This is a genomic window from Streptomyces katrae (assembly GCF_000717655.1).
Taxonomy (GTDB): domain Bacteria; phylum Actinomycetota; class Actinomycetes; order Streptomycetales; family Streptomycetaceae; genus Streptomyces; species Streptomyces katrae_B.
Genome location: NZ_JNZY01000007.1, coordinates 168364 through 224408, shown reverse-complemented (window position 1 = coordinate 224408; position 56045 = coordinate 168364). Strand labels below are relative to the sequence as shown.

Annotated in this window: 55 protein-coding genes, 2 tRNA genes and 2 pseudogenes (2 of these 59 only partly in view); 15 read left to right on the top strand and 44 right to left on the bottom strand. The window is 71.7% G+C overall.

The annotated features are described in order from the left end of the window. From efp to IF09_RS0111460, 13 genes are all read right to left on the bottom strand, one after another. On the bottom strand, nucleotides 1-507 hold the 5' portion of the coding sequence (efp, locus tag IF09_RS0111520; protein WP_030294581.1) for an elongation factor P. Its footprint begins 60 nt before the window's first position; the window shows 507 of its 567 coding nt (coding positions 1-507); it begins with the start codon at nucleotides 505-507; the stop codon falls past the left edge of the window. Between the two features lie 59 nt (nucleotides 508-566). Then, on the bottom strand, nucleotides 567-1676 hold the full coding sequence (locus tag IF09_RS0111515; RefSeq protein WP_030294579.1) for an aminopeptidase P family protein: 1110 nt from the start codon (nucleotides 1674-1676) through the stop codon (nucleotides 567-569). Between the two features lie 76 nt (nucleotides 1677-1752). Continuing rightward, the gene (locus tag IF09_RS40080; RefSeq protein WP_030294578.1) at nucleotides 1753-2502 is read right to left on the bottom strand and encodes an AAA family ATPase; all 750 of its coding nucleotides are present in this window, start codon (nucleotides 2500-2502) and stop codon (nucleotides 1753-1755) included. An 80-nt stretch (nucleotides 2503-2582) separates the two neighbouring features. Then, a complete protein-coding gene (gene aroQ, locus IF09_RS0111505; RefSeq protein WP_030294576.1) occupies nucleotides 2583-3017 on the bottom strand; it encodes a type II 3-dehydroquinate dehydratase in 435 nt (144 codons plus the stop codon). After that, nucleotides 3014-4105 (bottom strand): 3-dehydroquinate synthase, encoded by a 1092-nt coding sequence (gene aroB / locus IF09_RS0111500; protein ID WP_030294575.1) that lies wholly within the window; start codon nucleotides 4103-4105, stop codon nucleotides 3014-3016. The genes aroQ and aroB overlap by 4 nt, the downstream gene beginning before the upstream one ends. Beyond that, the gene (locus IF09_RS0111495) at nucleotides 4102-4620 is read right to left on the bottom strand and encodes a shikimate kinase (protein ID WP_030294574.1); all 519 of its coding nucleotides are present in this window, start codon (nucleotides 4618-4620) and stop codon (nucleotides 4102-4104) included. Before IF09_RS0111495 ends, aroB begins: the two co-directional genes overlap by 4 nt. Further along, on the bottom strand, nucleotides 4617-5801 hold the full coding sequence (gene aroC / locus IF09_RS0111490) for a chorismate synthase (protein ID WP_037634575.1): 1185 nt from the start codon (nucleotides 5799-5801) through the stop codon (nucleotides 4617-4619). The genes IF09_RS0111495 and aroC overlap by 4 nt, the downstream gene beginning before the upstream one ends. A gap of 232 nt (nucleotides 5802-6033) precedes the next feature. Beyond that, nucleotides 6034-6855 carry a shikimate dehydrogenase gene (locus tag IF09_RS0111485; protein ID WP_030294572.1) on the bottom strand — a complete coding sequence of 274 codons (822 nt, stop codon included), beginning with the start codon at nucleotides 6853-6855 and terminating at the stop codon, nucleotides 6034-6036. Then, complete coding sequence (gene mltG / locus IF09_RS0111480) at nucleotides 6852-8660, bottom strand: endolytic transglycosylase MltG (RefSeq protein ID WP_030294571.1); 1809 nt, start codon at nucleotides 8658-8660, stop codon at nucleotides 6852-6854. The genes IF09_RS0111485 and mltG overlap by 4 nt, the downstream gene beginning before the upstream one ends. A 127-nt stretch (nucleotides 8661-8787) precedes the next feature. Beyond that, nucleotides 8788-9258: a Holliday junction resolvase RuvX gene (ruvX, locus tag IF09_RS0111475; RefSeq protein ID WP_030233951.1), complete on the bottom strand. Its 471-nt coding sequence runs from the start codon at nucleotides 9256-9258 to the stop codon at nucleotides 8788-8790. A 2-nt stretch (nucleotides 9259-9260) separates the two neighbouring features. Continuing rightward, on the bottom strand, nucleotides 9261-11930 hold the full coding sequence (gene alaS / locus IF09_RS0111470) for an alanine--tRNA ligase (protein ID WP_030294570.1): 2670 nt from the start codon (nucleotides 11928-11930) through the stop codon (nucleotides 9261-9263). Further along, a complete protein-coding gene (locus IF09_RS0111465) occupies nucleotides 11930-12283 on the bottom strand; it encodes a DUF6167 family protein (RefSeq protein WP_030294569.1) in 354 nt (117 codons plus the stop codon). Before IF09_RS0111465 ends, alaS begins: the two co-directional genes overlap by 1 nt. Before the next feature lie 8 nt (nucleotides 12284-12291). After that, nucleotides 12292-12723, bottom strand: coding sequence for a DUF948 domain-containing protein (locus tag IF09_RS0111460; RefSeq protein ID WP_030294568.1), 432 nt, complete (start codon nucleotides 12721-12723; stop codon nucleotides 12292-12294). Nucleotides 12724-12870: 147 nt separating this feature from the next. On the opposite strand from IF09_RS0111460, the pseudogene IF09_RS0111455 reads away from it, so the two are divergent. Next, nucleotides 12871-13571, top strand: a pseudogene (locus tag IF09_RS0111455) (AAA family ATPase); the annotation flags it as partial. Nucleotides 13572-13729: 158 nt separating this feature from the next. Here the strand turns inward: IF09_RS0111455 and rpsD are convergent. Then, nucleotides 13730-14341, bottom strand: a complete 612-nt coding sequence (gene rpsD, locus IF09_RS0111450) for a 30S ribosomal protein S4 (RefSeq protein ID WP_030294564.1) — start codon at nucleotides 14339-14341, stop codon at nucleotides 13730-13732. Between the two features lie 295 nt (nucleotides 14342-14636). Between rpsD and IF09_RS0111445 the strand changes: the two genes are divergently transcribed. Then, entirely contained in the window at nucleotides 14637-15287 is a 651-nt protein-coding gene (locus tag IF09_RS0111445; RefSeq protein ID WP_051832338.1) for a DUF2470 domain-containing protein, read from the top strand. Between the two features lie 119 nt (nucleotides 15288-15406). On the opposite strand, the gene IF09_RS0111440 is transcribed toward IF09_RS0111445, so the two are convergent. Both IF09_RS0111440 and IF09_RS0111435 read right to left on the bottom strand, forming a co-directional pair. Next, nucleotides 15407-16759, bottom strand: a complete 1353-nt coding sequence (locus IF09_RS0111440) for a replication-associated recombination protein A (RefSeq protein WP_030294560.1) — start codon at nucleotides 16757-16759, stop codon at nucleotides 15407-15409. 52 nt (nucleotides 16760-16811) lie between these two features. Further along, nucleotides 16812-17426, bottom strand: coding sequence for a vitamin K epoxide reductase family protein (locus tag IF09_RS0111435; protein WP_030294558.1), 615 nt, complete (start codon nucleotides 17424-17426; stop codon nucleotides 16812-16814). Nucleotides 17427-17562: 136 nt separating this feature from the next. Here IF09_RS0111435 and IF09_RS42815 point away from each other — a divergent pair. Both IF09_RS42815 and IF09_RS44570 read left to right on the top strand, forming a co-directional pair. Continuing rightward, nucleotides 17563-17823 (top strand): annotated as a pseudogene (locus IF09_RS42815) (ATP-binding cassette domain-containing protein); the annotation flags it as partial. A gap of 10 nt (nucleotides 17824-17833) precedes the next feature. Further along, nucleotides 17834-17914: a hypothetical protein gene (locus tag IF09_RS44570; protein ID WP_418953036.1), complete on the top strand. Its 81-nt coding sequence runs from the start codon at nucleotides 17834-17836 to the stop codon at nucleotides 17912-17914. Nucleotides 17915-18188: 274 nt separating this feature from the next. Here IF09_RS44570 and hisS read toward each other — a convergent pair whose 3' ends face one another. Together hisS and IF09_RS0111420 are read right to left on the bottom strand one after the other, a co-directional pair. Then, nucleotides 18189-19448 carry a histidine--tRNA ligase gene (hisS, locus tag IF09_RS0111425; RefSeq protein WP_030294554.1) on the bottom strand — a complete coding sequence of 420 codons (1260 nt, stop codon included), beginning with the start codon at nucleotides 19446-19448 and terminating at the stop codon, nucleotides 18189-18191. Between the two features lie 10 nt (nucleotides 19449-19458). Further along, entirely contained in the window at nucleotides 19459-20169 is a 711-nt protein-coding gene (locus tag IF09_RS0111420; protein WP_030294552.1) for an MBL fold metallo-hydrolase, read from the bottom strand. 162 nt (nucleotides 20170-20331) lie between these two features. On the opposite strand from IF09_RS0111420, the gene IF09_RS0111415 reads away from it, so the two are divergent. Both IF09_RS0111415 and IF09_RS0111410 read left to right on the top strand, forming a co-directional pair. Next, the gene (locus IF09_RS0111415) at nucleotides 20332-21114 is read left to right on the top strand and encodes a peptidylprolyl isomerase (RefSeq protein WP_030294551.1); all 783 of its coding nucleotides are present in this window, start codon (nucleotides 20332-20334) and stop codon (nucleotides 21112-21114) included. 190 nt (nucleotides 21115-21304) lie between these two features. Beyond that, nucleotides 21305-22534 (top strand): DUF349 domain-containing protein, encoded by a 1230-nt coding sequence (locus tag IF09_RS0111410; protein ID WP_030294550.1) that lies wholly within the window; start codon nucleotides 21305-21307, stop codon nucleotides 22532-22534. Nucleotides 22535-22624: 90 nt separating this feature from the next. On the opposite strand, the gene IF09_RS0111405 is transcribed toward IF09_RS0111410, so the two are convergent. The 15 genes from IF09_RS0111405 to pgsA form a co-directional block, all read right to left on the bottom strand. Next, nucleotides 22625-25048 carry a RelA/SpoT family protein gene (locus IF09_RS0111405; protein ID WP_030294548.1) on the bottom strand — a complete coding sequence of 808 codons (2424 nt, stop codon included), beginning with the start codon at nucleotides 25046-25048 and terminating at the stop codon, nucleotides 22625-22627. 317 nt (nucleotides 25049-25365) lie between these two features. Further along, complete coding sequence (locus IF09_RS0111400; RefSeq protein ID WP_030294545.1) at nucleotides 25366-25917, bottom strand: adenine phosphoribosyltransferase; 552 nt, start codon at nucleotides 25915-25917, stop codon at nucleotides 25366-25368. Further along, the gene (gene secF / locus IF09_RS0111395) at nucleotides 25914-26972 is read right to left on the bottom strand and encodes a protein translocase subunit SecF (protein ID WP_030294544.1); all 1059 of its coding nucleotides are present in this window, start codon (nucleotides 26970-26972) and stop codon (nucleotides 25914-25916) included. Before secF ends, IF09_RS0111400 begins: the two co-directional genes overlap by 4 nt. Nucleotides 26973-26975: 3 nt before the next feature. Then, nucleotides 26976-28760 carry a protein translocase subunit SecD gene (gene secD / locus IF09_RS0111390; protein WP_030294542.1) on the bottom strand — a complete coding sequence of 595 codons (1785 nt, stop codon included), beginning with the start codon at nucleotides 28758-28760 and terminating at the stop codon, nucleotides 26976-26978. Between the two features lie 155 nt (nucleotides 28761-28915). Continuing rightward, on the bottom strand, nucleotides 28916-29392 hold the full coding sequence (gene yajC, locus IF09_RS0111385) for a preprotein translocase subunit YajC (RefSeq protein ID WP_030294540.1): 477 nt from the start codon (nucleotides 29390-29392) through the stop codon (nucleotides 28916-28918). A 164-nt stretch (nucleotides 29393-29556) separates the two neighbouring features. Beyond that, a complete protein-coding gene (gene ruvB / locus IF09_RS0111380; RefSeq protein ID WP_030294538.1) occupies nucleotides 29557-30618 on the bottom strand; it encodes a Holliday junction branch migration DNA helicase RuvB in 1062 nt (353 codons plus the stop codon). A 312-nt stretch (nucleotides 30619-30930) separates the two neighbouring features. Then, nucleotides 30931-31551 (bottom strand): Holliday junction branch migration protein RuvA, encoded by a 621-nt coding sequence (gene ruvA / locus IF09_RS0111375; RefSeq protein WP_030294537.1) that lies wholly within the window; start codon nucleotides 31549-31551, stop codon nucleotides 30931-30933. Next, entirely contained in the window at nucleotides 31548-32078 is a 531-nt protein-coding gene (ruvC, locus tag IF09_RS0111370; RefSeq protein WP_030294535.1) for a crossover junction endodeoxyribonuclease RuvC, read from the bottom strand. Before ruvC ends, ruvA begins: the two co-directional genes overlap by 4 nt. Before the next feature lie 106 nt (nucleotides 32079-32184). After that, nucleotides 32185-32937, bottom strand: a complete 753-nt coding sequence (locus IF09_RS0111365; RefSeq protein ID WP_030294533.1) for a YebC/PmpR family DNA-binding transcriptional regulator — start codon at nucleotides 32935-32937, stop codon at nucleotides 32185-32187. A gap of 57 nt (nucleotides 32938-32994) precedes the next feature. Continuing rightward, entirely contained in the window at nucleotides 32995-33585 is a 591-nt protein-coding gene (pdxT, locus tag IF09_RS0111360) for a pyridoxal 5'-phosphate synthase glutaminase subunit PdxT (RefSeq protein ID WP_030294531.1), read from the bottom strand. A 5-nt stretch (nucleotides 33586-33590) separates the two neighbouring features. Next, nucleotides 33591-34508, bottom strand: a complete 918-nt coding sequence (gene pdxS / locus IF09_RS0111355) for a pyridoxal 5'-phosphate synthase lyase subunit PdxS (protein WP_030294529.1) — start codon at nucleotides 34506-34508, stop codon at nucleotides 33591-33593. 171 nt (nucleotides 34509-34679) lie between these two features. Further along, complete coding sequence (locus IF09_RS0111350) at nucleotides 34680-35219, bottom strand: membrane protein (RefSeq protein WP_030294527.1); 540 nt, start codon at nucleotides 35217-35219, stop codon at nucleotides 34680-34682. 136 nt (nucleotides 35220-35355) lie between these two features. Beyond that, complete coding sequence (locus IF09_RS0111345) at nucleotides 35356-36525, bottom strand: glycosyltransferase family 4 protein (RefSeq protein WP_030294525.1); 1170 nt, start codon at nucleotides 36523-36525, stop codon at nucleotides 35356-35358. Then, nucleotides 36522-37427, bottom strand: coding sequence for a phosphatidylinositol mannoside acyltransferase (locus IF09_RS0111340; protein WP_030294524.1), 906 nt, complete (start codon nucleotides 37425-37427; stop codon nucleotides 36522-36524). Before IF09_RS0111340 ends, IF09_RS0111345 begins: the two co-directional genes overlap by 4 nt. Beyond that, nucleotides 37427-38092 (bottom strand): phosphatidylinositol phosphate synthase, encoded by a 666-nt coding sequence (gene pgsA, locus IF09_RS0111335; protein WP_030294522.1) that lies wholly within the window; start codon nucleotides 38090-38092, stop codon nucleotides 37427-37429. The genes IF09_RS0111340 and pgsA overlap by 1 nt, the downstream gene beginning before the upstream one ends. A gap of 242 nt (nucleotides 38093-38334) precedes the next feature. On the opposite strand from pgsA, the gene IF09_RS0111330 reads away from it, so the two are divergent. Beyond that, nucleotides 38335-40530 carry an elongation factor G-like protein EF-G2 gene (locus IF09_RS0111330; RefSeq protein ID WP_030294520.1) on the top strand — a complete coding sequence of 732 codons (2196 nt, stop codon included), beginning with the start codon at nucleotides 38335-38337 and terminating at the stop codon, nucleotides 40528-40530. Nucleotides 40531-40679: 149 nt separating this feature from the next. Continuing rightward, on the top strand, nucleotides 40680-42347 hold the full coding sequence (locus tag IF09_RS0111325; protein WP_030294518.1) for a hypothetical protein: 1668 nt from the start codon (nucleotides 40680-40682) through the stop codon (nucleotides 42345-42347). 51 nt (nucleotides 42348-42398) lie between these two features. Here IF09_RS0111325 and IF09_RS0111320 read toward each other — a convergent pair whose 3' ends face one another. Next, nucleotides 42399-42959, bottom strand: coding sequence for an HIT family protein (locus IF09_RS0111320; protein ID WP_030294516.1), 561 nt, complete (start codon nucleotides 42957-42959; stop codon nucleotides 42399-42401). Nucleotides 42960-43026: 67 nt separating this feature from the next. Here IF09_RS0111320 and IF09_RS0111315 point away from each other — a divergent pair, with 67 nt between their 5' ends. Continuing rightward, nucleotides 43027-43719, top strand: a complete 693-nt coding sequence (locus tag IF09_RS0111315; protein ID WP_030294511.1) for a potassium channel family protein — start codon at nucleotides 43027-43029, stop codon at nucleotides 43717-43719. A gap of 13 nt (nucleotides 43720-43732) precedes the next feature. Here the strand turns inward: IF09_RS0111315 and thrS are convergent, their stop codons facing one another. Continuing rightward, nucleotides 43733-45709, bottom strand: a complete 1977-nt coding sequence (gene thrS / locus IF09_RS0111310) for a threonine--tRNA ligase (RefSeq protein ID WP_030294510.1) — start codon at nucleotides 45707-45709, stop codon at nucleotides 43733-43735. A gap of 148 nt (nucleotides 45710-45857) precedes the next feature. Here thrS and IF09_RS0111305 point away from each other — a divergent pair, with 148 nt between their 5' ends. Further along, nucleotides 45858-46373, top strand: coding sequence for a GNAT family N-acetyltransferase (locus IF09_RS0111305; RefSeq protein WP_234320955.1), 516 nt, complete (start codon nucleotides 45858-45860; stop codon nucleotides 46371-46373). Nucleotides 46374-46435: 62 nt separating this feature from the next. Here the strand turns inward: IF09_RS0111305 and IF09_RS0111300 are convergent, their stop codons facing one another. Both IF09_RS0111300 and IF09_RS0111295 read right to left on the bottom strand, forming a co-directional pair. Then, nucleotides 46436-47680, bottom strand: coding sequence for a hypothetical protein (locus IF09_RS0111300; RefSeq protein ID WP_234320954.1), 1245 nt, complete (start codon nucleotides 47678-47680; stop codon nucleotides 46436-46438). Further along, complete coding sequence (locus tag IF09_RS0111295) at nucleotides 47680-48270, bottom strand: DUF4365 domain-containing protein (RefSeq protein WP_030294505.1); 591 nt, start codon at nucleotides 48268-48270, stop codon at nucleotides 47680-47682. Before IF09_RS0111295 ends, IF09_RS0111300 begins: the two co-directional genes overlap by 1 nt. Nucleotides 48271-48491: 221 nt before the next feature. Here IF09_RS0111295 and IF09_RS0111290 point away from each other — a divergent pair, with 221 nt between their 5' ends. Then, entirely contained in the window at nucleotides 48492-49217 is a 726-nt protein-coding gene (locus IF09_RS0111290) for a 3'-5' exonuclease (protein ID WP_030294504.1), read from the top strand. Between the two features lie 75 nt (nucleotides 49218-49292). On the opposite strand, the gene IF09_RS0111285 is transcribed toward IF09_RS0111290, so the two are convergent. Together IF09_RS0111285 and IF09_RS0111280 are read right to left on the bottom strand one after the other, a co-directional pair. Beyond that, nucleotides 49293-49364, bottom strand: a tRNA-Val gene (locus tag IF09_RS0111285). 39 nt (nucleotides 49365-49403) lie between these two features. Beyond that, nucleotides 49404-49916, bottom strand: a complete 513-nt coding sequence (locus IF09_RS0111280) for an SRPBCC family protein (protein ID WP_051832337.1) — start codon at nucleotides 49914-49916, stop codon at nucleotides 49404-49406. Between the two features lie 133 nt (nucleotides 49917-50049). Between IF09_RS0111280 and IF09_RS0111275 the strand changes: the two genes are divergently transcribed. Continuing rightward, nucleotides 50050-52401 (top strand): SCO7613 C-terminal domain-containing membrane protein, encoded by a 2352-nt coding sequence (locus IF09_RS0111275; protein WP_030294501.1) that lies wholly within the window; start codon nucleotides 50050-50052, stop codon nucleotides 52399-52401. A gap of 73 nt (nucleotides 52402-52474) precedes the next feature. Here IF09_RS0111275 and IF09_RS0111270 read toward each other — a convergent pair. Both IF09_RS0111270 and IF09_RS0111265 read right to left on the bottom strand, forming a co-directional pair. Then, nucleotides 52475-52546: transfer RNA gene (locus IF09_RS0111270), tRNA-Val, on the bottom strand. A 46-nt stretch (nucleotides 52547-52592) separates the two neighbouring features. After that, nucleotides 52593-53042, bottom strand: a complete 450-nt coding sequence (locus tag IF09_RS0111265) for a TIGR02611 family protein (protein WP_030294499.1) — start codon at nucleotides 53040-53042, stop codon at nucleotides 52593-52595. A 177-nt stretch (nucleotides 53043-53219) separates the two neighbouring features. Here IF09_RS0111265 and IF09_RS0111260 point away from each other — a divergent pair, with 177 nt between their 5' ends. Together IF09_RS0111260 and IF09_RS0111255 are read left to right on the top strand one after the other, a co-directional pair. After that, entirely contained in the window at nucleotides 53220-53633 is a 414-nt protein-coding gene (locus tag IF09_RS0111260) for an SsgA family sporulation/cell division regulator (RefSeq protein ID WP_030011909.1), read from the top strand. 265 nt (nucleotides 53634-53898) lie between these two features. Beyond that, nucleotides 53899-54495, top strand: coding sequence for a CGNR zinc finger domain-containing protein (locus tag IF09_RS0111255; RefSeq protein ID WP_030294497.1), 597 nt, complete (start codon nucleotides 53899-53901; stop codon nucleotides 54493-54495). On the opposite strand, the gene IF09_RS0111250 is transcribed toward IF09_RS0111255, so the two are convergent. Continuing rightward, complete coding sequence (locus IF09_RS0111250; protein ID WP_030294495.1) at nucleotides 54460-54645, bottom strand: hypothetical protein; 186 nt, start codon at nucleotides 54643-54645, stop codon at nucleotides 54460-54462. The genes IF09_RS0111255 and IF09_RS0111250 overlap by 36 nt on opposite strands. 109 nt (nucleotides 54646-54754) lie before the next feature. Further along, nucleotides 54755-55240: a hypothetical protein gene (locus IF09_RS0111245; protein ID WP_078613186.1), complete on the bottom strand. Its 486-nt coding sequence runs from the start codon at nucleotides 55238-55240 to the stop codon at nucleotides 54755-54757. Between the two features lie 145 nt (nucleotides 55241-55385). Here IF09_RS0111245 and IF09_RS0111240 point away from each other — a divergent pair, with 145 nt between their 5' ends. Further along, on the top strand, nucleotides 55386-55889 hold the full coding sequence (locus IF09_RS0111240) for a DsbA family protein (protein ID WP_030294492.1): 504 nt from the start codon (nucleotides 55386-55388) through the stop codon (nucleotides 55887-55889). A 10-nt stretch (nucleotides 55890-55899) separates the two neighbouring features. Here IF09_RS0111240 and IF09_RS0111235 read toward each other — a convergent pair whose 3' ends face one another. Then, nucleotides 55900-56045, bottom strand: the end of a protein-coding gene (locus tag IF09_RS0111235; protein ID WP_030294490.1) for a GNAT family N-acetyltransferase. Its footprint extends 679 nt past the window's final position; only the last 146 of its 825 coding nucleotides appear in the window; the start codon falls outside the window, past its right edge — the gene reads right to left on this strand; the stop codon is at nucleotides 55900-55902.

The window sequence follows — 56045 nt, the reverse complement described above, 5'->3', positions numbered from 1 at the left end:
CGTGGTGACGAAGAGCGGGACCTGGATCTCGTAGCCGGTCTCCAGGCGCGCCGGCTTGGTGCCACCGGTGGAGCGGTCGCCCTGGACGCCCGGGTCGGTGTGCTCGATGACGAGCTCGACGGCGGCAGGGAGCTCGACGTAGAGCACCTCGCCCTCGTGCTGGGCGACCGAGGCGGTGAAGCCCTCGATCAGGAAGTTGGCGGCGTCGCCGACGGCCTTGCGGTCGACCATCAGCTGGTCGTAGGTCTGCATGTCCATGAAGACGAAGTACTCGCCGTCCATGTACGAGAACTGCATGTCGCGGCGGTCGATGGTGGCCGTCTCGACCTTCGTGCCGGCGTTGAACGTCTTGTCGACGACCTTGCCGGAGAGCACGTGCTTGAGCTTGGTGCGCACGAAGGCCGGGCCCTTGCCGGGCTTGACGTGCTGGAACTCGACGACGGACCAGAGCTGGTCACCGTCGAGCTTGAGCACCATGCCGTTCTTGAGGTCGTTCGTGGAAGCCACGGTTGCGGAATCTCCTGCACTGGAAGACCACGGGTGCGCGCACAGCCCGCCGCGGCGGGCTAGAGCGCGAGCAGCTCCTTGGTCGTAATGGTGAGTAGCTCGGGACCGCCGTCCGCCTCGGGGCGTACGACGAGCGTGTCATCGATCCGGACACCTCCCCGGCCCGGGAGGTGAACCCCCGGTTCGACGGTGACCGGCACGCAAGCGTCCAGTTTACCCATTGCCGTAGGTGCAAGCTGCGGGTCCTCGTCGATTTCGAGGCCGACGCCGTGCCCGGTCCACGGAGCGAGGGCTTCACCATGCCCTGCGGAGCCCAGTACGGAGCGCGCGGCCCGGTCGACCTCGCGGTACGCGGCGCCCGGCACGAGGGCCTCGCGTCCTGCCCGCTGGGCCGCGAAAACAAGATCGTAGAGCTCGATCTGCCAGTCGGCCGGGCTGGTGCCGATCACGAACGTCCGGCCGATCTCGCAGCGGTAGCCGCGGTAGTTGGCGCCGAGGCAGACGGAGAGGAAATCGCCCTCCTCGACGCGGCGGTCGGACGGGCGGTGCCGGGAGCTGCCCGAGTTCGGCCCGGTGCCGACGGAGGTCGGGAAGGCGGGCCCGTCGGCCCCGTGGTCGACGAGGCGGCGCTCCAGTTCCAGGGCGAGGTGGCGTTCGGTGCGGCCCACCAGGATCGACTCCAGCAGCTCGCCGAGCGCCTGGTCGGCGATCTCGGCGGCGATCCGCAGACAGGCGATCTCCTCCTCGTCCTTGACGAGGCGCTGCTGCTCCACGGAGGTCCCGAGGTCGGCGAGCCGCAGCTTGGGTGCGACGGAGCGCAGGGCACGGTGCCGGGCGACGGTGAGGTGGTGCTCCTCGACGGCCAGCGAGTCGGCGCGCAGGGAGCCGGCCATGTCGCCGGCCGCGACGGCCGCGTCGCTGCCGGGGGCGGACAGCACGGAGAGTCTGAGCTGGTCGTCGAGGCGTCCCTCGTCGGCCTCGCCGCTCGGCGGGCCGACGGTGAACAGCATGTCCTCGCCGCCCGGTCCGACGAGCAGGACGGCGCCCGGCGGGGACGCCCCGGCGAGGTAGCGGACGTTCGCCGGACGCGTGATCAGTGCGGCGGCGTTCCCCGCGGCGGCACAGCGGTCGCGAAGCAGGCCCCGGCGGGCCGCGTACACGTCTGACATGTCTTCGAGCGTACGAGCGCCCCGCGCATCCGGCACGGTGAGCACACCCGTACGAGGACCCGGCCCGCGGCGGCGGTCAGAAGGCGGGGGCCGCGATGGCCCGGGCCAGGGCTTCGTCCAGGGCCCGGGAGGTGCCTTCCACGTCGAGGTCCGAGTTGTCGATGATCGGCAGGCCGGAGCCGTACCAGCCGGCCATGCGGCCGTGGATGCGGGCGACTTCCTCGTCCGAGAGGCGCCGGTTGCCCGAGCGGGCGGCATTGCGCTCGAGGACGATCTCCAGGCCGGGCAGGAGGACGACGGGCAGCAGGGCGGGGCCGACGTGCCGCTTCCAGCCGCCCAGGCCCACCACGGGCCGGTCCGGGAAGACGGCGTCGTCGAGGATGCAGGAGATCCCGTTGGCCAGGAAGTTGCGGGCGGCGAAGCCGCAGGTGCGGCGGGCCAGCCGGTACTGGGCCTCGGAGTGGTCGTTCCAGCCCGCCTGCGGGTCCGCGAAGCCCGAGCACACCCACTCCCGGACGTCGTCCAGGCTCACGTGCGCGGTCGGCACCGGCCGGGTGCTGGCCCAGTGCCGGGCCACCGTGGTCTTGCCCGCGCCCGCCGGGCCGATCAGCAGCACGGCCAGCGTGGCGCCGCCGGTGCCGGGCACCGCGGGCGGCAGCGGAATGTGCCCCGTCGTGGCCTCGGGGCCGCCCGGCGGCGGCGGTGCCTGCGGCGGCGCAGGCACCGGCCACCCCTGCGCAGGGGGTATCGGCGGCTGCGGGGGCGCCGCCGGATGATGTCCCGGCTGCCCCCAGCCCGCCCCGCCGCCCCCCACTCCTTGCTGCATCCGCTGCCACTCCGTCTCGTTCCGCCGACTGATGCGAGAACGTTATATGACCGCAGGGGCGGAGCCGCCCACCAGCACCGTCAGACTTCGTCCGCCAGTGCGCGCAGCGCCAGCCGGTACGAGCCGATGCCGAAGCCGGCCACCGTTCCCGTCGCCACCGAGGCGATGACCGACGTGTGCCGGAACTCCTCGCGGGCGTACGGGTTCGAGATGTGCACCTCGATCAGCGGCGCGGTGCGCTGCGCGGCCGCGTCCCGCATGGCGTACGAGTAGTGCGTGAAGGCCCCCGGGTTGATCACGACCGGGATCTTGCCGTCCGCCGCCTCGTGCAGCCAGCGTACGATCGCGCCCTCGTCGTTGGTCTCGCGGACCTCGACGTCGAAGCCGAGCTCCTCGCCCAGCGAGCGGCAGCTCTCCACGAGCCCGGCGTACGAGGTGGCCCCGTACACGTCGGGCTCGCGTGACCCGAGCCGGCCCAGGTTCGGGCCGTTCAGCACGAGGACCTTACGGCTCACGCGGACACCTCGCCGTACGCGGCGATCAGGTGCGCCGGGTCGGGGCCCTCGAGGACGGTGGGCTTGGCCAGTCCGTCGAGGACGATGAAGCGCAGCACGTTGCCGCGGGACTTCTTGTCGACCTGCATGGTCTGGAGCAGCTTGGGCCACTGGTCGCCGCGGTAGGTCAGCGGCAGGCCGACGGCGGCGAGGATCTCCCGGTGCCGGTCGGCCGTCGCGTCGTCGAGCCGGCCGGCGAGACGGCCGAGTTCGGCGGCGAAGACCATGCCGACGGACACGGCCGCGCCGTGCCGCCACTTGTAGCGCTCGTTCTTGTCGATGGCGTGCGCGAGGGTGTGCCCGTAGTTGAGCATCTCCCGCAGCCCGGCCTCCTTGAGGTCGGTGGAGACGACGTCCGCCTTGACCTGGATGGAGCGCGTGATCAGCTCGGCCGTGTGCGGGCCGTCGGGCGTGCGCGCACCGTGCGGGTCCGCCTCGATGAGGTCGAGGATCACCGGGTCGGAGATGAAACCGGCCTTGATGATCTCCGCGAGGCCGCTGACGTAGTCGTTGACCGGCAGCGAGTCCAGCGCCGCCAGGTCGCACAGCACACCGGCCGGCGGGTGGAAGGAGCCCACCAGGTTCTTGCCCTCGGCGGTGTTGATGCCGGTCTTGCCGCCGACGGCCGCGTCGACCATCGCGAGGACGGTGGTCGGTACGGCGACCCAGCGCACCCCGCGCAGCCAGGTGGCCGCGACGAAGCCCGCGAGGTCCGTGGTGGCTCCGCCGCCGACGCCGACGATCACGTCGGTGCGGGTGAACCCGGACTGGCCCAGCGCCTTCCAGCAGTACGCGGCGACCTCGGCCGTCTTGGCCTCCTCGGCGTTCGGCACCTGGATGGCGACCGCCTCGTAGCCCTGCCCGGCCAGGTCGTCGCGCAGTGCCTCACCGGTCGAGGCGAGCGCCTCGGGGTGGATCACGGCGACCCGCTGGGCCTTCGTACCGATCAGTGCGCCGAGCTCGCCGAGCAGCTGCCGGCCGACCAGCACGTCGTACGCGTCGTGTCCGGCTACGGCGCCGACCTGGATGCGCGTCACCTGGTCTGTCATACGTCCTTCAACTCCAGAGCGTCGAGGACCGCCTGGGCGACCTCTTCGGGGGTGCGGTCGTCGGTGGCCACCACGACGCGCGCTACTTCGGTGTACAGGGGGCGCCTGGCGTCCATCTGCTCGCGCCACTGGCGGCGCGGGTTGACGGCGAGCAGCGGGCGCGCGGCGCCCAGGCCGACGCGCCGGACGGCTTCCTCGACGTCCATGGAGAGGTAGGCGACGGGCAGGCCGGCGAGCAGCTCCCGGGTGCCCGCGTCGAGGACGGCGCCGCCGCCGAGGGCGAGGATCCCGGTGTGCTCGGCGAGGGCGGCGGCGACCGCCTGCCGCTCGAGCTCACGGAAGTACGGCTCGCCCTCGTCGACGAAGATGTCCGAGATCTCGCGGCCCTGGGCCGCGACGATGTCGGCGTCGGTGTCCCGGTAGGGGACGCCGAGCCGTTCGGCGAGCAGCGCCCCCACCGTGGACTTGCCGGACCCCATGGGGCCGACGAGGACGACCAGTGGTCCGCCCGTCACCGGATCTGCAGGTTTTCGAGGTAGGCCCGGACGTTGCGCCGGGTCTCGGGCACCGAGTCGCCGCCGAACTTCTCGACGACCGCGTCCGCGAGGACGAGGGCGACCATCGCCTCGGCGACGATGCCCGCCGCGGGGACGGCGCAGACGTCGGAGCGCTGGTGGTGCGCGGCGGCGGCCTCGCCGGTGGCGACGTCGACCGTGGCGAGCGCCTTCGGGACGGTCGCGATCGGCTTCATGGCGGCCCGTACGCGCAGCAGTTCACCGGTGGTCAGACCGCCCTCGGTGCCGCCGGAGCGGCCGGAGGTGCGCTTGATGCCCTCGGGGGTGGACACGATCTCGTCGTGCGCCTGCGAGCCCGGTACGCGGGCCAGGTCGAAGCCGTCGCCGACCTCGACGCCCTTGATGGCCTGGATGCCCATCAGCGCGGCAGCGAGGCGGGCGTCCAGGCGGCGGTCCCAGTGCACGTGCGAGCCGAGGCCGACCGGGACCCCGTACGCGAGGACCTCGACGACGCCGCCGAGCGTGTCGCCGTCCTTGTGGGCCTGGTCGATCTCGGCGACCATCGCCTTCGACGCGTCCGCGTCGAGGCAGCGCACCGGGTCCGCGTCCAGCTTCTCCACGTCCGCGGGGGTCGGGTACACGCCGTACGGGGCCTTGGCCGCGGCCAGCTCGATGACGTGCGAGACGATCTCGATGCCCGCGGTCTCCTTGATGAAGGACCGGGCGATGGCGCCGAGGGCGACGCGGGCGGCGGTCTCACGGGCGCTCGCGCGCTCCAGGATCGGCCGGGCCTCGTCGAAGCCGTACTTCTGCATGCCCGCGAGGTCGGCGTGGCCGGGGCGCGGCCGCGTCAGGGGGGCGTTGCGGCCCGTCTCCTTCAGCTCCGACGGGTCCACGGGGTCGGCCGACATGACCTTCTCCCACTTGGGCCACTCGGTGTTGCCCACCATGACGGCGATCGGTGAACCCAGGGACAGACCGTGGCGGACGCCGCCGAGGAAGGTCACCTCGTCCTGCTCGAACTTCATCCGCGCACCGCGCCCGTACCCGAGCCGGCGCCGCGCCAGATGGTCGGCCACCAGCTCGGTGGTGACCGGAACGCCGGCGGGAAGCCCCTCCAGCGTCGCCACCAGCGCCGGACCGTGCGACTCCCCGGCGGTCAGCCAACGCAACCTGCTCAACGATGCTCCTCATGCTCGCGCCTGGTACTGCGGCGGCGCGGCCGGGTGCGCGGCCCGGACCCGCCTCACCCGATCCTCCCACGTCCGGGCCGGTGCACCGCCCTCCGGTCCAGCTGGCGGACGCCGGTGCACCCTCCCCACCCTGGCGGGTCCGGCTTCACGCGAGCAAGATCAGTGGGCGCAGTGCATCAGGTGTGCCGCCCGGGCCCGGCCATGATCCGCCGGACACCCCCTAATGGCGGGCGCGCAGGGCGGCCTCGCCGGCGGCCCGTATGGCGGCCAGCGGCGCGGTGTGGCGGCCGGTCATCTGCTCGACCTGGAGCACCGCCTGGTGGACGAGGAGGTCCAGGCCGCCGAGGAGGCGGCCGCCGCGCTGCGCCCAGGCCTCCGCGAGGGCGGTCGGCCACGGGTCGTACAGGACGTCGAACAGGGTCCCCGGGGCGGCCGGTACGGCGGCTGCGAGCCAGTCCGTGGCGCTGGCGGGGGTGGTGGCGATGGCCAGCGGCGCGCCCAGCCCGTCGGCCGCGTCGGTCCAGTCGGCCGTGCGCACGGCCACGCCGAGGCGCTCGCCCCACTCCTGCATCTCGTCGGCGCGGGCCCGGGAGCGCACGTACACCGTGACCTCGCCGGAGCAGATCCGGGCGAGGGCGGCCAGTGCCGAGGAGGCGGTGGCGCCGGCGCCGAGGATGGTGGCGCTCTCGACCTTGTCGACGCCGCGCTCGTGGAGAGCCGAGAGGATCCCGGGGATGTCGGTGTTGTCGCCGAGGCGCCGCCCGTCCTTGGTCAGGACGACCGTGTTGACCGCCTCGACCGAGGCGGCGGTGTCGCTGATGCCGTCGAGCAGCGGGATCACCGCGCGCTTGAGCGGCATCGTCAGGGACAGCCCGGCCCACTCGGGGCCGAGGCCGGCGATGAACTGCGGGAGCGCGGCCTCGTCTATCTCGAAGCGGTCGTAGGACCAGTCGTCGAGACCGAGCTCCTGGTACGCGGCGCGGTGCAGCACCGGGGAGAGGGAGTGCTCGATCGGTGAACCGAGCACGGCTGCGCGTATCACTGCCCTGCCTTCTTCCGTTCCTCTTCGTACCGCTGGCGGTTCTGGTTGTGCTCGGCGTTCGTCACGGCGAAGAGGGTCTCGTTCTCGTTCACCGACACGAAGTAGTACCACGGTCCGGCGGCCGGGTTGATCGCCGACTTCAGCGCGTCCGGGCCCGGGTTGCCGATCGGGCCGGCGGGCAGGCCCTTGATCTTGTAGGTGTTGTACGGGTCGTCGAGCTTGCGCAGGTCGTTGACGGCACCGACGTCCAGGGTGCTCTGGCCCTTGATGTAGTTGACCGTGGAGTCGAAGTCGAGCAGACCGTACGTCTCGGTGTTGCCCGGCTTGAGCCGGTTGTAGACCACCCGGGAGATCTTGTCGAAGTCGTGCTGGTACTTGCCTTCGGCCTGCACGAGGCTCGCGACGGTGACGAGCTGCAGCGGGTTCGCGAGGCCCAGCTTGGCGGCCTGCCCCTGGAGGTCCGCGCTCGCGTAGGCCTCGTTGGACTTGGCCACCATCTGCTTGAGCAGCGACTGGGGGCTCGCGTCCTTGCTGAGGTCGTAGCGGGCCGGGTAGAGGAAGCCCTCCAGCGGGTCCTTGATGTCCTTGCTGTTGTTGGCCCACTCGGGCAGACCGAGGTTCTTCGCCTCCTTGAAGGCGATGTCCTTGGTCGTACCCTCCTTGAGCTTGAGCTTCTCGTCGATGGCCTTGTAGACCTGGATGTTCTTCCAGCCCGGGATGACGTCCAGGGCGTTGACCCCGGCGCCGTTCACCATGAGGTTCACGGCGGCCTTGCCCGACATGTGCTCCTTCATCACGTAGGAGCCCGCCTGGATCGCACCGCCCTTGGGGTTGGCCTTGGCGGCGGCGACGAAGGCGTCCGCGCTCTTGACGACGCCGTGTGCCTTGAGGATGCGGCCCATCTCACCGATGCCGGTGCCCTTGGGGATGTCGATGGCTACGGAGCCCTCGCCCTCACCGGCGTAGTCCTCGCCGGTGCTGAACTTGGACTTGATGTAGTCGTAGCCGTAGTAGCCGCCACCGCCGATGACGCCCACGATGACGACGGCGGCGATCAGGCAGGCCGCACCGTTGCGGCGCTTGGGCTTGTCCTTCGAGCGGCCGCGGCGTCCGCCGGCGTCCGGATCGTCGGAATCGTCGTCGCTTCCGCCGCCCGGCAGGATCGAGGCCTCCTCGGCCTCTTCGTCGGCGTACTCCGCCTCCGGCTCCTGCTCCTGGTCCTGCTCCGTGACCAGGTGGCGCCGGCCCGGGGGCTGCGGCGGCGGGTAGGCCTCGGGGGTGCCGTAGAGGTCGGGGGCCTCGCCCGGGTAACCGCCGACGGGCTGCTGGGCGTACGGGTCCGCGCCGAGGTACGGGTCGGCCTGCGGGACACCGGTGTACTGGCCCTGGCCGGTGTCCCAGCCCTGGCCGTCGTACGCCGGCTGCTGCTGCGGGTGCAGCAGCTGTTGCTGGGGAGCCTGGTGGGGCTGCTGCGGGGCATAGCCCTGCTGCTGCCCCGGGTACTGCCCCTGCTGCCCGTACTGCTGCTGGTACTGGGGCTCCTGCAGGTACTGGCCCTGCTGGTACTGGTCCTGCTGGTACTGGTCCTGCTGGTACTGGTGCTGATCCTGCTGGTACTGGGGGTTCTGCTGGTACTGCTGAGGGTCCTGCTGGTACTGCGGCTCCTGCGGATGCTGCTGCTGCGGGCCACCGGCATAGGGCATCTGAGCCTGCTGGGCCTCGTGCCCGGTCCACCCGTGGTCCCCGTACAGGGGGTCCTCCGGGTGCCACGGTTCGGGGCCACGGCCCCGGCCATACTCAGTCATCGATCCCCTAGAGCCGCGAGACGGAGGCAGTGGCTACATCCGCCACGGCACCCGGTTCCGCCTCTGAAGTGGTGGGCGACGACTGTTCGAATGCCGCCGCATCGCGCGGAACGTTACCGTATCGCGATCAGACAACCACTTCGACGCACTCACCGGGCGGATTACCTGATACCCGTTCGGTCTCAAGAGCGTTCTGAAGGATCACCACTGCGGCCGCCTGGTCGATCACCGAGCGGCCCTTCTTCGCGTTCCTCCCCGAGGCCCGCAGCCCCTGGGCGGCGGTGACCGTGGTCATCCGCTCGTCCACCAGACGGACCGTCACCGGCTTGATGCCCTTGGCGAGTTCGTTCGCGAAGGCGCGCACCTTGGCCGCGGCCGGCCCCTCCCGCCCGCTGAGCGAGCGGGGCAGGCCGACCACGACCTCCAGGGGTTCGTACTCCGCGACGAGCTGCCGCAGCCGCCGGTGGGCGAAGGGGATGTCCCGGCCCGGAACGGTTTCCACCGGTGTGGCGAGCACCCCGTCGGGGTCGCACGAGGCGACCCCGATACGGGCGTCCCCGACATCGATGGCGAGACGGCGGCCGCGGCGCAGAGTCATGGTCAGACCGTCTCGACGACGAGGCGCTCGACCGCGGCGATGGCGTCCGGGATGGCGGCCGGGTTCTGGCCGCCGCCCTGGGCGACGTCGGGCTTGCCGCCACCGCCGCCGCCGAGGGTCTTGGCGGCGGTGCGGACCAGGTCGCCGGCCTTGAGACCGCGCTCGCGGGCGGCCTCGTTGGTGGCGATGACGGTCAGCGGGCGGCCGCCCGCCGTGGTGAACAGGGCCACGACGGCCGGGCGGTCGCCCTGGATGCGGCCGCGGACGTCGAGGACCAGCTTGCGCAGGTCGTCGGCGCCGGTGCCGTCCGGGACGGTGCCCACGACGAGGGCGACGCCGCGGATGTCCTGGGCGTTCTCGGCGAGACCGGCGGCGGCCTGGAGGACCTTCTCCGCGCGGAACTTCTCGATCTCCTTCTCGGCGTCCTTCAGCTTGCCGAGCATGGAGGCGATCTTCTCCGGCAGCTCTTCCGGACGGCCCTTGACCAGCTCCTGGAGCTGGGCGACGACCGTGTGCTCCCTGGCCAGGAAGTTGTACGCGTCCACACCGACGAGGGCCTCGACACGGCGCACGCCGGAACCGATGGAGGACTCGCCGAGCAGCTTCACCAGACCCAGCTGGGCGGTGTTGGCGACGTGCGTGCCGCCGCACAGCTCCTTGGAGAAGTCACCGATCGTCACCACGCGCACGCGCTCGCCGTACTTCTCACCGAACTCGGCGATGGCGCCCTGCTTCTTCGCCTCGTCGATGCTCATGATCTCGGCGGTGACGTCGAGCTCCCGGGAGAGCACGTCGTTGATCTTCTGCTCGACGTCGGTCAGGACCGTGCCGGGCACCGCGTTCGGCGAGCCGAAGTCGAAACGGAACCGGCCCGGCGAGTTCTCGGAACCGGCCTGGGCGGCCGTCGGGCCCAGTGCGTCACGCAGCGCCTGGTGGGTCAGGTGCGTGGCGGAGTGGGCACGGGCGATGGCCCGGCGGCGGTTCACGTCGATGGCGGCGTACGCGGAAGCGCCCACCGTCACCTCGCCGACCTGGACGGAGCCCTTGTGCACGGAGACGCCCGGGACGGGCTGCTGCACGTCACGGACGTCGACGATGGCGCCCGAGTCGAGCCGGATGCGGCCCTGGTCGGCGAGCTGGCCGCCGCCCTCGGCGTAGAAGGGGGTGCGGTCCAGGACGATCTCGACCTCGTCGCCCTCGGACGCGGCCGGCGAGGGCAGACCGTTGACCAGCAGGCCCACGACCGTGGACTCGCCCTGAGTGGTGGCGTAGCCGGTGAACTCGGTGCCGCCGGCGTTGTCGGCGATCAGACGGTAGGCCGACACGTCGGCGTGGCCGGTCTTCTTGGCCTTGGCGTCGGCCTTGGCCTTGGCCCGCTGCTCCTGCATCAGACGCCGGAAACCGCTCTCGTCCACCGACAGGCCCTGCTCGGCCGCGATCTCCAGGGTGAGGTCGATCGGGAAGCCCCAGGTGTCGTGCAGCAGGAACGCCTTGTCGCCGGCGAGCACCGAACCGCCGGCGGCCTTGGTCTCCGACACGGCGCTGTCCAGGACGTTGGAGCCGGCGTTCAGGGTCTTGAGGAAGCGGGTCTCCTCGGCGAGCGCGACGGTCTCGATGCGCATGCGGTCGGTGATCAGCTCCGGGTACTGCTGCCCCATCGTGGCGATCACGACGTCGACGAGGTCCTGCACGACCGGGCCGGTGGCCCCCATCAGGCGCATGTTGCGGATGGCGCGGCGCATGATGCGGCGCAGCACGTAGCCGCGGCCCTCGTTGCCGGGGGTCACACCGTCACCGATGAGCATGACCGAGGTGCGGATGTGGTCGGCGACCACCCGCATCGACACGTCGGTGTCGTGCGCGGCGCCGTAGCGCACGCCGGTCAGCTCGGTGGCCTTGTCCATGACCACGCGCAGGGTGTCGGTCTCGTACATGTTCTGCACGCCCTGCAGGATCATCGCCAGGCGCTCGAGCCCCAGACCGGTGTCGATGTTCTTCGACGGCAGGTCACCGAGGATCGGGAAGTCCTCCTTCCCCTCACCGGCACCCCGCTCGTACTGCATGAACACCAGGTTCCAGATCTCCACGTACCGCTCGTCGTTGACGGCCGGGCCGCCCTCGACCCCGAACTCCGGACCGCGGTCGTAGTTGATCTCCGAACACGGGCCGCACGGACCCGGAACACCCATGGACCAGAAGTTGTCCTTCTTGCCCAGGCGCTGGATGCGCTCGGCGGGGACGCCGATGACGTCACGCCAGATCGTCTCGGCCTCGTCGTCGTCGAGGTAGACGGTGATCCAGAGCTTCTCCGGCTCCAGGCCGTAGCCGCCGTCCGCCACGGAGCTGGTCAGCAGCTCCCAGGCGTACTTGATGGCGCCTTCCTTGAAGTAGTCACCGAAGGAGAAGTTGCCGCACATCTGGAAGAACGTGCCGTGGCGGGTGGTCTTGCCGACCTCTTCGATGTCCGGCGTACGGACGCACTTCTGCACGCTGGTGGCCCGCGGGGCCGGGGGCTTGGTCTCGCCGAGGAAGTACGGCTTGAACGGGACCATGCCCGCGTTGACCAGCAGCAGAGTCGGGTCGTCCGCGATGAGCGACGCCGAAGGGACAACGGCGTGACCGCGCTCCTCGAAGAAGCTCAGCCAGCGGCGGCGGATTTCAGCCGACTCCATCAGTGGTCCTCATTCCGGTTGTACGTAACCCTCGACTGGTTCGAGGAGTGGGTGGTCTTGTCGTTCTGGATGGCCCGCAGCCGCCGCTGCCCGGGGAGGGCGGTGACGTCGTCGGGCCGGTCGGGGTCCTGGTGCAACCCCAGTGCGTCGTTCAGCTCGTCCTCGCGCTGCGACATTCCCGCCTTCACGTCGAGGGCGAAGTCCTTGAGGCGGTGACCCGCTTCCACGGCCTTGTCGGCGGCCTGGGCGGCGAGGCTCTCCGGTGTCAGCTTCTTGAGCTGGCGGTTGACCTTGGTGGTGGCCCACACGCCGGCGGCTGCGCCTGCGGTGAACCAGAAGGCTCGGCGGAACATCGGAGGTTTCAGCCCTTCTGCTTCCGGCGCCGGGCGGCCGGCACCGTACGGCCAACGATCACGTTACGTCGGGACGCCTTCCGCGGCGCTTCTTCCGTGGATTTGCCCAGTGCCTTGCGGACCCCGTAGCCGAAGGCCGCGACCTTGACCAGCGGCCCGCCGAAGGTGGAGGCCACGGTGGAGGACAGCGCGGAGGCGTTCGAGGTGACTTCCTGGACGTCGCTCGCGATGGCGTCGACCCGGTCGAGCTGGGTGCGCGCGGAGCGGACCGTGGTGGAGGCGTCCGCCAGCAGCGGGACGGCCTGGTCGGTCACGTCGGCCACCAGCTTGGTCGTCGCCTTGAGCACCTGGGCCAGCCTCACCAGCACCACGGCGAGGAAGGAGACCAGAATGGCCCAGAAGACGGCCACGAGGATCCCGGCCACCTCTCCACCGGACACGTTGCACCGCTCTCTACCTGTTGATCACTACGTGGAAAAGTCGTTCTCCGACCCTATCGCGCCGGAGATCCACCGCCGTACCGGAATTCGCGGTCCGGCGGAGGCGCCTTGTACGCAGCGCATCCGGACCAGTACCCTCCGCGTCCCATGCGACGGAGGCCCGTGCAACAGAGGACCTGCGGCAATCTTCCCTCGGAGCTGAGCCGCTTCGTCGGGCGGGGGCGGAACTCGCCGAGGTAGGGAGGCTGCTGGAGGCCTCCCGGCGGGTCACCGTGACGGGCGTGGGCGGCGTGGGCAAGTCCCGGCTCGCGCTGGCGGCGGCCCGGGAGGCGGCCGGGGCGGACGCTGCGGCCGGTCCTGCGCAGGAACGCTACTGCGACGGCGTCTGGCTGGCCGAGCTGTCCTGCGTACGCGATCCGGCGCTCCTCGAGGTCACGCTGGCCGAGTCGCTCGGCCTCACCGACCACACCACGCGCCCGCCCCGGACGGTCCTGGCCGAGCACCTCGCCGAGCGGCGGCTGCTCCTGGTCCTGGACGGCTTCGAGCAGCTCGTCGACGAGACCGCCGGGCTGCTGCGGGAGCTGCTGCGCCACTCCTGCGGCCTGCGGGTGCCGGCCGCCGGGCGGCGGCCGCTGGAGCTCGACGGGGAGCAGACCTTCCCGCTGGCGCCGCCGGGCCCCGACGAGGCGCTGGAACTGCTGGCCGAGCGGGCGGCGGCCACCGATCCGGACTTCGCGGTGACGGCGGCCAGCCGGGCCGCGCTGGAGGAGCTGTGCACCCGGCTCGACGGGATCCCGCTGGCACTGGAGCTGGCGGCGGCACGGCTGCGCATGCTGTCCCCGGAGCAGAGGCGGTCGAGCGGGCGCCGGAGCCGGCGGCGGCGCCGGAGCCGCTGCCGAGGCCGCGGTCCGGGGGCACGGCGGGCGGCCCGAAAAACAGGAAGCCCGTCGGCTCCCCCAAGGGGGAACCGACGGGCTGACCAGCCTGTGAGGCTACGTCCGCTGGATCAGCGGGCGTAGTACTCGACGACGAGCTGCTCGTCGCAGATGACCGGGATTTCCTTGCGGTTCGGGTCGCGGTCCAGGCGGAAGGCCAGGGCCTTCAGGTTGACCTGCAGGTAGCGCGGGGTCTCGCCCTCGCCTGCGTAGCCACCCTCACGGGCAACCTGGAACGGAACCTTCTCGCGGCTGCGCTCGCGCACGGTGATGACGTCGTCCGGGCGGACACGGAACGACGGCTTGTCGACCTTGCCACCGTTGACCTCGATGTGGCCGTGAACGACCATCTGGCGGGCCTGGTAGATGGTGCGGGCGATGCCCGAACGCAGGACCAGGGCGTCGAGGCGACGCTCGAGCTCGACGACCAGCGCCTCGCCCGTCTTGCCTTCGGCCTTCTTGGCGCGGTCGTACGCGCGGGCCATCTGACGCTCAGAGATGTCGTACTGAGCGCGCAGACGCTGCTTCTCGAGCAGACGAACCTTGTAGTCCGAGTTCTGCTTGCGGCCACGGCCGTGCTCGCCCGGCGGGTAGGGGCGGGCCTCGAAGTACTTGACGGCCTTCGGGGTCAGCGCAATGCCGAGGGCACGCGACTTCTTGACCTTGGGTCGCTTCTGGTTCACGTGGAACCTACCTCCATGTAAGTTAGGTGAGGCTTACCTTAGCGAGGAGGACGTAATGTCTCGACCACATGGGATCCCCCTGCCCAGTGCGCAGCGCAGTCCGGATTCAGACGAAACAGAATCCGCTTGCGCCGACGATAAGCAAGGTCAGCCGCGTCCCAGGGAAGGCGTTCGGCAGCTCACCGGAGCCGAACGCGTACGAACCCTCGTAGAGTCCAACGCCTCAGTATCCCTCACGCTGCCGGGTGCTGTTGACCAGCTGCGGTCTCTTGACCAGGCGGAGTTCGGGGCAGGGATGCCGGCCGCTCGGACCGTCACCCCGGACGGGGACGTGATTCTCCTGGTGTCAGGGGAATCCGCGGCTGCCAGGGCAGCCGCTTACGCCCAGGACGACGACCTCACGGCCGTGATCGAGATCACGGATGTGGCGCCGGTGTCCGTGCCCCATCGTATCCGAGGCCGTGCGCGGCTGGCCGGGTGGCTGACGCACGTGCGCGGGGACGACCGCGCGGCCTGCGCGGCGCTGCTGGCGGAGCGCCGGCCGGTGGGCGAACTCCTCGGCCTGCACGGCCGGCCGTCCTTCGTGATGCTGCGCCTGGAGGTCGGCGAGATCTCGGTGGACGACCTGTGGGGCGCGGAGCACGTGGACCCGGAGGAGCTGGCCACGGTGGAAGCGGACCCGATGGTGAACCACGAGACGGAGCTCCTCCAGCACCTGGCCGCCGCGCACCGCGACCGGATCGCCGACCTGTGCGCGCTGCTGGGCCCGCGGGAGAGCGCCGGCATGACCGCGGTCCCCCTGGCACTGGACCGGCTGGGCCTGCGGGTCCGCTTCACGGGCGACGGCTCCTCCTTCGACGCCCGCTTCGACTTCCCGGCGCCGGTACACGACGTCTGCGACCTGCGCCGGGCGATGCACACGCTGTTCGCGGCAGCGGGCCACTAGGGCGTCTGCCGGCGGGCAGGTGCCGAGCTGACATGGGGCGCTACGCGCCATCCAGCCCCGCCGGCGTTTGAGGCGCGGGGGCCGGGGGCCGGCCCACGGCAGCGGTGGGGCGGGCGGCGTCAGGTGGTGCCGCGGAGGCGTTCGCGGACCTTTTCGACCACGTCCGCGTAGCGGGCCTCGGCGCCGTAGCGGGTCGGCTCGTAGTACCGCTTGCCGTGGACGGCGTCGGGGGCGTACTGCTGGGCGGCGATCGCGCCCGGCACGTCGTGCGGGTACACGTACCCCACGGCGTGGCCCAGCTTGGCCGCGCCCTTGTAGTGCCCGTCCCGCAGGTGCGTCGGCACCGGGCCCGCCAGCCCCGCCCGGACGTCCGCCAGCGCCGCGCCGATCGCGGTCGTCGCCGTGTTCGACTTCGGGGCCAGCGCCAGCGCGATCGTCGCGTGGGAGAGGGTCAGCGCCGCCTCGGGGAAGCCGATCATCGCCACCGCCTGTGCCGCGGCCACCGCGAGCGGCAGGGCCGTCGGGTCCGCGAGCCCGATGTCCTCGCTCGCCGAGATCATCAGGCGGCGCGCGATGAACCGCGGGTCCTCCCCCGCTTCGATCATCCGCGCCAGATAGTGCAGCGCCGCGTCCACGTCCGAGCCGCGGATCGACTTGATCAGCGCGCTCGCCACGTCGTAGTGCTGGTCGCCGTCCCGGTCGTACTTCACCGCCGCCCGGTCGACCGCCTCCTCCACCGTCTGGAGGCTGATCTCGGACTCCCCCTTGGCGATCGCCGAACCGGCACCGGCCTCCAGCGCCGTCAGCGCCCGCCTGGCATCGCCGCCGGCGATCCGCAGCAGGTGCGCCTCCGCGTCCGCCGGCAAGGTCACCGCCCCGCCCAGGCCACGCTCCTCCGTCAGCGCGCGCCGTATCAGCGCGCTCAGGTCCTCGTCCGTCAGCGGCTCCAGGGTGAGCAGCAGCGACCGCGAGAGCAGCGGGGAGATGATCGAGAAGTACGGGTTCTCCGTGGTCGCGGCGATCAGGGTCACCCAGCGGTTCTCGACCGCAGGGAGCAGCGAGTCCTGCTGGGCCTTGCTGAAGCGGTGGATCTCGTCGAGGAAGAGGACCGTGTCCTTGCCGTACCCGCCGGCCGCCCGCTTGGCGCCCTCGATGACGGCGCGTACCTCCTTCACGCCCGCCGTGATCGCGGACAGCTCCACGAACCGCTTCTGCGTCGCCTGGCTCACCACGTACGCGAGGGTGGTCTTGCCGGTGCCCGGAGGGCCCCACAGGATCACCGACGAAGCTCCGGCCGGACCGCCCGCCCCGTCCCCGACCAGCCGCCGCAGCGGCGATCCGGGCTTCAGCAGGTGCTGCTGGCCGACGACCTCGTCCAGGGTGCGCGGGCGCATCCGGACGGCGAGCGGGGAGCTCGCCGGATCCTTTTCCCGGCGGTCTTCGGCAGCGGCGGTGAACAGGTCTGGTTCCACACAGGAAGCCTAAGCGAGCCCGCTGACAGCGCACCGACAGCGAGCCGCGCCCTCAGGAGGTCCAGAAGTCCCACCAGCGCGTCAGGATCAGCATGCCGATGATCCCGACGTGCAGGACCGGCAGCACCCAGGTGAACTCGTCGAGGAAGGAGCGCAGCCAGCCGGGGGCGGGCAGCAGGCCCTCCCGCACGTTGTGCGCGGTCACGTACCAGAACATGAAGATCGTGGCGACCCACGCCAGCGAGCACCACAGGCACAGCGAGTTGATGTTGTACAGCGACTGGTACGTCAGCCAGGCGCAGAACACCACGCCGAACAGCATGCCCGCGTTGAAGGTCAGCCAGTACCAGGGGCGGAACCGGGCCCCGGCCAGCACGCTCATGCCGACGCAGACGACGATCCCGTACGCGACCAGCCCCAGCATCGGGTTCGGGAAGCCGAACGCGGACGCCTGGTCGCTCTTCATGATGTTGCCGCAGGAGACGATCGGGTTCAGGCTGCAGCCCGGCGTGAAGTTCGGGTCCTCGAGCAGCTTGAACTTGTCGATCGTGATCACCCAGGCCGCGAGCAGTCCCGCGGCGCCCGTGATCACCAGCAGCAGGGCGAGTGCCCGGCTGGCGCCGACCGTCCGCGGGGCGGGGTCTGCGTCCGTACCTCGTGTCGTCATACCGACCGCTCCACATCTGCAAGGTCAACAAGCACCGGCCATTGTGCCGTACTGAGCCGGTGTCCACCGTTCGGTGGACATAAGGACGTACGCACGGGGGGACCGGTGGAGCGGGTTCCGCCACACCCTGTGGGACATGACACGGAACGCGGTGGAAGTACGGGGGCTACGCAAGCAGTACGGCGAGGTCACCGCAGTGGACGGACTGGACCTGACGATCCGGCAGGGTGAGGTCTTCGGCCTCCTCGGGCCCAACGGCGCCGGCAAGAGCACGACGGTGGAGATCCCGCAGGGCCACCGGGAACGGGACGGCGGCGAGGTCGGCGTGCTCGGCGCGGACCCGGCCACCGCCGGGCGGGCCTGGCGCTCGCGCGTCGGGATCGTCTGGCAGGACGATCAAAACGCACTTGCTGCGCATCTTCGCGAAGCTGGAGGTCACGGACCGCACGGCGGCGGTGACGATGGCGATGCGCCACGACCTCTTGTAAGGGGCCCGGCCGCGCGCGGGCACGTCCCGCTGCCGCTCCGGGTACGAGGCCCGCGGTCCTTGCCGGGCGGCGCCTCATGCGGAGGGCTCCGCAGGCCGACGCGCGGGTGCGGCACCGGCCGGCCATGCCAGGGCGGTACCGGTCCGCCGCGCGGGCCTTCTCCCCGCCCGGCCCCTTTCCGTTTCCCGGGCTCTGCCCGGACCCGCGCCTCAAACGCCGGCGGGGCTGAAATGGCGCTGCGCGCCGTCCAGCCCCGCCCAAGGAGCGGCAGCGGTCAGGCCAGCCGGGCCCGCAGGACCTCGACGACGTCCGCCAGGGCGACCGGGGACTGCTCCCCGGACTCCATGTCCTTCAGCTGGACGACACCCTCCGCGAGGTCCCGGTCGCCCGCGACCACCGCGAACCGCGCCCCCGACCGGTTGGCGTCCTTCATCGCGCCCTTGAGGCCCTTGCCCCCGTACGAGATGTCCGCCGCGACACCGGCCGTGCGGAGCTCCGTGACCAGCCCGAACAGCACCGGCTTCGCCTCGCCCAGCGCCACCGCGAACACCGACGTCGTCGGCGGGATGTCCAGCTCGACACCCTCGGCCTCGAGCGCCAGCACCGTACGGTCCACGCCCAGCGCCCAGCCCACCGACGGCAGCGCCGGCCCGCCGATCATCTCGGACAGCCCGTCATAGCGGCCGCCGCCGCCCACCGCCGACTGCGAGCCCAGACCGTCGTGGACGAACTCGAACGTGGTGCGGGTGTAGTAGTCCAGGCCGCGCACCAGCTTCTCGTCGTCCTCGAAGGCCACGCCCGCCGCCGTGATCAGCGTCCGCACCTCCTCGTGGTACGCCTTGCACGCGTCGCACAGGTAGTCCCGCAGCATCGGCGCGCCGACCAGCTGCTTCTGTACCTCGGGCCGCTTGTCGTCGAGGACGCGCAGCGGATTGATCTCGGCCCGGCGCACGGTCTCCGCGTCCAGGTCCAGCCCGCGCAGGAACGCCTGGAGCGCCTCCCGGTACACCGGGCGGCACTCCTTGTCGCCCAGCGAGTTCAGCAGGATCCGGAAGTTCCGCAGCCCCAGCGTGCGGTACGCCTGGTCGGCCAGGATGATCAGTTCGGCGTCCAGCGCCGGGTCCTCGGCGCCGATCGCCTCGGCACCCACCTGCGAGAAGTGGCGGTAGCGGCCCTTCTGCGGGCGCTCGTAGCGGTAGTACGAGCCCGAGTACCAGAGCTTCACCGGCAGGCCGCCGGCCTTGTGCAGGTTCGCCTCCAGCGCCGCGCGCAGCACGGACGCGGTGCCCTCGGGACGCAGCGCGAGGTTGGCCCCGCCCTTCGTCGTGAGGGTGTACATCTCCTTGGTCACGATGTCGGTGGACTCGCCGACACCGCGCGCGAACAGGTCGACGTCCTCGAAGCCCGGCGTCTCGACGTACCCGTAGCCGGACAGCCGCAGGGGGCCGGAGATGGCGTCGCGGACGGCCAGGTACTTCGCCGAGTACGGCGGGATCAGGTCGTAGGTGCCCTTGGGGGCCTTGAAGGTGCTCACGAAACTCTCGTCACATTCCTCGTCGTGGAGACGTGAAGCCGTCTCCCAGGCCGGCGGCCACCTGCCGCAGGTACGGGTTGGTGGCGCGCTCACGGCCAATGGTCGTGTGCTCGTTGTGACCGGGCAGCACCACGGTCGAGTCGTCGAGCGGCAGGCACACGCGGGCCAGCGACTCGAGCATGTCCGCGTGGCTGCCGCCCGGGAAGTCGGTACGTCCGATGGAGCCGGCGAAGAGCAGGTCGCCCGAGAACAGCAGCGGGGGGATGTCCCCCGCCTCGGGCATCCCGAAGGTCACCGACCCCCTGGTATGCCCGGGCGCGTGCGAGACGGTGAGCTCCATGCCCGCCAGCGCCAGCTTCGCGCCGTCGGTGAGCTCCTTCACGTCGGAGGGCTCCCCCACGGTGAGCTCGCCCATCAGCTGCGCTCCCAGGGAGCGGCCCAGCGCCTTCTCCGGGTCGCTCATCATGAAGCGGTCCTCGGGGTGGATCCAGGCCGGTACGTCGTGCGCTCCGCACACCGGGACCACCGAGGCCACGTGGTCGATGTGGCCGTGGGTGAGGACGACCGCGACGGGCTTGAGCCGATGCTTCTTCAGCGTCTCCTCGACACCCTGGGTGGCCTGGTGGCCCGGGTCGATGATGACGCACTCCTCACCGGCGGCGGGGGCGACCACGTAACAGTTGGTCCCCCAGGCCCCGGCCGGGAACCCGGCAATCAGCACGTTCGTCCTCAATCGTCGTCCGGCGGGAGCTTCAGCAGCGGCCGAGTTCGGAATCTGCTGCTCAGAGCCTACCGGCGCCGCTCGTTACACAGCGAACCCATATACGGTACGGCCTAACCGAGCCCGGACAGCGGTGCCATACACGTACAAGGAGACGACCCGGTGGTCACGAGCGATCAGCGGCGGCGACAGCTCGCCAGGGAGAAGTACGAGCGCCAGCAGAAGCGTCGGGCGGAGGCCCGGCGGAAGTCGCGGCAGCGGGCGGCGGTGATCGGCGCGGCGGTGGCCGTGGTGGTCGCGACGCTGGTCGGGCTCGTCGTGAGCGGCGTCTTCGACAAGGACAAGAAGGACCAGGCGGCGGATCCGGCGGCGAACCCGTCGGCCTCGCCCTCGCCGAAGCAGTCGCCCTCGCCGGCGATGGCGATCGACAAGAACGCGAAGTACACGTTCGACCTGAAGACCAGCGCGGGCGAGATCAAGTTCGAGATGGACGCGGCGAAGACGCCGGAGACCGTCAACTCGTTCAAGTCGCTCGCGGACAAGGGCTTCTTCGACAACACCAAGTGCCACCGCCTGACCACGTCCGGGATCTTCGTGCTCCAGTGCGGCGACCCGGAGGGCACGGGCATGGGCGGTCCCGGCTACACCATCGCGGACGAGAACCTCGACTCGCTGGGCAAGCCGAACGAGCAGGGCCAGGTGGTCTACCCGGCGGGCACGGTGGCGATGGCCAATACCGGCCAGCCGCACAGCGGCGGCAGCCAGTTCTTCCTGGTCTACAAGGACAGCCCGCTGGCTCCGTCGTACACGCCGTTCGGCAAGATCGACGCGGCGGGCCTGAAGGCGCTCGAGGCGGTGGCCAAGGCCGGTACCGCCGACGGCGGCCAGGACGGCGCCCCCAAGACCCCGGTGACCGTCGAGAAGGGCGCCGTCACCCAGAACTGACGGGTTCCGGCGGCCTCTGGACCGGCCGCGGTCCGGCCCCTGCGGCGATATTCCGTCGTGCGGGATGCGGACAGCCGGCCCGGCGGTCGCCTATGTTGGCGTTGTGCAGGGCGGGCGCTGCCCGCCCCAGGAAACTGTGGACGATGCCCAGGGGGTGAACCCCTCGCAGGCATCAGGTGGAGGAGGCGCTGTGAGCAGCGACCCGTGGGGCCGCGTCGACGAGACGGGCACCGTGTACGTGCGTACTGCCGAGGGCGAGAAGGTCGTCGGCTCTTGGCAGGCGGGCACCCCTGAGGAGGCCCTGGCCTACTTCGAGCGCAAGTACGAGGGCCTGGTGGTCGAGATCGGCCTCCTCGAACGGCGGGTGCGGACCACCGATCTGTCCGCCAAGGACGCGCAGACGGCCATCGACCACCTGCGCACGCAGGTGGACGAGCACCACGCCGTGGGCGACCTCGACGCCCTGCGCGTCCGGCTGGACAAGCTGGTCGCGACCGTGGACTCGCGGCGCGAGGAGCGCAAGGTCCAGAAGGCCAAGCAGACGGACGAGGCCCGTGCGGCCAAGGACGCGCTGGTGGCCGAGGCCGAGCAGCTGGCGCAGAGCGACCAGTGGCGCAGTGCGGGCGAGCGCCTGCGCGCCCTGGTGGACACCTGGAAGGGTCTGCCGCGCCTCGACCGCAAGTCGGACGACGAGCTGTGGCACCGCTTCTCGCACGCCCGCTCCGCCTTCTCCAAGCGCCGCAAGGCGCACTTCGCCTCGCTCGACGCGCAGCGCGAGGACGCCCGCAAGGTCAAGGAGAAGCTGGTCGCGGAGGCCGAGTCGCTGTCGAAGTCGACCGACTGGGGCCCGACGGCCGCCCGCTACCGCGAGCTGATGGCGGACTGGAAGGCGGCGGGCCGGGCGCAGCGCGAGGCCGAGGACGACCTGTGGAACCGCTTCCGCGGTGCGCAGGACGTGTTCTTCGCGGCGCGCAGCGAGGTGTTCGCGGAGCGCGACGCCGAGCAGGTGGAGAACCTGAAGCTGAAGGAGGAGCTGGCCGACGAGGCCGAGAAGCTCGTACCCGTGACGGACCTGAAGGCGGCCCGGGCCGCGTTCCGCTCCCTCAACGAGCGCTGGGAGGGCATCGGCCACGTGCCGCGCGACGCCCGCCCGAAGGTCGAGGGCCGGATGCACGCGGTGGAGCGGGCCATCCAGGAGGCCGAGGAGGGCGAGTGGCGTCGTAGCAACCCGGAGGCGCGGGCCCGTGCGGCCGGTCTGACGGGTCAGCTGCAGGCGGCGGTCGACAAGCTGCGTGAGCAGATCGACGCGGCCCGTGCCGCGGGCAACAACGCGAAGGCCGACAAGCTGGCCCGCGAGCTCGAGGGCCGCCAGGCCCTGCTGGACCAGGCGCTGAAGGGCCTGGAAGAGTTCGGCGGCTAGTCACGGCCCGTACGGGGGCCCCGGTACGCCATTGCGTACCGGGGCCCCCGTACGTGCACTGCCTGCTCTGCGTGCCCTGCGCGCGCTCGGCTACGGCCGGCGCGCCGAGGTGACGCGGTAGACGTCGTAGACGCCCTCCACGCCGCGAACGGCCTTCAGGACGTGTCCCAGGTGCTTCGGGTCGCCCATCTCGAAGGTGAACCGGGAGGTGGCCACCCGGTCGCGGGAGGTCTGGACGGCCGCGGAGAGGATGTTCACGTGCTGGTCCGACAGGACCCGGGTGACGTCCGACAGCAGCCGGGACCGGTCCAGCGCCTCGACCTGGATGGCGACCAGGAAGACCGAGGACTGGGTCGGCGCCCATTCGACTTCCAGCATCCGCTCGGGCTGCTGGGAGAGGGAGTCCACGTTGACGCAGTCGGCGCGGTGAACCGATACGCCACTGCCGCGGGTGACGAACCCGATGATCGGGTCGCCCGGCACCGGGGTGCAGCAGCGGGCCAGCTTGACCCAGACGTCATCGACGCCCTTGACGACCACGCCGGGGTCGGCGTTGCCGCGCCGCTTCCCGCGGGCGCGGGACGGCGGGACGCTCTCCTCGATGTCCTCGTTCGCGGCCTCCTCGCCGCCGAGGGCCTGCACCAGCTTCTGTACGACGCCCTGCGCAGCCACGTGGCCCTCGCCGATCGCCGCGTACAGGGAGGAGATGTCCGGGTAGCGCATCTCGTGCGCGAGGGTGACGAGCGAGTCGCCGGTGAGGATCCGCTGGATCGGCAGGTTCTGCTTGCGCATGGCCCGCGCGATGGCGTCCTTGCCGTGCTCGATGGCCTCGTCGCGGCGCTCCTTGGAGAACCAGCCGCGGATCTTGTTGCGGGCCCGCGGGGACTTGACGAAGCCGAGCCAGTCGCGCGACGGCCCGGCGCCCTCGGCCTTGGAGGTGAAGACTTCGACGAGGTCGCCGTTGTCGAGGGTCGACTCGAGCGGGACGAGGCGGCCGTTGACGCGTGCGCCTATGGTCCGGTGGCCGACCTCGGTGTGGACGGCGTACGCGAAGTCCACCGGGGTGGCGCCTGCGGGCAGCGCGATGACGTCGCCCTTGGGCGTGAAGACGAAGACCTCGTTGCGGGAGAGGTCGAAGCGCAGGGAGTCGAGGAACTCGCCCGGGTCCTCGGTCTCCTTCTGCCAGTCCAGCAGCTGGCGCAGCCAGGCCATGTCGTTGACGGTGTCCTGCCCGGCGCTGCCCTTGGCGGCCTGCGGGACGTCGGTGCGGACCTTGGAGGTGCCGGCGACGGTCTGCTGCTTGTACTTCCAGTGCGCGGCGATGCCGTACTCGGCGCGGCGGTGCATGTCGAACGTGCGGATCTGGAGCTCGACGGGCTTGCCGCTGGGTCCGATGACCGTCGTGTGGAGCGACTGGTACATGTTGAACTTGGGCATCGCGATGTAGTCCTTGAACCGGCCGGGGACCGGATTCCATCGCGCGTGCACGGTGCCGAGGGCCGCGTAGCAGTCCCGTACGGTGTCGACGAGGACGCGGATGCCGACCAGGTCGTAGATCTCCGCGAAGTCGCGGCCGCGGACGATCATCTTCTGGTAGACGCTGTAGTAGTGCTTGGGCCGGCCGGTGACGGTGGCCTTGATGCGGGCGGCCCGCAGATCGGTCTGCACCTCGTCGGTGACGACGGTGAGGTACTCGTCGCGCTTGGGCGCGCGCTCGGCGACGAGGCGGACGATCTCGTCGTACATCTTGGGGTAGAGGATCGCGAAGGCGAGGTCCTCGAGCTCCCACTTGATCGTGTTCATGCCCAGCCGGTGCGCCAGCGGGGCGTAGATCTCGAGGGTCTCGCGGGCCTTCTTCTCCTGCTTCTCCCGCTTGAGGTAGCGCATGGTGCGCATGTTGTGCAGCCGGTCGGCGAGCTTGATCACGAGGACCCGGGGGTCCTTGGCCATCGCCACGACCATCTTGCGGACGGTCTCGGCCTGGGCGGCTTCGCCGAACTTGACGCGGTCGAGCTTGGTGACGCCGTCCACGAGCAGGGCCACGGCGTCGCCGAAGTCGCGGCGCAGGTCCTCCAGCCCGTACTCGGTGTCCTCGACAGTGTCGTGCAGCAGGCCGGCCATCAGGGTGGCCGGGTCCATGCCCAGCTCGGCGAGGATGGTCGTCACCGCGAGCGGGTGGGTGATGTACGGGTCGCCGCTCTTGCGCTTCTGGCCGCGGTGCCAGCGCTCGGCGACCTGGTACGCCTGCTCGATCTGGCGCAGCGTGGCCGTCTCGATCTTCGGGTCGTTGCTGCGGACTATGCGGAGCAGGGGTTCCAGTACCGGGTTGTACGGGTTGGAACGCTGGACGCCGAGGCGGGCGAGGCGGGCCCGCACGCGGTTCGAGGACCCGGCCGACTTCGCGGGCGCGGGCTTCACGGGCGGGGCCGGCGGAGGCGTGGCGGGGTGCGCCGCGGCCTGCTCGGCCTGCGGGTCGGGCTGCGCGGCGGAGAGTGGCTGGACCTCGTCTGGCAAGAGCGCTCCTCAGCGGATCCGGTGCCCGTGTCCGGTCCGGATAACCCATGGTAGCGATGGTTCCGCCCCCTCGTTCGCCGAGCCTCCTGTCAATGCAGGCCGACTGCGGGGGCTCCGCCCCGGACCCCCGCCTCAGGCGGGCCGCATCAGCCGGATCGAGCCCCGCCGGCGTTTGGGACGCGGATGCGGGCGGAGCCCCGGGAACGGTGGAAGGGCGGCCAGGGGACAGGCCCGCGCAGCGGCCCGCTCATGCCGAAGCGGCGGCCGCCCGGGGGATCCCGGACAGCCGCCGCTTCGAAGGCCAGGCGGCAGCGTCGTCAGACGATGATCAGTGCGTCCAGCGGGGCCCCCGCAAGGGCGCCGGCCAGCCGCTCGCGCCCCGGCAGGAACGACAGTTCCATCAGGACCGCCACACCGGCGACCTCCGCCCCGGCCCGCCGGATCAGCGTCAGCGAGGCTTCGGCGGTGCCACCGGTGGCCAGGACGTCGTCGATGACCATGACCCGGTCACCGGCCGCCAGATCCTCCGCGTGGACCTCGATCTCCGCCGTCCCGTACTCCAGCTCGTACGACTGCGCGAGCGTCGCACCCGGCAGCTTCCCGGCCTTGCGCACCGGCACGAAGCCGATGCCCGCCTGGACCGCCACCGGCGCCGCGAGGATGAACCCGCGCGCCTCCAGCCCGACGATCTTCGTCGCGCCGTACTGCCCGGCCAGCTCCACCAGCGTGTCCGTCAGGGCCGCGAAGGCCTTCGGGTCGGCCAGCAGCGGGGTGATGTCCTTGAACATCACGCCCGGCTTCGGGTAGTCCGGGACGTCCTTGATCCGGCTGAGCAGCAGCTCGTGCGCCTCGGGGGCCAGCGCGCTCACCGGCGCCGCCCCGGCCGGCCCTGGGCCACGACCTGCGGGGCGTCGTCCGCCTCCTGGCCCTCGCCGTCCGCGGACTCGCCCTTCGCCGCAGCGGCCGCCCGCTTGGCGAGCACCCGCTTCTTCAGGGCCTTCATCGCCGGCTCGCGCTCCTTGAGGTCCACGACCAGCGGGGTCGCGATGAAGATCGAGGAGTACGCACCGGCCGCGAGGCCGACGAACAGCGACAGCGAGATGTCGTTCAGCATGCCGGCGCCCAGGAAGCCGCCGCCGATGAAGAGCAGCGCCCCGACCGGGAGCAGCGCCACGACCGTGGTGTTGATCGAGCGGACCAGGGTGCCGTTGATGCTGCGGTTGGCGACCTCGCTGAACGTGTAGCGGGTCTGCTTGGTGATGTCCTTCGAGCCCTCCTTCAGACCGTCGAAGACGACGACGGTGTCGTAGAGGGAGTAACCCAGGATCGTCAGCAGACCGATCACGGTGCCCGGCGTGACCTCGAAGCCGACCAGCGCGTACACGCCGACGGTGATGGTGAGGTCGTGGATCAGGGCGATCAGCGCGGCGACCGCCATCCGCCACTCGAAGGCGATGGCGAGGTAGATCACCACGAGGATCATGAAGATCCCGAGGCCGGTCCAGGCCTTGTTCGCGATCTGGTCGCCCCAGCTGGGACCGACCAGGTCCGCGTTGATGTCGGCCTCGGTGACCTTGAGGTCGGTGGCGAGCTGCTTCTTGACGCCCGCCGCGTCGTTCGTGTCCAGACCCGAGATCTGGATGCGCATGCCGCCCGTGCCGAGCTCCTGGACGATCGCGTCGTGGCGCGAGGCCTTCTCGGCGACCTCGGTCGCCTTGGCGACGGAGACGGCCGTCTTCGGGGTGGTGAAGACGGCACCGCCCTTGAACTCGATGCCCATGTTGAGGCCCTGAACGGCCAGGGCCACGATCGCCGTGATGGTGATCAGGATGGAAACGCCGTACCAGACGAAACGCTTGCCGACGAAGTCGTAACCGACCTCACCGCGGTACAGCTTGGCGCCGAGATCTCCCAGCTTCGACATCTCTCACGCCTCCTTTGCGTCGACGGGAGCGGTGACGGAACCGGAACCGGTACGGCGGGACCGGCGCAGCGGCGGCTTGGCGCCGAGCCGCTTCGGGTCCAGTCCGGACCAGGGGTGACCGCTGGAGAAGAACTTCGTACGGGCCATCAGCGTCATGATCGGCTTGGTGAAGAGGAACACCACGACCACGTCGAGCAGGGTGGTCAGACCCAGCGTGAAGGCGAAGCCCTGCACCTTGCCGACGGTGACGATGAACAGCACCGCGGCGGCCAGGAACGACACGAAGTCGGACACCAGGATGGTGCGCCGGGCGCGCGGCCAGGCCCGCTCCACGGCCGGGCGCAGGGTGCGGCCCTCGCGGATCTCGTCGCGGATGCGCTCGAAGTACACGATGAACGAGTCCGCCGTGATGCCGATCGCGACGATCGCACCGCAGACGGCGGGCAGGTTCAGCGCGAAGCCGATGCCCTTTCCGAGCAGCGCCATGATCGTGTAGGTCAGGATCGCGGACACCAGGAGGCTGACGATGGCGATGAAGGCCAGGCCCCGGTAGTACACGAGCAGGTAGATCACCACGAGGATGAGGCCGATGGCACCGGCGATCAGGCCGGCCTTCAGCTGCTCGCCGCCGAGCGCGGCGGTGACGGTGGTGACGCTGTCCTCGCTGAAGGAGAGCGGCAGCGCGCCGTACGAGAGCATGTTGCCCAGGTCCTGCGCGGACTGCTGGTTGAAGCCGCCGGAGATCTCGGCGTTGCCGCCGGTCAGCGCCTGGCTCACGGACGGGTCGGAGACGACCTCGCCGTCGAGCACGATCGCGAACTGGTTCTGCGGCATCTGCTTGGTGGCCAGCTCACCGGTGATCTTGGCGAACTTGTCGGCGCCCTTGTCGGTGAACTGCATGGTGACGATCCACTGGCCGCGCTGCGGGTCGATGACACCCTTGGCGTCCTTGACGTCCGTACCGGCGACACCGGCGGGGCCGAGGATCCACTTGCCCCAGGCGTCGCCGCGCTTGCCACAGGCCACGGTCGCGTCCTCGGGCTTGGCGCCCTTGCCGGCTGCGGAGCGCTGTGCCTCGTTGGTGCAGTCCAGCGCGGCGAACTTCGCCTGGAGGTCGGCGGCGGCCGCCTCGATGCCCGACGGGGCCGGGGTCGGGGTCGGAGCCTTGTTGTCGTCTGCCTTCTTCGACTCGCTCGCCGAGGGCGAGGGAGTGGCGGTGGCGCCCGGGGCCTTGAGGGCCTCGCTGAGCGCACGGCCCTGGGAAGTGGCGCTGGACGACGGGGTGGCCGAGGCGCCGGGCTTGCCGCTGCTCTCCGCCTTCGGGGCGCCGGAGCTGCTCGCGGAGGGGCTCGGCGTCGCCTCGGGGGCTGCCGGGGCGCCGTCGGCGAAGGCCAGGACCGGGCGGAAGTACAGCTGGGCGGTGGTGCCGACCTGCTCGCGAGCCTGCTTCTCGTTCGTCCCCTTGGGGATGTTCACGATGATGTGGTCGCGGCCCTGCGTCTGGACCTCGGACTCCGACACACCGAGACCGTTGACACGGCGCTCGATGATGCCGACCGCCGTCTCCATGTTGGTCTTGTTGATCGCGTCCGGCTTGCCGGGCTCGCTCTTGGCCTTGAGCGTGATGCTCGTACCGCCCGCGAGGTCGATGCCGAGCCGGGGGGTCGTCTGCTTCGTGAGGAACATCCCCGCGGTGAGCGCCACCATCGCGATCAGGATGATGGCCAGGGCGCGCCCCGGCCTCCCCTGAGCCCCCGTGGGCCGCCGGCCCTTCTTCGGTGCTGCCACCTTGTCGTATCTCCCTGTCCAACCGCCCCACGCCGGGTCAGCGCGCGGACGGCCACGAAAAATGTGTGGTGGGGACCCCTGCCCCCCGCAGAAGTGTCACTGCCGAGGACCGCGCCGGCCGCCGGTCAGGCGCCTGCACGGTCCCCCGCCGCGCGCTACTTCGTGCCGGCCTCGCCGTCGGCCTTGCCGTCCTTGGGCTCGTCGTCCTTCGGCTCATCAGCCTTGGGCTCGTCCTTCTTGCCCAGGTCGAGCTTCGGGGCCTCGTCCTCGGGCTTGTCCGCGTCCTTGTCCAGGGTCAGCGAGGAGGCGTCGTCCGGGACGACCGGCGTGTCGATCGTCAGATCATCACCGGCACCGTGGACGATGCGGTTGTACTCCGCGTCTTCCAGGACGGCGCCGATGGCGTTCTTCGCGTAGATCGCGTGAACACCGGGGGCCACCTCGAGGGTGACGGTGTCGTCGCCGATCTCCTTCACCGTGGCGTACATGCCGCCGATGGTGCGGACACCGGTGCCGGGCGTCATGTGGTCACGCATCTGCGCGGCCGCCTGCTGCTTCTTCTTCGCGGAGCGGGTCATCAGGAACATCGCCCCGATGAGCACGATGAACGGGAGGAGTGTCACGAGATTCACGGGACGGAGATCCTTCGCACGACCGCACGGGAGACGGCCTTTTTCTACGGGGGTGGGCATACCGACCTGAAGGGTCGGCATCGGCGGAGTCTAGGCGAGTCCGCACCGATGGAACAACGCCCAGCATGGCACCGCAGTTCCTGAGCGGGCGAACCTCCGCGCCGTCAGGCCCCGAACAAGCCCTGTTGTCCGCTTGATCCGCTCCCGCCGTGCTGCGGCGGGACGAGTCCCAGGTGGGCCCATGCCGCGGGGGTCGCGACCCGGCCCCTGGGGGTACGGGCGAGCAGCCCCTCCCGTACCAGGAACGGCTCGGCGACCTCCTCCACGGTCTCGCGCTCCTCTCCGACGGCGACGGCCAGGGTGGACAGCCCGACGGGGCCGCCGCCGAACAGCTTGAGCAGGGCTTCGAGCACGGCCCGGTCCAGCCGGTCGAGCCCGCGCGCGTCCACCTCGTACACCTGCAGGGCGGTGCCGGCCACCTCGCGGGTGATCACCCCGTCGGCCCTGACCTGCGCATAATCCCGGACGCGGCGCAGCAGGCGGTTGGCGATGCGCGGGGTGCCGCGGGAGCGGCCGGCGATCTCGGCGGCGCCGGCGGTGTCGATCTCCACGTCGAGGAGGCGGGCGGAGCGGTGAATGACGCGTTCCAGCTCCTCGGGGGCGTAGAACTCCATGTGCCCGGTGAAGCCGAAACGGTCGCGCAGGGGCGGCGGGAGCAGGCCGGCGCGGGTCGTCGCCCCGACGAGGGTGAAGGGCGGCAGTTCGAGGGGGATGGCGGTGGCCCCGGGCCCCTTGCCGACGATCACGTCGACGCGGAAGTCCTCCATGGCCATGTACAGCATCTCCTCGGCGGGCCGGGACATGCGGTGGATCTCGTCGAGGAAGAGGACCTCGCCCTCCTGGAGGGAGGACAGGATCGCGGCGAGGTCGCCGGCGTGCTGGATGGCGGGGCCGGAGGTGATCCGGATGGGCGCGCCCATCTCGGCGGCGATGATCATGGAGAGGGTGGTCTTGCCGAGGCCGGGCGCGCCGGAGAGCAGGACGTGATCGGCGGTGGCGCCGCGCTGGCGGGCCGCCTTGAGGACGAGGTCCAGCTGCTGGCGCACCTTCTCCTGGCCGACGAACTCGCCGAGGTCCTTGGGGCGCAGGGCCGCCTCGACGGCGGTGTCCTCGCCGTCCGCTGCCGCCGCCACGATCCGGTCGTCGCTCTCGTCATCCCAGTTCACGCTGTCAGTCTGCCTTCTCGGTTCGTACGGTGGTCTCTGCCGGGCCGCCGGTGCCCTGCGGGGGCTGCTCCCCTCCCCGCCCTTGTCCCATTCACCGGGCTGCGCCCGGACCCCGCCGGTGCGGCGCCGCTGCGGGGGCCCCCGCACCCCCGCGCCTCGAACGCCGACGGGGCCGGATTTCCCACCGCGCGGGGCCGGAAGATCCAGCCCCGCCGGCTTTGAGGCGCGGGTCTGGGGCGGAGCCCGGGGAACGGAGGAAGGGCGGGGCGGGAGAAGCTCCGCGCAGCGGTACCCGGCCCGGTGTCGTCGAGGTCAGCGGGCTCGGTTCAGGGACTGGAGGGCCGCCCGGAGGAGCTGGGGGACGGGGGCGGAGCCGCCGGCCGCGATGGCGGCCTCCGCCTGCGGGGTCACCGCCGAGACCGCCTCCTCCGCCTCCCGGGAGGCGTACCCCAGGCCGATCAGGGCCGCAGAGAGCTGCTCCGTCCAGGGAGCCGGCCCGGAGCTCGCGGGGGCACGCTGCGCGCCCACCAGCGGCGCGCCCAGCTTGTCCTTCAGCTCCAGCAACAGCTTCTGCGCGCCCTTCTTGCCGATGCCGGGTACCGCCATCAGGGCCTTCTCGTCCCCCGTCCCGACGGCCGTCCGCAGCGCGTCCGGACTGTGCACCCCCAGCATCGCCTGCGCGAGCCTCGGACCCACCCCGCTCGCCGTCTGCAGCAGTTCGAAGACCTGCCGCTCGTCGTCGTCGGCGAAGCCGTACAGCGTCAGCGAGTCCTCCCGTACGACCAGAGACGTGGCCAGCCGCGCCGTCTCCCCCATCCGCAGGCCGGCGATGGTGTTCGGGGTGCACTGCACGGCCATGCCCACTCCCCCGACCTCGATCACGGCCAGGGTGGGGGCAATTGCGGCGACCGGGCCGCTGACGAAGGCGATCATGAGGGGCGGCCTTTCGAGGCGTGCAGGGCGACCGCCTGCTGGAGGCGGTTGTGGGCGGGGGCCCGCCAGATGTGGCAGATGGCGAGCGCGAGGGCGTCCGCGGCGTCGGCCGGCTTGGGCGGGGCGGAGAGCCGCAGCAGCCGGGTCACCATCGCCCCGACCTGCGCCTTGTCGGCCCGGCCGGAGCCGGTGACGGCGGCCTTGACCTCGCTGGGGGTGTGCAGGGCGACCGGTATCCCGCGGCGCGCCGCGCACAGCATGGCAACGGCGCTCGCCTGGGCGGTCCCCATCACCGTGCTGACGTTGTGCTGGCTGAACACCCGCTCCACGGCGACGACTTCGGGCTGGTGACTGTCCAGCCACTCCTCGATGCCGCGCTCGATCGCGACGAGCCGGTGCCCCAACTCCGCGTCCGCGGGTGTCCGTACGACCCCCACCGCGAGCATCGTCAGCGGACGGCCGGCGACACCCTCGACCATGCCGACACCGCACCGGGTCAGCCCCGGGTCCACGCCGAGTACGCGCACGCCCCCCACCCTCCTTCGACATCCAGTGCGTGCAGGCTAACCGGTGGCACTGACAAAGCGGCGGGCCGACGGGGTGTGTTCCCGCCGGCCCGCCGCTGATGCCCGATCAGGCGTCGACCTTCTCCATGACCTCGTCCGAGACGTCGAAGTTGGCGAAGACGTTCTGCACGTCGTCGCTGTCCTCCAGCGCGTCGATCAGCTTGAAGATCTTGCGCGCGCCCTCCTCGTCCAGCTCGACCTGCATGGTCGGCAGGAAGTTGGAGTCGGCCGAGTCGTAGTCGATGCCCGCCTGCTGGAGCGCGGTGCGGACCGCGACCATGTCGGTGGCCTCGCTGATGATTTCGAAGCTGTCGCCGAGGTCGTTGACCTCTTCGGCACCGGCCTCGAGCACCGTCTCCAGGACGTCGTCCTCCGAGAGCTCGCCCTTGGGCAGCAGGACGACACCCTTGCGGTTGAACAGGTACGAGACCGAGCCCGGGTCGGCCATCGAGCCGCCGTTGCGGGTCATGGCGACGCGCACGTCGGACGCGGCACGGTTGCGGTTGTCGGTGAGGCACTCGATGAGCACCGCGACACCGTTCGGACCGTAGCCCTCGTACATGATCGTCTCGTAGTCGGCGCCGCCGGCCTCGAGGCCGCCGCCGCGCTTGACCGCGGAGTCGATGTTCTTGTTCGGGACCGAGCTCTTCTTGGCCTTCTGGATGGCGTCGAAGAGGGTCGGGTTGCCGTCGACGTCGGCACCGCCCATACGGGCCGCGACCTCGATGTTCTTGATCAGCTTCGCGAAGAGCTTGCCGCGCTTGGCATCGATCACGGCCTTCTTGTGCTTCGTCGTAGCCCATTTAGAGTGGCCGGACATCCGCCTGTCTCCTTCGCGTAACCAACAGAGTTCACCTCAGATCCTACCGGGACCTGATCAGAGCCCCGCGCGCACCATGTCGACGAAGTACGCGTGGACTCGGTCGTCGCCGGTCAGCTCGGGGTGGAACGAGGTGGCCAGGACGTTGCCCTGGCGCACGGCGACGGTGTGGCCCTCGTACGAGGCGAGCACCTCGGCGGAGGCTCCGACCGACTCGACCCACGGGGCGCGGATGAAGACGCCCTCGACGGGGCCGCCCGCTATGCCGGCGAAATCGATCTTCGCTTCGAAGGATTCGTTCTGGCGGCCGAAGGCGTTGCGGCGGACGATCATGTCGATGCCGCCCAGCGTCTCCTGGTCCTCACGGCCGTCGAGCAGCTTGTCGGCGAGCATGATCATGCCGGCGCAGGTGCCGTACACCGGCATGCCGGCCCGCACGCGTTCGCGCAGCGGCTCGAGCATGCCGAACAGGACGGCGAGCTTCGACATCGTCGTCGACTCGCCGCCGGGGATTACCAGGGCGTCGACCTCGGCGAGCTCCTCGGGACGCCGGACCGGCCTGGCCACGGCGTCCGCCGCGGCCAGGGCGATCAGGTGTTCCCGCACGTCGCCCTGGAGGGCCAGGACACCGATGACGGGGTTGGTCATGGTGATTACCAGCCGCGGTTGGCGTAGCGCTCGGACTCGGGGAGGGTGTCGCAGTTGATGCCGACCATGGCCTCGCCCAGGTTGCGGGAGGCGTCCGCGATGATCTTCGGGTCGTCGTAGAAGGTGGTGGCCTTCACGATGGCGGCGGCGCGCTTGGCCGGGTCGCCCGACTTGAAGATGCCGGAGCCGACGAAGACGCCCTCGGCGCCGAGCTGGCGCATCAGCGCGGCGTCGGCCGGAGTGGCGACGCCACCGGCGGAGAACAGCACCACCGGGAGCTTGCCGAGCTCGGCAACTTCCTTGACGAGCTCGTACGGGGCGCGCAGCTCCTTGGCGGCGGCGAACAGCTCGTTGTTGTCGTAGCCGCGCAGGCGGGCGATCTCGTTCTTGATCTGGCGCAGGTGGCGGACGGCCTCGACGACGTTGCCGGTGCCGGCCTCGCCCTTGGAGCGGATCATGGCCGCACCCTCGGCGATGCGGCGCAGGGCCTCGCCCAGGTTGGTGGCACCGCAGACGAAGGGGGTCGTGAACGCCCACTTGTCGGAGTGGTTGACCTCGTCGGCCGGGGTCAGGACCTCGGACTCGTCGATGTAGTCGACGCCGAGGGACTGCAGGACCTGGGCCTCGACGAAGTGGCCGATGCGGGACTTGGCCATGACCGGGATGGAGACGGCCTCGATGATCTCTTCGATCATGTTCGGGTCCGACATGCGCGCGACGCCGCCGTCCTTGCGGATGTCGGCGGGGACCCGCTCGAGGGCCATGACGGCCACGGCGCCGGCGTCCTCGGCGATCTTCGCCTGCTCGGCGTTGACCACGTCCATGATCACGCCGCCCTTGAGCTGCTCGGCCATGCCGCGCTTGACGCGGGAGGTGCCGATCGCGGACTCAGCGGACTGCGGGGTGGAGGGAAGCGTGCTCACGGATTGACCTCACTCGAAGGGAAGACGGGCCTGCAGTGGTACACCGCACAACTGCTGCGGTGGTACTCCGCCGAGCAAACCGCCCCCGACCAGTCCACCGCAAGGGCCAATGAGGAGCCGGTGGCCTCTTTCAAATTGGCCTTTGGGTACAACTAGGGCCCGCCGGGGCCCCTAGGGCCGGTCGGCAAGATCCACCGGAGGCTCGTCGTCCATTTCGAACGCGAGCGGGAACGGGGCGTGGCCGGCCAGCCGGAACCAGCGCACCTTGCGGTGGCGCCGCAGCGCCCGGGCGGCCCGTACGGCGTCGTTGAGGAACCGCCGCGCCATGGGCACCCGGCGGACGGCGGCGGCCAGCTCCTCGGCGGCCGCCTCGCCCCCCGGGGCGGCCTTGAGCACCTCGACCTGGGCGGCATCGGAGAACACCGCGCGCAGCGCCTGGCTGAGCTCGCTCTCGGCGACCTCGCGGTGCTCCTCCTCGGCCTGGCGGGCGGCGTGGGCGGCCTCGTACAGGACGATCGAGGAGGCGGGGTCGAGCGCTCCGGAGGCGGCCACCTCGATCACCACCGAGGCGCGCCGTACGAGCTGCGCGTCGAGGGCGGCGCGGGCGGCGTCCATCCGCGAGTGCAGCCGGTCCAGCCGTCCGGCGGTCCAGCTGAGGTAGACCCCGATGACGCCGAGCGCCAGGGCAGTCCAGACAAGGGTTTCGATCACGGCCCGCGACAATACCCCCTCCCCGCGCACGCGCCCTTCGCGCGGGTCGGCCCTTGCGGGCCTCCCCGGCTTCGGCGCGCTGCGGGGGACTCCGTCCGTCGGCGCCGGGCCCGGGAGTGGCTCGGGGATGCGCCCGTCAGGCCGACGGGTCCCGGGTGAGGCCGAGGCGGGTGCGCAGGGGGACGCGCTCGTCCGTGGCCACCGCCGCCGCGCCGTCCGTCACGGTCTCGTACACCGCGAGGATGTCCGCGCCGACCGTCGACCAGTCGAAGCGGCGTACGTGCGCCGAGCCGCGGGTGCTGAGCTCCGCCCGGCGGGCCGGGTCGCGCAGCAGGGCCACGGCGCCGGCGGCCAGCGCCTCCGCGTCCTCGTTGGTGAACAGCTCCCCCGCCGCCCCCTGGTCCAGGACCTGCGCGAACGCGTCCAGGTCGGAGGCGAGCACCGCGGCCCCCGCCGACAGCGCCTCGACGAGGATGATGCCGAAGCTCTCGCCGCCGGTGTTCGGGGCCACGTAGACGTCGACGCTGCGCAGCAGCCGCGCCTTGTCCTCGTCGGAGACCATGCCGAGGAACTCGACCCGCGCCCGCAGGGCGGCGGGCAGGGAGGCCACCGCCTCCTCCTCGTCACCGCGGCCGGCCACGAGGAGCCGTACGTCCGGGCACTCCTCCACGATGCGCGGGAAGGCCGCCATCAGCACCGGCAGGCCCTTGCGGGGCTCGTCGATCCGGCCGATGAACCCGAGGGTCTGTCCGGACCAGGCCGGATTCGGCTCGGCCTCGGCGAAGAAGTCCACGTCGACGCCGTTGGGGATCACGACCGCGTCCCCGCCCAGGTGCTCGACCAGCGTGCGCCGGGCGTACTCGCTCACCGCGATCCGCGCGCTGATCTTCTCCAGCGCCGGCTGCAGGATCGGGTACGCCGCGATCATGGCGCGCGAGCGCGGGTTCGAGGTGTGGAACGTGGCCACGATCGGGCCCTGCGCCGCCCAGCAGGACAGCAGCCCCAGCGAGGGCGAGGTCGGCTCGTGGATGTGGATCACGTCGAAGACGCCGTCGTGCAGCCAGCGGCGCACCCGGGCCGCCGACAGGAAGCCGAAGTTCAGCCGGGCCACCGACCCGTTGTACGGCACCGGCACCGCCCGCCCCGCCGAGACCACGTAGGGCGGCAGCGGCGTCTCGTCGTCCGCCGGGGCCAGCACCGAGACCTCGTGGCCGAGGCGGATCAGGTGCTCGGCGAGGTCCCGGATGTGGAACTGGACGCCGCCGGGCACGTCCCACGAGTACGGGCAGACAATGCCGATCTTCACGCGGAGCGCTCCTCCAGGTCGTCCAGCCACAGCCGCTGCAGCATGTGCCAGTCCTCCGGGTGCTCGGCGATCCCCTCGGCGAAGGCATCGGCGAGCGCCTGGGTCATGACGGCCGTCTGCTCGGCCCGGGTGCCGGTCCTCGGCACCGCCACCTCGGGGTGGATCCGGCCGTACATCTTCGGCGATTCCCCGTAGTGCAGGGTCGCCGGGAGCAGCACCGCCCCCGTCTGCTGCGCCAGCAGGGCCGGCCCGGCCGGCATGCGCGCCGCCGAACCGAAGAAGTCCACCTCGACCCCGGAGGCCGACAGGTCGCGGTCCGCGACCAGGCACACCAGGCCGCCGGAGCGGAGCCGGCGGGCCAGGGTCCCGAAGGCGGCGCCGCCACTGTGCGGCAGCACCTCCATGCCGAGGCTCTCCCGGTAGGCGACGAAGCGGTCATAGAGGGACTCCGGCTTGAGCCGCTCGGCAACCGTGGTGAACGGGACGCCGATGTGGCCGATGGCCCATGCTCCGGCGAGATCCCAGTTGGCCAGGTGCGGCAGGGCGACCACGACCCCGCGCCCGGAAGCGAGCGCCTCGCGCAGGAGGTGCTCGTCCTTGAACTCGACGTCCGTGCCGAAGCGCTTCGGGTCCATCGTCGGCAGCCGGAAGGATTCCATCCAGTAGCGCATGTACGAGCGCATGCCGGCCTGCGAGAGCTCCCGCAGCCGCTCCGGCCCGGCCTCCGGCACGACTCGGGCCAGGTTCGACTCCAGCCGCAGCACGCTCTTGCCGCGCCTCTTCCACGCATAGTCGGCGATCCGGCGGCCGAGGGCCACCGCGGCCGGCTCCGGAAGCTTCTTTACCCCGGCCCAGCCGAGCCCGTACAGGCCGTCGACCAGCTTGTCCTGTGCCCGGCCCATCAGGCCGTGCCGCCCTCGGCCACGGCGGCCTCCGCGTCGGCCTCCGCCGCCTCACGGCGTACGGTGACCACCCGCTGGATCAGCGTGACCAGCGAGCCCACGGCCACGACCCACAGGGCGATCGGCAGCAGCACCCCGATCCAGGACGGCACCCCGAAGGTCTCCAGCCCGGACAGACCGGCCGCGACCAGCGAGATCACCAGCCGCTCGGCGCGCTCGATGAGCCCGTTGACGGCGACCGGCAGCCCGATCGACTCGCCGCGGGCCTTGGTGTACGAGACCACCTGGCCGCTGGCCAGGCAGAAGATCGCCACCGCGCACAGCACGTTGTCGTTCCCGTTGCCCGCGTACCAGAGCGCGAGGCCGCCGAAGATCGCCGCGTCGGCCACCCGGTCGAGCGTCGAGTCGAGGAAGGCGCCCCAGCGGCTGGAGACCCCCGCCTGGCGGGCCATGTTCCCGTCCACCAGGTCGGAGAACACGAACAGGGTGATGGTGATCGTGCCCCAGAAGAACTCCCCCCGGGGGAAGAAGACCAGCGCTCCCGCCACCACTCCGGCCGTGCCGATCAGGGTGACCGCGTCCGGGCTCACCCCCCGCCGGAGGAGAAAAGCGGCGAATGGCGTGAGAACACGCGTGAAGAATGCACGCGCGTACTTGTTCAGCATGGCCTTCCCAGAGGGTCGCTGGGCCGCACGGCCACATCGGCCACCGGCTGGCCCATCGTAGCCAGCGCCCCGGGCCGCCACTGCCGCGCACCCACCGGTTCGCGCCAGCCGGTCGCCGGTCCGTGCCCGCGACACGCTCCGGACAGCGCGGGGTACTACGTATGGACGCAGTGTGACGCCAGTGCAAAGCTCGAAGGACCCCGATCAACCTCCTCACCGTCACACCGGGAGGCACGAGCACCATGGGAGCCACATCACACCAAGCCGGAGCCGCCGGCAGGGCACCGACGGCCGACCGGCCGTCGTCCGTACGGAACGTCGTGCTGGTCGGCCACAGCGGAGCCGGCAAGACCACGCTGGTCGAGGCCCTCGCGCTGACGGCGGGCGCCGTCAACCGGGCCGGCCGGGTCGAGGACGGCACCGCCGTCTCCGACTACGACGAGATCGAACACCGGCAGCAGCGGTCCGTACAGCTGTCCCTCGTCCCCGTCGAATGGGGCGGAATCAAGATCAACATCCTGGACACCCCCGGATACGCCGACTTCGTCGGCGAGCTCAGGGCCGGTCTGCGCGCCGCCGACGCGGCCCTCTTCGTCGTCTCCTCCTCCGACGGCATCGACGGCGCCACCCGCATGGTCTGGGACGAGTGCGAGGCCGTCGGCATGCCCCGCGCCATCGTCGTCACCCATCTGGAGGCCGCCCGGGCCGACTATGCGCAGATGACCACCGTCTGCGGCGAGATCTTCGGGGCCGACGACCCCGACGCCGTCATCCCGCTCTACCTGCCCCTGTACGGGCCTCCCGGGCCCGACGGGCACGCGCCGGTCGCCGGCCTCCTCGGCCTGCTCTCCCAGCGCGTGTACGACTACACCTCCGGGGAGCGCGTGGAGCGCGACCCCTCGCCCGACGAGCTCGCCCGCATCGCCGACGCCCGCTCCCGCCTCATCGAGGGGATCATCGCGGAGAGCGAGGACGAGAGCCTCATGGACCGCTACCTCGGCGGCGAGGAGATCGACATCAAGACACTCGTCGACGACCTCGAGCGCGCCGTGGCCCGCGGCACCTTCCACCCCGTCCTGATGGCCGCCCCCGCCACCGACGGCGCCCGCCAGGGCCTCGGTACCGTCGAGCTCCTGGAACTGGTCACCGGCGGCTTCCCCACCCCGCTGGAGCGCGCCGCCGTCGCGGTCACCGCCCCGGACGGCGCCGACCGCCCGGCCGTCACCTGCGACCCCGACGGGCCCCTCGTCGCCGAGGTCGTCAAAACCTCCTCCGACCCCTACGTCGGCCGCGTCTCCCTCGTCCGCATCTTCTCCGGCACCCTGCGCCCCGAGGAGACCGTGCACGTCAGCGGCCACGGACTGGCCGAGCGCGGGCACGAGGACCACGACGTCGACGAGCGGATCGGCACCCTCACCTCCCCCTTCGGCAAACAGCAGCGCACCCTCACCCAGGCCATCGCCGGCGACCTCGCCTGCGTGGCCAAACTCACCCGCGCCGAGACCGGCGACACCCTCTCGGCCAAGGACCGGCCCCTGCTCATGGAGCCCTGGCCGATGCCCGACCCGCTGCTCCCCCTCGCCATCGCGGCCCACAGCAAGGCCGACGAGGACAAACTCTCCCAGGGCCTGGCCCGGCTCGTCGCCGAGGACCCCACGATGCGGCTGGAACAGAACCCGGACACCCACCAGGTCGTCCTGTGGTGCCTCGGCGAGGCCCACCAGGACGTCGCCCTCGAACGGCTGCGCACCCGCTACGGGGTCCAGGTCGACCCCGTCCCGCACAAGGTAAGCCTGCGCGAGACGTTCGGCGCCAAGGCCGCCGGCCGCGGCCGCCACGTCAAACAGTCCGGCGGGCACGGCCAGTTCGCCATCTGCGAGATCGAGGTCGAACCGCTCCCGCCCGGCAGCGGCATCGAGTTCGTCGACAAGGTCGTCGGCGGCGCCGTGCCCCGCCAGTTCATCCCGTCCGTCGAGAAGGGCGTACGCACCCAGGCCGCCCGCGGGGTCGCGGCCGGCTACCCGCTGGTCGACGTACGCATCACCCTCCTCGACGGAAAGGCGCACTCGGTGGACTCCTCCGACGCCGCCTTCCAGACCGCGGGCGCCCTCGCCCTGCGCGAAGCCGCCACCGAGGCCCGCATCCACCTCCTCGAACCGGTCGCCGAGCTCGCCGTCCTCGTCCCCGACGAGTACGTCGGACCCGTCATGAGCGACCTCGCCGGCCGCCGCGGCCGCGTCGTCGGAACCGAACAGGCCGGCCCCGGCCGCACGTCCGTCCGCGCCGAGATCCCCGAGATCGAGATCGGCCGGTACGCCGTCGAACTGCGCTCCGTCTCGCACGGCACGGGCCGCTTCACCCGCGCCTACGCCCGCCACGAACCCATGCCGCCCCAGATCGCCGACAAGGTGCGGGAACAGGCCGAGAAGGGAACCTGACCGGCAGGGCGCCAGGCGCCCTTGGAAAGCCGCCCACCCAACCCGCTTGCGGTGGGCGGCATTTCCCTGTCCCATGACCACGGGACGAGATACGCCGATAGGCTCATCTGCGCGGCAAAAGAGCACAACGCACAGCGATGGGGGCAACGGTGGCGGACGACGGATTCGACTTCAGGCCCGGGGCGCAGATCCCCTTGCAGGGGGCCGGCGGCCAGACCGCGGCGACCAACGCCCTCGCCTCGGCCGCATACCGGGACGGCGGCAAGGACAGCAAGCTGTCGGACATACTCAAGGCCGACAACGAGTACCACAAGTCGACGATCAAACCCCCCAAGATCTCGCTCTTCGAACCCAACCTGGGCGAGGCCTTCTGCCGCGCCGTCGAGGCCCGCGCCCTCGCCTCCGGCCGCAAACCGCTCATCCAGTCCTTCGGCCTGGATCCGCAGACCGTCGTCGAGCACTGCCTGGCCGCCTCCCGCATCCGCAAGGAGCGCGACCGCAAGCTGCGCATGATCATGCTCGTCGCCGGGGTGCTGTTCCTGCCCGGCCTGCTGCTCTGGCTGGGCCTGTTCCAGCTCCGCAAGACACTGGCCAAGGGTGACGGCAAACGCTCGTCCTGGCTGGGCACCCTGCTGCTCGTCGGCGTCGCCGTCGTGGTGGCCGTGCTCATGTTCCGGCTGCCGTTCACCGGCTTCCTCGGCCTCTACCTGCGCGGCATGATCATCGTCCCCGTCGCGGGCTGGCTCCTCGCCCGCCGGATCTGCGAGGCCACCGCCGCCGACCTGCGCTCCCGCTGGGACGGTCTGCTCGCCGGCGACGGCATCGGCGCCAAGATCCCGGAGGCGGTCCCCGGCAACCCCGACGAGAAGGCCCGCGAGGACCTGCGGCTCTCGCTCGCCAAGCTCACGGCCGAGGACCGCAGCAACTCCGTCTTCTACGCCGGCCCCAAGGGCATCCTCGGCATGGGCACCCGCTGGGGCAGCTGGCAGATGGCCGAGGAGCTCGCCCCCAAGACCGAAGGCATGGAGATCCACCCGTTCCGCAGCTGGGACGTCATACGCGCGGTCGACACCGAGCTGCGCAAGCTGGAGCGCGGCCCGCTGCACACCGGCGGCCTGCCGCCCGCCTCGATCCAGCACTGGATCGTCACCCCGGTCGGCGAGGGCGCAGCGGAGGTCGCCCGCCCCACCGGCGCCGACGTGGACACCTTCCTCATCAAGCCGCACGAGATCACCCGGATCTGCAACGAGCAGCAGTTCAGCGGCGGCAACCGGCACTACCTCGGCATCCAGTACCCGCTCTGGGACGGCCAGTTGGTGATCACCATGCTGGTGACGGTCACCGTGCTGTACAAGACCCTGCGCGTCGAGGTGACCGGCCACGCACTCGGACCGGTGCACGGCCTGTTCACCACCAAGTCCGCGGCCCCCAAGGTCGAGGTACCGAAGTCCTTCCGGTTCTGGGAGACCGTGGAGCGCACGCTGCCGCTGGTGGACGCCCAGGAAGTGGTCCGCCTCGCCGTCCGCGCCCCGCTGACCTGGTTCCCGCCGATCCTCGACTTCTTCGGCGGCAAGCTGGTCCTGCCCGAGCCCTTCGGCCTGCGCCACGTCTGGGCGGGCCAGCCCTGGCGCCACCGCTTCATGGCCGACGACGCCTTGCGCGCCGCCACCCCCGTCCTGCGGGCGGTGCACGCGGCCGCGATGCGGGTCCTCGAGGAGAACGGCGCCGACATCGACCGCTTCAACAACCGTTCGATGATCGTCAGCGGGCTCGTCCAGGACGCCGCCCCGCGCAAGGCCGACGTGTACGACGCCTAGTGCTCCCGGGGCCGGCCTGCGGCCCCCGGGAGCTCCTCGTCTGGCCCGGCCCTAGTCGGTGGGCCAGGCGTCGGCGAGCATCTGGCGGGTGTCCGCCAAGAGTTGGGGCAGCACCTTGGTGTGGCCGACGACCGGCATGAAGTTCGTGTCCCCGCCCCAGCGGGGCACGATGTGCTGGTGCAGGTGCGCCGCGATGCCGGCCCCCGCGGCCGCACCCTGGTTCATGCCGATGTTGAACCCGTGCGCCCCGGACGCCTTGCGCAGCGCGATCATGGCCCGCTTGGTGAGATCGGCCAGCTCGTCCGTCTCGGCCGCGTCGAGCTCCGTGTAGTCGGCGACGTGCCGGTACGGGACGACCATCAGGTGTCCGCCGTTGTACGGGTACAGGTTCAGCACGGCGTAGACGTGCCTGCCCCGGGCCACGACCAGGCCGTCCTGGTCGGACATCTCCGGAATCCCGCAGAAGGGACAGCCGTCTCCGGCCTCCGGACCGGTCGGCTTGTTCTCCCCCTGGATGTACGCCATCCGGTGGGGCGTCCACAGACGCTGGAACGCGTCCTGCGTGCCCACACCGATCTGCTGCTCCGGCTCACTCGTCATGGGATGCAGCATATGACCTTGCCCCTGGAGGGCGTGTCGCCGGGGCGAAGACCGCCGCGACGACCGCGATGCTGGGCCCATGCGCGAACAAGCCGAGACCCGGGACGCAGTGTGGGAGCGCCGTACCGAGCTGCCCCTGTTCTATGCCTCGCTGGTCTTCCTCGCCGGATACGCGGTCCGCGTACTGGCCGGCGATGCCCACAGCCTCTGGCGGGACATCGCGGGCGCCCTGGTCCTGGTGACCTGGCTGTGCTTCATCGTGGACTTCCTGGTGCGGCTGGTCCTCAGCCGCCAGCGGCCGCGGCGTTTTATCCGCCTGCACTGGCTGGACGCCCTGGTCGTCCTGCTGCCGACGCTGCGGCCGCTGCGCATGGTCAAGGTCCACGACGCCATCCAGGCCAAGCACGACCGCCCGCGCCGCAGCCTCTACCCGCGCGTGATCACGTACGCCGGTCTCTCGTCGCTGCTGCTCGGCTTCTCCGGCTCGCTCGGCATGTACCACGTCGAGCGGCACGACCCGGCGTCCCCGATCCGGACCTTCTGGGACGCGGTGTGGTGCGTGTGCCAGACGCTCACGACGGTCGGCTACGGCGACGTGGCCCCGGTGACCCCGAGGGGACGGCTGATCGCGGTCGGGCTGATGACCTTCGGCCTGGGCCTGCTGGGCGCCGTGACGGGTTCCTTCTCGTCCTGGCTGATCCAGGTCTTCCGCCGGGAGGGCGAAGACGAGGGGCCCTCGGGAGACGAAGGCTCTCCCGGGGCCCCTCGATGAGCCGCTGCGCAGGTCAGACCTGGACGCGGTCCTCCACGACCTTGGCCAGCTTGGCCAGGGCCTCGTCCTTGGCGATGCCGTTCTCCTGCGAACCGTCGCGGTAGCGGAAGGAGACGGTGCCCGCGGCCATGTCCTCGTCACCGACGATGATCATGAACGGGACCTTGAGCTTCTGGTGGTTGCGGATCTTCTTCTGCATGCGGTCGGACGAGGCGTCCACCTCGACCCGCAGGCCCTTCTTCTTCGCCTCGGCGGCGAACTCCTGCAGGTACTCCACGTGCCCGTCGCCGATCGGGATGCCGACGGCCTGGACCGGGGCCAGCCACGGCGGCATGGCGCCCGCGTAGTGCTCCAGCAGCACGGCGAAGAACCGCTCGATGGAGCCGAACAGCGCGCGGTGGATCATGACCGGCCGCTGGCGCGAGCCGTCCGGCGCGGTGTACTCGAGGTTGAACCGCTCCGGAAGGTTGAAGTCCAGCTGGACGGTCGACATCTGCCAGGTACGGCCGATGGCGTCGCGCGCCTGCACGGAGATCTTCGGGCCGTAGAAGGCCGCGCCGCCCGGGTCGGGGGTCAGCGGGAGGCCCTGCTTCTCGGCGACCTGCTGGAGGACCGCGGTGGCCTCCTCCCAGACCTCGTCCGAGCCGACGAACTTCTCCGGGTCCTTGGTCGACAGCTCCAGGTAGAAGTCGGTCAGACCGTAGTCGCGCAGCAGGTTGAGCACGAAGGTGAGGGTCCGGTCGAGCTCCTCGGCCATCTGCTCACGGGTGCAGTAGATGTGCGCGTCGTCCTGGGTGAAGCCGCGGGCCCGGGTCAGGCCGTGGACCACGCCCGACTTCTCGTACCGGTACACGGTGCCGAACTCGAACAGGCGCAGCGGCAGTTCGCGGTAGGAGCGGCCGCGCGCGTCGAAGATCAGGTTGTGCATCGGGCAGTTCATGGGCTTGAGGTAGTAGTCGGTACCACCGTCGAGCTGCATGGGGGGGTACATGCCCTCCGCGTACCAGTCCAGGTGGCCGCTCTTCTCGAAGAGGGCGCCCTTGGTGGCGTGCGGGCTGTAGACGAACTCGTAGCCCTCCTCCTCGTGCCGGCGGCGCGAGTAGTCCTCCATGGTCCGGCGGATGATGCCGCCGCGGGGGTGGAAGACGGCGAGGCCGGAGCCGATCTCGTCCGGGATGGAGAAGAGGTCCAGCTCGTTGCCGAGCTTGCGGTGGTCGCGCTTCTCGGCCTCGGCGAGGAAGTCGAGGTGGGCCTTCAGCTCGTCCTTCGACGGCCACGCGGTGCCGTAGATGCGCTGGAGCATCGGGTTCTTCTCGCTGCCGCGCCAGTAGGCGGCCGCGTTGCGCATCAGCTTGAACGCCGGGATGTTGCGGGTGGTGGGCAGGTGGGGACCGCGGCAGAGGTCCTTCCAGCACAGCTCGCCGGTCTTGGCGTCCAGGTTGTCGTAGATGGTCAGCTCGCCGCCGCCCACCTCGACGTTCGCACCGTCGTCGGTCGAAGCCGAACCCTTGATGCCGATGAGCTCGAGCTTGTACGGCTCGTGGGCGAGCTCCTCGCGGGCCGCCTCGTCGGTGACGACGCGGCGGGAGAAGCGCTGGCCGCGCTTCTGGATCTCCTGCATCTTCTTCTCGATGGCCTTCAGGTCCTCCGGGGTGAAGGGCCGGGCCACGTCGAAGTCGTAATAGAAGCCGTTCTGGACCGGCGGGCCGATGCCCAGCTTGGCCTCGGGGAAGAGCTCCTGCACGGCCTGCGCCATGACGTGCGCGGTGGAGTGGCGCAGGATGTCGAGGCCGTCCTGGGAGGAGATCTCGACGGGTTCGACGATCTCGCCGTCCTGGACGACGTACGCAAGATCCTTGAGCTCGCCCGCCACACGCGCGGCGACGACGGTGCGCTCGCCGGCGAACAGCTCGGCCGCCGCAGTGCCCGTGGCCACCACGCGCTCGTCCCGCTCGGAATCGCGTTGGATGATCACACGGACGTCTGACACCGGTCTCTCCTGACTCAGGGGATGCGCGAGCGAACGCTGCGCGCCTGAATCGTACCGAGCCGACGGGCTCCGCCGCGAAACGGTTATGCGTTGCCGGGTTCGTTACGGTGGACCCGCCGCCCCCTCGCCGTCCTGCCCCGGAGGAATCGTGACCGTGCCGAGCCCGCTCGACGTCCGGGCGCTGGACCTGGCGCAGGACGCCACGGCGACGGCGGTGCACCGGATCGGCCGGGCCGCGTACGCCGTGGAGGCGGAGCTGATCGGCTTCGACGGCATCCCGGCGCTGCGCGAGAGCCTCGCGCAGATGCGGGAGCAGCCGCTGCACTGGCTCGGCGCGGTCGCGCAGGACGGCTCGATCGCCGGCTTCCTGGCATGGCAGGAGGAGCCGGACGGCAGCGCCTGCATCGACCGCCTCTGCGTGTCCCCGGCCTGGTTCCGCCGCGGCGCCGCCTCGCTCCTGCTCCGCCACGTCCTGTCCGAGCTCCTGCCCGACCGTACGGTCACGGTCACGACGGGCGCGGCGAACACCCCCGCGCTGGCCCTGTACACCCGCCTGGGCTTCACCCGCGGCCCGGACTTCTCCCCCACCCCGGGCCTCACGATGGCCGCGTTCACCGCCGGCACGTCCAGCCCGGCCGGCGAATCCGGCCCCGCCGGCGTTTGAGGCGCGGGGTCCGGGGCGGAGCCCCCGGGCCCTTTGAGCCCCGCGCAGCGGCGACCCGCCCGTCAGTCGTCCGTCGGAAGGACGTCACCCGGATCGAGTGCCTCGTCCAGCGACTTCATCAGCCGGTCGCGCTCGACCTCGTCCATCGGCACCGGCGTCACGTCCGTGGCATCGGTCAGCCGCCGGAACCCGCCCCGGCGCTGCAACCGCCCGCTCACCCGGATCGGCACGCCCACCAGATGCGCATGCCCCGCCACCCGGTACGCCTCCTCGTCCAGGACGGCCCGTACGTACGGGATCTCCGCGCCCGCGAGGACCCGCAGCCGGATCGTCCCTCCGCCGCCCGGCGCCGAGCGCCGCATCCGGACCACTGCCCCGGCCACCCGCACGGGAACCGCCGGTTCGTCCCGGGTGTAGCGCGCCGCCGCCTCCCGGAGCACCGGCAGGTCCCCCGGCGAGAACTCCACCGGCTCCGGCCGGGCCGCGCACCCCGCCGGGACCCCGGCCGCCGGCGCCCAGGCCAGGGCGATGCGGGCGCCCTCCGAACCCCGCACCAGCGCGATGAGCGCATCGGCGAGCTCCCGGCTGACCCCGGCCTCGACCGCCGCGTCGAACGCCTCCATGCCGCCGGTGGCCCGCCGGTAGTCCACGGCCTCGCGCGCCGCGTGCAGGGCGTGGTGCAGCCGGGTCATCGTGCCCCGCCCGCCGTCCACCGGGACGTACGCGGTGAGCCTGCGCCCGCCGGGGGCCGGGCCCACCAGGACTCCGTCCAGGGCGCGTTCGGCCTGGCGGCGGTGGCGGGCGCCGTAGTACCCGGCCCTGGCCCGGTCCGCGAGGGCCCCGGCGAGCAGGAGCTGCCGAGCGGCCGAGCGGAGCTGTTCCTGCACGGTCCACGCCGCCGCGCCCCGGGGTCCGTACGGCCCCTCGGGGCCCTCCGGGACGCGCCGGTCCCAGCGGATCTCGTCGCTGGGCACGCTCAGTCCGTACAGCACCTCCCGCGCGGACGGCAGCGCGCTGCGCGCGAGCGCGGTCAGGGCCTCCTCCAGCAGGTCGGAGCAGTCGGGGAAGGCACGGCTCTCCGGGACGAGGAGGCTGTTCCCCCCGCCGGCCGACCCGTGAGCGGCAGGCGGCGTCCAGCGCCCGTACCTCCCCGCGGCCCCGCCCCGGCGCTGCCAGCCGTGCCGGTGCAGCAGGGCCCCCAGCACGGCGGGGTCGACGTGGGCGGGATCGGGTGTCCCGGAGTCGGAGAAGTCCCCGTACTCGGACGGGGACGTCAGCGGTTCGAGGTTCGGTGAGTGCCAGTGCATCAAGGAGTCCCTCCCGACCCGACCCGGGTCATGATCTCGCACAGCGCCCGGTCGTCGAAGATCCGCGTGGTGGGGATGCGTACGGTGGTCCGGCGCCGGCCGGTCACGGGGTGCCCGGCGAGGTTGGTCCAGTAGCAGCAGTGCCGCAGGTCGAGCCGGTCGTGGCCGGCGGCCAGCCACTGGTCGCGTTCTCGTGGGACGAGCATCACGACGAGGATCTTGTGGACGGCGACCGGCGTGCGGGCCAGCTTCACCAGGTGCTCGTTGTCGAGGGTGAACGCGAAGGTGGGACCGGCCGGTCTGGGTGGTACCTGGTAGGTCGCCTTGAGCTGCACCTTGATGGTGACCTCGTCGTCGACGACGTGCTCGGGCGCGCCGTGGTTGACCTGCCAGTCGATGCCGTTGTCCGGAAAGGGCTGGGAGAGCGAGCAGCCGGCCGCGGCGGCGACGGCGTGCAGGTATCCCACCTGGAGGGTCTCCATGCAGGCGGTGGTGGCGAGCGTGCCGCGCAGCGGTCCGGTCCGCGCCTCGCTCCGCGGATCGGTCCGCCCCTGCAGCACCCCGCCCGGTTCGGGCTGCGCGAGCGCCATGGCCGGCTCCCCATGCCTTCCGGGCTCTGCCGAGTGGGGTGGACGGGGTGATGACCGGTCAGGTGTGCGGTCCCCCAGGGAAGTTGTCTCCGTACCAGAGGGCCCGCAAACGGCGTACGGCGCAAACGGGCCGGGTATCACCGATGCGGGCGGGGGCGGCACGTTCCGCGGCGGCGGCGCCCGGGTGCCCCCAACTGCCGATCGGGAACGAGGAGTTCGCCATGACGCGCTGGTACGAGGGCCCGCTGGCCGCATTCGACACGGAGACGACCGGGGTGGACGTGGAGCAGGACCGGATCGTGTCCGCCGCTCTCGTCGTGCAGGAGTGTACGGGCGGCCGGGTCCGCTCCACCCGCTGGCTGGTCAATCCCGGGATTCCGGTGCCCCCGGGCGCCACGGAAGTGCACGGTCTGACCGATGACCACCTCCAGCGCAACGGGCGGTGGCCCGCGCCGGTCGTGGAGGAGATAGCCCGTGCGCTCGGGGAGCAGCAGGTGGCGGGCCGGCCGGTGGTGGTGATGAACGCGCCGTTCGATCTGACGCTGCTGGACCGGGAGTTGCGCCGGCACCGGGCGTCGACGCTGGCGCGCTACCTGGACAACCGGCCGCTGACGGTGCTGGATCCGCGGGTGCTGGACAAGCACTTGGACCGGTACCGCAAGGGCCGCCGGACACTGACGGATCTGTGCGCGCACTACGGGATAGAGCTGGAGGGGGCGCATGACGCGGCGGTGGACGCGTTGGCCTCGCTGGAGGTCGTACGGGCAGTGGGGCGCCGGTTCGCGGCGCGGCTGGAGCGGCTGACGCCGGCGGAGCTGCACACGCTGCAGGCGGTGTGGCATGCGGCGCAGGCGCGGGGGCTGCAGGCGTGGTTCGCGCGCCAGGGGACACCGGAGTCGGTGGACCCGCACTGGCCGCTGCGGCCGGAGCTGCCGGCTGCGGCGTAGGGCGACGGCCGGCGGCCAACGGCCCCCGAACGTGCGGAAGGCCGGTCCGTCGTGTGACGGACCGGCCTGACCCGGTGGGCGATACTGGGATCGAACCAGTGACCCCTTCGGTGTGAACGAAGTGCTCTCCCGCTGAGCTAATCGCCCGGGAACGAGTTGAACCATACAAGAGGCACCGGGTCTGGTTCAAACCGCTTCCGGTGAGGCGGCCAGGCGGGCGGCGAGGGCGCGCCGCCCGGCCCGCATCATCAGGGCGTGGTTGAGCCGGAACGCGGGCCGCGCAGGGAGCGCGAGGCGCCGCAGCAGGGGGCTGCGCACCTCGACCTCCTGCTCGTACAGGGCCCGCGTCCCGCGCCCGCCGGCGCCTCGCCGGGCCCGTACGGTCCACCGCGCCCAGCCCTCGATGTCGCCGTGCAGGGCGGCCTCCAGGAGGCCCCGGCCCGGGTCGCGGAGGAGTTCCGTGGCGGTCGTGCGGATCTCGTACGGGAGGACGGAGCGGATGTGCAGGGTGCCGCTGTGCCCGTCGATCTGCTCGACGGCGCGGACCTGGGGCCACCAGCGCGGGTAGTCCCCGGTCTGCTCGAGTACGGCGTAGACCCGGGCGGGCGGGGCGTCGAGGTCCCACACGCTGCGGAAGCGGTAGCGGTTCCAGCGGTCACGGTGGCGGCGGTCCGTGTTCCCTGCGCGGCTGCGGTCCATGGCTCCAGTCTGGACCGGCGGGCCCTCGTGCGGGCCCGCCTCTCGCAGACGCACTCCTTCCGTGGGTACTCAGGGCGGATCTGAGTACCCACGCCCATGTCCTGACGGCGTGACGGGCACCACACTGCGGAACATGGCGACTCCACCACCCGGCTCCCCCCTCCCGCCCGACCGGGAGCTCGTGCTCATCGACCGTGAACTGGCCCAACTCGAGGCCCGGCGCGGCTATCTGCTGGCCCGCCGGGACTGGCTGCTGCGGCTTCCGGCGCCGGTCGGGTGGACGGCACCGGGCGTTCCCGCCCGGCCGGCGGAGGCCTCGGCGCCGAGTGCGCAGAACGTGCTGCTGACCTTGGGCGCGGTGCTGCTGGCGGTGGCTGCACTGGCGTTCACGCTGGTCAGTTGGGGGTCCATGGGGATCGCCGGGCGCAGTGCGGTGCTGGCCGTGGTGACGGCGGCCGCGCTGGGCGCGCCGGCGCTGCTGCTGCGCCGGGGGCTGCGGTCGACGGCCGAGTCGGTGGCGGCGGTGGGGCTGCTGCTGACGGTGCTGGACGCGTACGCGGTGTACGCGGTCGCGGTCCCGGGGGTGGACGGCGCCGCGTACACGGCGGGGGCGGCGGCGGTGCTGGCGGCGCTGTGGGCGGGGTACGCCCGGGTGCTGCCGGGGCTGCTGATCCCGCTGCCGGCGGCGGTGCTGACGGCGCAGCTCCCGCTGCCGCTGGCGGCGGTGGCCTCGGCGGCGGGCCCGGTGGGGGCCGGCTGGGCCCTGCTGGTGACGGCGGCGCTGGACGCGGCGCTCGTGCTGACGGCCCCGGGCGTGCGGGCGCGGGTGTCGGTGTTCGGTCCGGCGGCGGTGAGCGCGGCCGTCCTCGCGGCGGGGGCACTGCTGACCGGGCTGTCGGAGTCGGCGCAGGCCGGCTCGGCGGCCGCGGCGGCAGGTCCGGCCCTGCTGCTGGCGGCGTGCGCGGTGCTGGGCGTCGGGGTGGCCTGGCGGGAGCCTTCGGCGATGGCGGCGGCGGTCGCCGGAGCTCTGGCGGCGGTGGCGGCGCTCGGCGGCCTGGCCCGTCCCGGGCTGTCGCGAGAGGGGACGGTGGTGGTGGTCCTGCTGCTCGCCCTGCCGCTGCTGGCGGCGGTACGGGCGAGCGCGCTCCCGGCGGCGGTCCGGCGCGGCCTGGCCCGGGCCGGGGCGGGGGTGGCGGCGCTGGCAGCGGTGTCGGCACTGCTGCCCGCGGTGGGCTCGCTGGTGTTCCGGATCGGGGTGCTGGGCGAGGTGTGGGCAGCGACGGTCCCGTCCCGGGACGCGTACGGGCCGGGTCCGGCGGCCGCGGTGACCCTGCTGGTCGCGGCGGGGGCCGCCGGGTGGCTGGCGCGGGTCCTGCCCCGCCCGGAGCCGGGCGTGATCGCGGTGGTCCTGGTCTGGGCGGGGCTGTTCACGGCGCCGATGGCGTACGGGCTGCCGGTGGCGGCGGTGCTCGCGGCCCAGCTGGTGGTGACGGCGGCGGCCGGGGTGTGCGCGCTGCGGGTGGCACGCGGCCCGGGGTACGCGGCTGCGGTGTGCGCCGCGGTGGGGGCCATGAACCTGGCGGTGGCCGCGCTGGACGGCCGTACGGCCACGTTCGCGGTGTTCGGGCTGCTCGGTGCGGGGTGCGCGGCGGGGGCGGCGTACGGGCCCGCCGCGCTGCCCACACGGGCAGGCGGGGCGGTGCTGGCCGTCGGGTACGCAGGGGGCACGGTGGCGGCGCTGGGGGCGCTGTTGGGGCTCGCGGTGGCCTGGTGGGCGCTGCCCCTGCTGGCGGTCCCGGCGGCGGTGGCGGCGCTCGGCCCGCGCCTGGGCCGGGTGCGGATGCCCGCGGAGATCGCGGCGGGCGTGGTCGGCGCGGTGGCGCTGCTCCTGCCCGTCCGGGAGCCGGCGCTGTCTGCGCTGGTGTGCGCGCTGGCGGGGGTGGTCTGCGCGGGCGCGGCGGTACGGGCGGACCGGCGCGGCCTCGGCTGGGCGGCCGGGACCCTGTTCGTGGCGGCGGCCTGGATCCGGCTCTGGGCGTCCGGCGTGGCGGCGCCGGAGGCGTACACGCTGCCGGTGACGGTGCTCGCCCTCGCGGTGGGCTTCCTGCGCCGCCGCCGGGACGCGCGGGCTTCGTCCTGGACGGCGTACGGGCCGGGGCTGGGGGCGACGCTGCTGCCGAGCCTGGTCGCGGCCTGGGGGGACCCGTACTGGCTGCGGCCGCTGCTGCTGGGCCTGGCGGCGCTCGCGGTGACGCTGCTCGGCGCGCACCGGCGGCTCCAGGCCCCGCTGCTGCTCGGCGGCGGCGCCCTTGCGGCGGTGGCCCTGCACGAGCTGGCCCCGTACGTGGTCCAGGTGGTCGACGCGCTGCCGCGCTGGCTGCCGCCGGCGCTGGCGGGGCTGCTGCTCCTGGTGGTGGGGGCGACGTACGAGAAGCGGCTGCGGGACGCGCGCCGGCTGCGGGCGGCGCTGGGCCGGCTGAGGTGACGGCGCGGACACCTTGGGGAGCGCAAACGCCAAGGGCCCGGAGACGGTGAGGTCTCCGGGCCCTTGGTCCGGGTGGGCGATACTGGGTTCGAACCAGTGACCCCTTCGGTGTGAACGAAGTGCTCTCCCACTGAGCTAATCGCCCGGACGCACCGCAAACATTACCCCATGTCAGCGGTGGTTCCCGACCATCACTGGTCCTTGAGGTCCCAGGGCAGCGTGAGCCCGTACTTCCACAGGTAGAAGCCGACCAGCGCGCCCGCGATCACGAGCCCGACGCTGGTCAGGATGATGTTGCGGCGGCGGACCTTGGGGTCCAGCGCCTTCTGCGCGGCTTCGGTGACCTTGCGCTTGGTCCAGCGCAGCACCAGGTGGGCCCAGGCGAACTCGGTGGCCCAGATCGCCAGGCCCGCGAAGATCGCGACCCAGCCGGGCCCCGGCAGGACGAGCATGGCAACGCCTGCGCCGATGACGGCGAGGCCGACGATGAAGACGCCGACCTGCCAGCTCAGGTGCAGGGTGCGGCGCGACTTGATGAAGGCGGGAGCCTTCGATACGTGCGGCGCTTCTTCCGTGGTCTGCTGGGTGCTGGCGTCGTCGCCTGAGGACGCTTCGGTCCCGCGGTCACTCCCCGTATTCATGGACCCGAATCTACCGGAGCCGGAAGCACACGTGAATGATGGTTTGGATCCGCCGTCCGAGGGACCCAGAGGTCCGCAAAACGGTCAGAGGGGTTTACAACGGCACCGTAGGTGGCATGTCGATTTCGCCGACGTGCGAATCCCCGAGCGCACACTGAGCGAAAGGCCCTGGCGCTTATGAACACCACGGTCAGCTGCGAGCTGCACCTGCGCCTCGTTGTGTCGAGCGAGTCCTCACTGCCTGTCCCGGCGGGCCTGCGGTATGACACGGCCGATCCCTACGCCGTGCACGCCACCTTCCACACCGGCGCCGAGGAGACGGTCGAGTGGGTATTCGCCCGAGACCTCCTCGCTGAGGGCCTCCACCGGCCCACCGGAACCGGAGACGTCCGCGTCTGGCCGTCCCGCAGCCACGGTCAGGGCGTCGTCTGCATCGCCCTGAGCTCACCGGAGGGAGAAGCACTGCTCGAAGCACCCGCCCGCGCACTCGAGTCGTTCCTCAAGCGGACGGACGCCGCGGTTCCACCCGGGACCGAACACCGGCACTTCGACCTCGACAAAGAGCTCTCCCACATCCTGGCCGAAAGCTGAACCAGGCCTGCAGGGAGCACCTCCCGGCATGCGCCGGGGGCCACTCCGCACCGTCCGACTCGGGGCGACGGTGCGGGCTGGACAAAAACCACATACGGCAGTGCCGGCGCTGTCCTTGCGGGAGCCACCCGCGAGGACGGCGCCGGTGTGCGTGACGCAGTCGCGGCGGAGGCACCTCCCGGTGCCGCCCGGGGGCGACTAGAGTCGGCCACCAGCGGCGGCACTGGTCCGTCGCCGCAGGCCCGGCCCCCAGGGAGCGACCACCGTGCAGATTCCCCACGACACCCGTCGCGCGCTCGACGTCGTCGTCGCGCTGGTGAACACCGCGGCCGAGGCGGACCAGCCCGACGGGCTGGCGGACGTCGGCTCGCTGCGCGAGTTCGTACGCGAGTACGAGATCAGCGACGTCGGCGAGCTCGGCGCCCGCGACCTGGCGGGGGTGCGCACCGTCCGCGGCAAATTCGCGCAAGTGTTCGGGGCGGCCAACCCCCGGGCCGCGGCCGGACTGATCAACGAGCTGGTGGCGACCGCGGGCACCACCCCGCAGCTGACCGACCACGACGGCTACGACTGGCACGTCCACTACTTCGCGCCGGGCGCCTCGCTCGGCGACCACCTTGCCGCCGACGGCGGCATGGCGCTGGCCTTCATCGTGGTCTCCGGAGAGCAGGAGCGGCTGCGCCGCTGCGAGGCCCCCGACTGCCGGCGGGCCTTCGTGGACCTCTCCCGGAACCGCTCGCGGCGCTACTGCGACAGCCGGACCTGCGGGAACCGGCTGCACGTGGCGGCGTACCGGGCCCGGCGCAAGGAGGCCGACGCGGGATCGTCAGAGCAGGAAGAGGTCATGCACGGCGGCCAGTAGCAGCAGGGTGCCGACCACCCCTAGGAAGATCATCAGGGGCGGCTGGGAGAGCGCGAAGAGGCAGCCTCGCGGCTCCTCGGCAACGGGGGCGGGGCCCGTCGCGGCCGTCGGCGCGGGTACCGTCGGCTCACCCTGCGTTGTGTCGAGCATGTCGGGGCGATGATGGCCCAAGGTGCCCTGATCGTGCCCTCAACACGCCCGCGTTGACGCGGGAGTTCACCCCTTCTCGTCAGGCTCGCGGCGTTTTCGTGCGCGGACCTCAGATGCCGTGCTTCTTCAGAATCGCTTCGATGTCGGAGAAGTCGTCCGCAGGAGTGGCGGGCGCCGCGCCCCGGCGGGGCTCCGGCTGCGGACGGGCGCCCTGTCCGAGCGAGGGGGCGGACGCTGCCGGGGCCACGGCCTCCTGCGCGGGGCGCCCCTTGGCCGCCTTGGCCGGCTTCTCCCCGGCACCGAGCCTGCGGCGCTCGACGGCCCGCGTGGTCATGAACAGCACCCAGGACAGCCCGAGCAGTCCGAAGCCCGCCCAGACGGTCGGATCGAAGACCATCCCGGACACCCACTCCACGAAACCCGTCATCACCAGGGCGACCGGCACCAGCGCGTACGCCGCGATGCGCGTGGCGGCGAGGAAGCGCTTGCGGTACGCGGTCACCGCGGCGAGGCCCAGGCCGGCCGCGGACACCGCGGAACATATGGTCTCGGCAAGCATGCGGTCCTCCAGGGGTGGGCGAACTGTCCCTTCCATCCTGCACCGGGCACCGCCGCAGCGGCCATGTCCTGAGCGGATCCCGGACCGATCTCCGGGAGATATCGGGGTCGCGCCTCCTCCTCAGGGCGGCGGCGGGAGGTCCGTTTCGTTGGCGGCGTCCGTCGGCTGGGAGACTGTCCGCATGACCGATTCCGTGATCCTCGACGTCTGGTGCGAACTCCAGTGCCCGGACTGCCACCGCGCCCTGGGCGACGTACACGCCCTGCGGGCCCGCTACGGCGACCGGCTGGACATCCGGCTGCGCCACTTCCCGCTGGAGAAGCACAAGCACTCCTTCGCCGCGGCGCAGGCTGCCGAGGAGGCCGCGGAGCAGGGCCGTGCCTGGCCGTACGTGGAGGCCGTACTGGCCCGCACCGCAGAGCTCGGCGAGCGCGGCGAGGCCGTACTGCTGGACGTCGCGCGGGAACTCGGCCTCGACACCGAGGAGTTCGACACCGCCCTGATCGACGGCCGGCACATCCTGATCGTCGACGCCGACCAGGCCGAGGGCAAGGCGATCGGCGTCACCGGCACCCCGACGTACGTGATCGGCGGCGAGCGCCTCGACGGCGGCAAAAGCCAGGAGGGCCTGCGCGTCCGCATCGAGGAGATCGCGGACCGCCTGCTGGCCGCCGGCAACGGCTAGCAGGCACCCCTCAGAGCAGGTCCTTGGCGTAGTTGACGTCGGTCGTCCGGTAGCCGAGGGACTCGTAGAGCCGCAGGGCCGGGGTGTTGCCGGCGAAGACCTGGAGTCCGAGGGTGCGGTGACCCGTGGCGAGGGCCTCGCGTTCGGCGAGGAGCA

Excerpts from the sequence above, each read along its gene's own strand:
- IF09_RS0111515 (WP_030294579.1), bottom strand. The coding sequence starts at position 1,676 with ATGTCAGACGTGTACGCGGCCCGCCGGGGCCTGCTTCGCGACCGCTGT.
- IF09_RS40080 (WP_030294578.1), bottom strand. The coding sequence starts at position 2,502 with ATGCAGCAAGGAGTGGGGGGCGGCGGGGCGGGCTGGGGGCAGCCGGGA.
- aroB (WP_030294575.1), bottom strand. The coding sequence starts at position 4,105 with ATGACAGACCAGGTGACGCGCATCCAGGTCGGCGCCGTAGCCGGACAC.
- mltG (WP_030294571.1), bottom strand. The coding sequence starts at position 8,660 with ATGACTGAGTATGGCCGGGGCCGTGGCCCCGAACCGTGGCACCCGGAG.
- ruvX (WP_030233951.1), bottom strand. The coding sequence starts at position 9,258 with ATGACTCTGCGCCGCGGCCGCCGTCTCGCCATCGATGTCGGGGACGCC.
- alaS (WP_030294570.1), bottom strand. The coding sequence starts at position 11,930 with ATGGAGTCGGCTGAAATCCGCCGCCGCTGGCTGAGCTTCTTCGAGGAG.
- IF09_RS0111465 (WP_030294569.1), bottom strand. The coding sequence starts at position 12,283 with ATGTTCCGCCGAGCCTTCTGGTTCACCGCAGGCGCAGCCGCCGGCGTG.
- IF09_RS0111445 (WP_051832338.1), top strand. The coding sequence starts at position 14,637 with ATGCCGGCCGCTCGGACCGTCACCCCGGACGGGGACGTGATTCTCCTG.
- IF09_RS0111435 (WP_030294558.1), bottom strand. The coding sequence starts at position 17,426 with ATGACGACACGAGGTACGGACGCAGACCCCGCCCCGCGGACGGTCGGC.
- secF (WP_030294544.1), bottom strand. The coding sequence starts at position 26,972 with ATGTCGAAGCTGGGAGATCTCGGCGCCAAGCTGTACCGCGGTGAGGTC.
- ruvA (WP_030294537.1), bottom strand. The coding sequence starts at position 31,551 with ATGATCGCCTTCGTCAGCGGCCCGGTCGCCGCAATTGCCCCCACCCTG.
- IF09_RS0111365 (WP_030294533.1), bottom strand. The coding sequence starts at position 32,937 with ATGTCCGGCCACTCTAAATGGGCTACGACGAAGCACAAGAAGGCCGTG.
- pdxT (WP_030294531.1), bottom strand. The coding sequence starts at position 33,585 with ATGACCAACCCCGTCATCGGTGTCCTGGCCCTCCAGGGCGACGTGCGG.
- IF09_RS0111340 (WP_030294524.1), bottom strand. The coding sequence starts at position 37,427 with ATGGGCCGGGCACAGGACAAGCTGGTCGACGGCCTGTACGGGCTCGGC.
- pgsA (WP_030294522.1), bottom strand. The coding sequence starts at position 38,092 with ATGCTGAACAAGTACGCGCGTGCATTCTTCACGCGTGTTCTCACGCCA.
- IF09_RS0111330 (WP_030294520.1), top strand. The coding sequence starts at position 38,335 with ATGGGAGCCACATCACACCAAGCCGGAGCCGCCGGCAGGGCACCGACG.
- IF09_RS0111320 (WP_030294516.1), bottom strand. The coding sequence starts at position 42,959 with ATGCTGCATCCCATGACGAGTGAGCCGGAGCAGCAGATCGGTGTGGGC.
- IF09_RS0111315 (WP_030294511.1), top strand. The coding sequence starts at position 43,027 with ATGCGCGAACAAGCCGAGACCCGGGACGCAGTGTGGGAGCGCCGTACC.
- IF09_RS0111300 (WP_234320954.1), bottom strand. The coding sequence starts at position 47,680 with ATGCACTGGCACTCACCGAACCTCGAACCGCTGACGTCCCCGTCCGAG.
- IF09_RS0111295 (WP_030294505.1), bottom strand. The coding sequence starts at position 48,270 with ATGGCGCTCGCGCAGCCCGAACCGGGCGGGGTGCTGCAGGGGCGGACC.
- IF09_RS0111290 (WP_030294504.1), top strand. The coding sequence starts at position 48,492 with ATGACGCGCTGGTACGAGGGCCCGCTGGCCGCATTCGACACGGAGACG.
- IF09_RS0111280 (WP_051832337.1), bottom strand. The coding sequence starts at position 49,916 with ATGGACCGCAGCCGCGCAGGGAACACGGACCGCCGCCACCGTGACCGC.
- IF09_RS0111275 (WP_030294501.1), top strand. The coding sequence starts at position 50,050 with ATGGCGACTCCACCACCCGGCTCCCCCCTCCCGCCCGACCGGGAGCTC.
- IF09_RS0111265 (WP_030294499.1), bottom strand. The coding sequence starts at position 53,042 with ATGAATACGGGGAGTGACCGCGGGACCGAAGCGTCCTCAGGCGACGAC.
- IF09_RS0111260 (WP_030011909.1), top strand. The coding sequence starts at position 53,220 with ATGAACACCACGGTCAGCTGCGAGCTGCACCTGCGCCTCGTTGTGTCG.
- IF09_RS0111250 (WP_030294495.1), bottom strand. The coding sequence starts at position 54,645 with ATGCTCGACACAACGCAGGGTGAGCCGACGGTACCCGCGCCGACGGCC.
- IF09_RS0111245 (WP_078613186.1), bottom strand. The coding sequence starts at position 55,240 with ATGGAAGGGACAGTTCGCCCACCCCTGGAGGACCGCATGCTTGCCGAG.
- IF09_RS0111240 (WP_030294492.1), top strand. The coding sequence starts at position 55,386 with ATGACCGATTCCGTGATCCTCGACGTCTGGTGCGAACTCCAGTGCCCG.